Origin of the sequence: Cupriavidus sp. NPDC089707, assembly GCF_044748965.1 — a bacterium.
Lineage (GTDB): Bacteria > Pseudomonadota > Gammaproteobacteria > Burkholderiales > Burkholderiaceae > Cupriavidus.
The window spans coordinates 466,700-507,449 of the sequence record NZ_JBIVHB010000001.1; the positions used below are offsets into that span (position 1 = coordinate 466,700).

32 protein-coding genes and 1 tRNA gene are annotated in these 40,750 nt (G+C 68.0%); 20 read left to right on the top strand and 13 right to left on the bottom strand.

What is annotated here, in order from left to right; all coding sequences use genetic code 11:
• On the top strand, window positions 1-492 hold a 492-nt coding region (locus ACIP1U_RS02230), incomplete at its 5' end, for a methyl-accepting chemotaxis protein (protein WP_400311173.1).
• Window positions 493-655: 163 nt separating this feature from the next.
• Entirely contained in the window at window positions 656-6,661 is a 6,006-nt protein-coding gene (locus ACIP1U_RS02235; RefSeq protein ID WP_400311176.1) for an Hpt domain-containing protein, read from the top strand.
• A gap of 240 nt (window positions 6,662-6,901) precedes the next feature.
• Here the strand turns inward: ACIP1U_RS02235 and ACIP1U_RS02240 are convergent, their stop codons facing one another.
• From ACIP1U_RS02240 to ACIP1U_RS02260, 5 genes are all read right to left on the bottom strand, one after another.
• Window positions 6,902-7,735 carry a hypothetical protein gene (locus tag ACIP1U_RS02240; protein WP_400311178.1) on the bottom strand — a complete coding sequence of 278 codons (834 nt, stop codon included), beginning with the start codon at window positions 7,733-7,735 and terminating at the stop codon, window positions 6,902-6,904.
• Between the two features lie 248 nt (window positions 7,736-7,983).
• Entirely contained in the window at window positions 7,984-9,291 is a 1,308-nt protein-coding gene (locus ACIP1U_RS02245; RefSeq protein WP_400311181.1) for an MFS transporter, read from the bottom strand.
• Between the two features lie 72 nt (window positions 9,292-9,363).
• Window positions 9,364-10,122: an SDR family oxidoreductase gene (locus ACIP1U_RS02250; RefSeq protein WP_400311183.1), complete on the bottom strand. Its 759-nt coding sequence runs from the start codon at window positions 10,120-10,122 to the stop codon at window positions 9,364-9,366.
• Window positions 10,123-10,374: 252 nt separating this feature from the next.
• A complete protein-coding gene (locus ACIP1U_RS02255) occupies window positions 10,375-10,617 on the bottom strand; it encodes a hypothetical protein (RefSeq protein ID WP_400311185.1) in 243 nt (80 codons plus the stop codon).
• Window positions 10,610-12,046: an aldehyde dehydrogenase family protein gene (locus ACIP1U_RS02260; protein ID WP_400311188.1), complete on the bottom strand. Its 1,437-nt coding sequence runs from the start codon at window positions 12,044-12,046 to the stop codon at window positions 10,610-10,612. The genes ACIP1U_RS02255 and ACIP1U_RS02260 overlap by 8 nt, the downstream gene beginning before the upstream one ends.
• Before the next feature lie 192 nt (window positions 12,047-12,238).
• On the opposite strand from ACIP1U_RS02260, the gene ppa reads away from it, so the two are divergent.
• Window positions 12,239-12,766: an inorganic diphosphatase gene (ppa, locus tag ACIP1U_RS02265; protein ID WP_029045751.1), complete on the top strand. Its 528-nt coding sequence runs from the start codon at window positions 12,239-12,241 to the stop codon at window positions 12,764-12,766.
• A 129-nt stretch (window positions 12,767-12,895) separates the two neighbouring features.
• Window positions 12,896-13,480, top strand: a complete 585-nt coding sequence (locus tag ACIP1U_RS02270; protein WP_400311191.1) for a cytochrome b — start codon at window positions 12,896-12,898, stop codon at window positions 13,478-13,480.
• 13 nt (window positions 13,481-13,493) lie between these two features.
• Here ACIP1U_RS02270 and ACIP1U_RS02275 read toward each other — a convergent pair whose 3' ends face one another.
• A complete protein-coding gene (locus ACIP1U_RS02275; RefSeq protein ID WP_400311193.1) occupies window positions 13,494-14,735 on the bottom strand; it encodes a GNAT family N-acetyltransferase in 1,242 nt (413 codons plus the stop codon).
• A 204-nt stretch (window positions 14,736-14,939) separates the two neighbouring features.
• Here ACIP1U_RS02275 and ACIP1U_RS02280 point away from each other — a divergent pair, with 204 nt between their 5' ends.
• Both ACIP1U_RS02280 and glnK read left to right on the top strand, forming a co-directional pair.
• Window positions 14,940-16,988 carry an NAD(+) synthase gene (locus tag ACIP1U_RS02280; RefSeq protein WP_400311196.1) on the top strand — a complete coding sequence of 683 codons (2,049 nt, stop codon included), beginning with the start codon at window positions 14,940-14,942 and terminating at the stop codon, window positions 16,986-16,988.
• Between the two features lie 368 nt (window positions 16,989-17,356).
• Window positions 17,357-17,695 carry a P-II family nitrogen regulator gene (gene glnK / locus ACIP1U_RS02285; RefSeq protein WP_006162803.1) on the top strand — a complete coding sequence of 113 codons (339 nt, stop codon included), beginning with the start codon at window positions 17,357-17,359 and terminating at the stop codon, window positions 17,693-17,695.
• 80 nt (window positions 17,696-17,775) lie between these two features.
• On the opposite strand, the gene ACIP1U_RS02290 is transcribed toward glnK, so the two are convergent.
• From ACIP1U_RS02290 to trxB, 3 genes are all read right to left on the bottom strand, one after another.
• Entirely contained in the window at window positions 17,776-18,417 is a 642-nt protein-coding gene (locus tag ACIP1U_RS02290; protein ID WP_400311201.1) for a trimeric intracellular cation channel family protein, read from the bottom strand.
• Between the two features lie 26 nt (window positions 18,418-18,443).
• On the bottom strand, window positions 18,444-19,118 hold the full coding sequence (locus tag ACIP1U_RS02295; protein WP_400311203.1) for a Smr/MutS family protein: 675 nt from the start codon (window positions 19,116-19,118) through the stop codon (window positions 18,444-18,446).
• 113 nt (window positions 19,119-19,231) lie between these two features.
• Window positions 19,232-20,197, bottom strand: a complete 966-nt coding sequence (gene trxB / locus ACIP1U_RS02300; RefSeq protein ID WP_400311206.1) for a thioredoxin-disulfide reductase — start codon at window positions 20,195-20,197, stop codon at window positions 19,232-19,234.
• Window positions 20,198-20,428: 231 nt separating this feature from the next.
• On the opposite strand from trxB, the gene ACIP1U_RS02305 reads away from it, so the two are divergent.
• From ACIP1U_RS02305 to ACIP1U_RS02325, 5 genes are all read left to right on the top strand, one after another.
• Window positions 20,429-22,756: a DNA translocase FtsK gene (locus ACIP1U_RS02305; RefSeq protein WP_400311209.1), complete on the top strand. Its 2,328-nt coding sequence runs from the start codon at window positions 20,429-20,431 to the stop codon at window positions 22,754-22,756.
• A 176-nt stretch (window positions 22,757-22,932) separates the two neighbouring features.
• Window positions 22,933-23,577, top strand: a complete 645-nt coding sequence (gene lolA, locus ACIP1U_RS02310; RefSeq protein WP_400311749.1) for an outer membrane lipoprotein chaperone LolA — start codon at window positions 22,933-22,935, stop codon at window positions 23,575-23,577.
• Window positions 23,578-23,585: 8 nt separating this feature from the next.
• Window positions 23,586-24,023, top strand: coding sequence for a hypothetical protein (locus ACIP1U_RS02315; RefSeq protein WP_400311211.1), 438 nt, complete (start codon window positions 23,586-23,588; stop codon window positions 24,021-24,023).
• 151 nt (window positions 24,024-24,174) lie between these two features.
• The gene (locus ACIP1U_RS02320) at window positions 24,175-24,513 is read left to right on the top strand and encodes a hypothetical protein (RefSeq protein ID WP_400311214.1); all 339 of its coding nucleotides are present in this window, start codon (window positions 24,175-24,177) and stop codon (window positions 24,511-24,513) included.
• A gap of 197 nt (window positions 24,514-24,710) precedes the next feature.
• Window positions 24,711-25,748 (top strand): Fe(3+) ABC transporter substrate-binding protein, encoded by a 1,038-nt coding sequence (locus ACIP1U_RS02325; RefSeq protein ID WP_400311217.1) that lies wholly within the window; start codon window positions 24,711-24,713, stop codon window positions 25,746-25,748.
• A 64-nt stretch (window positions 25,749-25,812) separates the two neighbouring features.
• On the opposite strand, the gene ACIP1U_RS02330 is transcribed toward ACIP1U_RS02325, so the two are convergent.
• Window positions 25,813-26,487 carry a hypothetical protein gene (locus ACIP1U_RS02330; protein ID WP_400311219.1) on the bottom strand — a complete coding sequence of 225 codons (675 nt, stop codon included), beginning with the start codon at window positions 26,485-26,487 and terminating at the stop codon, window positions 25,813-25,815.
• Window positions 26,488-26,620: 133 nt separating this feature from the next.
• The gene (locus tag ACIP1U_RS02335) at window positions 26,621-28,264 is read right to left on the bottom strand and encodes an ABC transporter permease (protein WP_400311222.1); all 1,644 of its coding nucleotides are present in this window, start codon (window positions 28,262-28,264) and stop codon (window positions 26,621-26,623) included.
• A 123-nt stretch (window positions 28,265-28,387) separates the two neighbouring features.
• On the opposite strand from ACIP1U_RS02335, the gene ACIP1U_RS02340 reads away from it, so the two are divergent.
• The 6 genes from ACIP1U_RS02340 to ACIP1U_RS02365 all read left to right on the top strand — a co-directional run bounded on the left by ACIP1U_RS02340 (window position 28,388) and on the right by ACIP1U_RS02365 (window position 34,810).
• Window positions 28,388-29,527: an ABC transporter ATP-binding protein gene (locus ACIP1U_RS02340; protein ID WP_400311224.1), complete on the top strand. Its 1,140-nt coding sequence runs from the start codon at window positions 28,388-28,390 to the stop codon at window positions 29,525-29,527.
• Window positions 29,528-29,607: 80 nt separating this feature from the next.
• Window positions 29,608-31,008: a replication-associated recombination protein A gene (locus ACIP1U_RS02345; protein WP_400311227.1), complete on the top strand. Its 1,401-nt coding sequence runs from the start codon at window positions 29,608-29,610 to the stop codon at window positions 31,006-31,008.
• Between the two features lie 125 nt (window positions 31,009-31,133).
• Complete coding sequence (gene serS / locus ACIP1U_RS02350; RefSeq protein ID WP_400311752.1) at window positions 31,134-32,450, top strand: serine--tRNA ligase; 1,317 nt, start codon at window positions 31,134-31,136, stop codon at window positions 32,448-32,450.
• An 80-nt stretch (window positions 32,451-32,530) separates the two neighbouring features.
• A tRNA-Ser gene (locus ACIP1U_RS02355) sits at window positions 32,531-32,620 on the top strand.
• A 179-nt stretch (window positions 32,621-32,799) separates the two neighbouring features.
• Window positions 32,800-33,687, top strand: a complete 888-nt coding sequence (locus ACIP1U_RS02360) for a DUF1653 domain-containing protein (RefSeq protein ID WP_400311230.1) — start codon at window positions 32,800-32,802, stop codon at window positions 33,685-33,687.
• A 1-nt stretch (window position 33,688) separates the two neighbouring features.
• Window positions 33,689-34,810 (top strand): phosphatase PAP2 family protein, encoded by a 1,122-nt coding sequence (locus tag ACIP1U_RS02365; RefSeq protein WP_400311755.1) that lies wholly within the window; start codon window positions 33,689-33,691, stop codon window positions 34,808-34,810.
• Here ACIP1U_RS02365 and ACIP1U_RS02370 read toward each other — a convergent pair.
• Window positions 34,698-36,011, bottom strand: coding sequence for a hemolysin family protein (locus tag ACIP1U_RS02370; protein ID WP_400311233.1), 1,314 nt, complete (start codon window positions 36,009-36,011; stop codon window positions 34,698-34,700). The genes ACIP1U_RS02365 and ACIP1U_RS02370 overlap by 113 nt on opposite strands.
• A gap of 90 nt (window positions 36,012-36,101) precedes the next feature.
• Window positions 36,102-37,088, bottom strand: a complete 987-nt coding sequence (locus tag ACIP1U_RS02375; RefSeq protein WP_400311236.1) for a LysR family transcriptional regulator — start codon at window positions 37,086-37,088, stop codon at window positions 36,102-36,104.
• 138 nt (window positions 37,089-37,226) lie between these two features.
• On the opposite strand from ACIP1U_RS02375, the gene ACIP1U_RS02380 reads away from it, so the two are divergent.
• The 3 genes from ACIP1U_RS02380 (at window position 37,227) to ACIP1U_RS02390 (ending at window position 40,549) form a co-directional block, all read left to right on the top strand.
• Window positions 37,227-38,513 carry a D-amino acid dehydrogenase gene (locus ACIP1U_RS02380; RefSeq protein ID WP_400311239.1) on the top strand — a complete coding sequence of 429 codons (1,287 nt, stop codon included), beginning with the start codon at window positions 37,227-37,229 and terminating at the stop codon, window positions 38,511-38,513.
• Window positions 38,514-38,612: 99 nt separating this feature from the next.
• Window positions 38,613-39,521 carry a glutamate/aspartate ABC transporter substrate-binding protein gene (locus ACIP1U_RS02385; RefSeq protein ID WP_400311242.1) on the top strand — a complete coding sequence of 303 codons (909 nt, stop codon included), beginning with the start codon at window positions 38,613-38,615 and terminating at the stop codon, window positions 39,519-39,521.
• Between the two features lie 206 nt (window positions 39,522-39,727).
• A complete protein-coding gene (locus ACIP1U_RS02390) occupies window positions 39,728-40,549 on the top strand; it encodes a transporter substrate-binding domain-containing protein (RefSeq protein WP_400311245.1) in 822 nt (273 codons plus the stop codon).
• Window positions 40,550-40,750 lie beyond the last annotated feature (201 nt).

Below are 40,750 nucleotides of genomic sequence, written 5' to 3' on the forward strand. Positions count from 1 at the left end.
GACATTACCGAGCAGACCAACGTCCTGGCACTGAACGCCGCCATTCAGGCCGCATCGGCCGGCGAAGCCGGGCGCGGCTTCTCGGTGGTGGCCGAAGAGGTGCAGCGGCTGGCCGAGCGCTCCGGCGAGGCTACCAAGCAGATCGGCGCGCTGATCCGCACCATCCAGACCGATACCCAGGACGCCGTGCACGCCATGGAGCGCAGCACGCAGGGCGTGGTCGAGGGCGCACGCCTGTCCGACAACGCCGGCGCGGCGCTGGTGGAGATCGGCCGCGTGTCGCGCCAGCTTGCGGAGCTGATCGAGCAGATCTCGCAGTCCACCTCGCACGAGGCCGAACTCGCCACCACCGTGGCGCGCCATATCGAACGCATCCTGCAGGTCACTGAACAGACCACCAGCGGCACGCGCCAGACCGCGCAATCCGTGCGCCAGCTGACGCTGCTGTCCGAGGAGCTGCGCAACTCGGTGTCGCGCTTCAAGATCGCCTGAGTGGCCGGATGACGCCTGCGACCGCTTCCGCGCAGCGCGGCAACTGCCGCCACGGCTGCCACCGCCAACGTTACGCCTGCCAACAAGCCAACCCAGCGCCTGCCTGCCGCCGCGGCGGGCTGCCGCCCGCGGCCGCCCTGGCGGCGCCGCACTGGAAGCCGTCATGTCCATGAATTTCCCAATCTCGTGCGACGCGGCCGATGCCAACGCATCGCTGCGGGCGCCCGCCATGCCCGAACCGGAAGCGGCGCCGCTGCCCGCATCTGCCACCACTGCCGTGCCGGCCGACGCCGGCGGCGCGGCGCGCGACCTGTCCGGGCTGGCGTGGCTCGCGCCGAGCCTGCGCGGCGCGCTTGAAGACGCGGCCGCGGAGTTGGGCCACTACGTTGAAGAGATCCGCCAGGCGCCCGAGGCGCTGGGCGCGCGCGATACCACCTCGCTGCGGCTCGCCGGCCAGCACCTGCACCAGGCCGCCGGCGCGGTGCATATCGTCGGACTGCGCGGCACCGACCCGTACTGCCAGGCGCTGCGCCGCCTGCTCGAGGCCATCGATGCCGGCCAGCTCGCCGCCGATGCGCAGGCGCTGGCGGTGTTCCGCGCCGGCGTGCAGGCACTGGCCGAATATGTCGACGACCTGATGGCCGGCGACGACGAGGCCCCGCTGCGGCTGTTCCAGCCCTACGCCGGCGTGCTCGCGCACCTGCGCGAGGAGCGCGTGCATCCGGCCGACCTGTGGCTCGACGAATTGCAGATGTTGCCCGGCATGCTGCTGCCGGCGCGCAGCCCCGCCGCCATCACGCGCGCGCGCCAGCAGTTCGAGGCCACCCTGCTGAAGGCCATGCGCCTGCCCGCTGCGTGCCAGGACGCGGCCCTGCTGCGCGAGGCCTGGCTGCCGCTGCATGCGGCGCTGGACGAAGTGCGCGCCAACGAGCAGGAGCCGCGCCGCGCTGCCGACCATCCGGATCGTGACGTCTGGCATGTGCTGGGGCTGGTGTTCCGCGCGCTCGCACATGGACTGCTGCCGTCCGACCTGCTGGCCAAGCGCTTTGCCGGCCGCGCCAACCTGCTGCTGCGCCAGTACCAGCAAGGACATGTGCGCGTGCCGCAGGCGCTGCTGAACGATGCCGTGTTCCTGCTGGTGTGCACGGGGCTGGCGAAAACGGCTGCCAGCGACGCGGTTCAGGCCGATGGCGCCGCTGCTGTGCGCAGCGACATCGCCCGTACGCTGGCTGCCTTCCGTCTCGACGCCGCGCATGCGGCGGCCGATGCCGACTTCCGGCTGCGCTACTACGGCTGGCTCGACCCGATCGATACGCGCAACCTGCAGCAGGCCGCCGCCGGGCTGGAGCGGGCCGCGGCCGGTGACCAGGCTGGCTGGGAAACCGCGCTGGCGGCGCTTGCCGAAGCCGCACAGCCGCTGGGACAGCCGTCGCTGCAGCGCTGCCTGTCGCAGGCGGCGATGGCGACGATGGCGGCTGCGGGCCCCGACTGGGAGCGCAGCCGTGCCGGAGCGCTGGGCGCCACCGGCATCGCACTGTTCCTGGCGCGTGCGCTGGCCTTGCCGTGGCGCGTGCACGGACAATCCGCCCATCCCGCCGCGGCGCGCTTTGCCGCGCAGTGCGAGGCACTGGCCGACTGCCTGCACCAGTCGCTCTCGGATCCCGGCGTGGGCGCGCCGGCGTGGCTGGCCAGCATGGTCGACGATGCGCGTGCGCAGGCGCTGCGCGGCGAGGCCGTGGCGCAGCTGCGCGCGCAGCTCGACAGCGGCGAATCGTGGCTGGACAGCTATGATCGCAACGCCGCGCGTGCCGATGGCGCCGGCCACTTGCGCGATGCGCGCCAGGCGTTCGCGGCGCTGGGCGATACGCTGGAGCGGCTGCGAGCGTCGTCGGCGCTGCCGGCCGTGCTGGCCGGAGACGCTGCCGGAGCCACGGCTGCGGTGCAGGCCGTCAATGAGCGGCTGGCCGCGGTTGGCGATGCCCTGCATGCTTCCGATGCCGCCACGCGCACCGAACTGCTTGGCGCCGTGGCGGCAGAGCTGGGCACCGTCCATGCGTTTGCCGATGCGCTGGAATTTGGCCGCGCCCGCCGGCATGACATGCCCGCCGAAGCCGCAGCCGTTGAGGATGCGCGCCCTGTGCAGCATCCGCTGGCTGCCGCCCGCGACGCCGCGGCCGATGCGCTCCAGGCCGGCCCCATGCCCGACGCGCCCCAGGTGCAGCGCCTGCGTGCCGCGCTGCAGGCGCTGGCGGACCAGGCCACGATCGACGACAACGCGCCGTTGCGGCGCCGCGCCGCCGATGCCACCACGCAATGCAATGCCTGGCTGGCCGGCAGCGATGATGCCGCCGGTCGCCTGATGCTGGCGCTGGCCGATGCCGCGGGCGAGCCAGAACCCGCGCCTTTGCCTGTTTCTGCTTCTGCGGCTTCTGCTCGCACCGCGCCGGCCCTGCCCGCTGCCGGCGACAGCGCGGCGGTCGATGCCGAACTGCTCGACATCTTCCTGAATGAAGCCGACGAGGTGCTGGGCGGCATTGCCGGCGACCTCAACACAGGCGTCGAGGCCTTGCGCGATACCGATACGCTCAGCCGCGTGCGGCGCGCTTTCCATACGCTCAAGGGCTCAAGCCGCATGGTCGGGCTGCATCGCTACGGCGAAGCCGCATGGGCGGTGGAGCAGGTGATGAACCTGTGGATCGCCGAGGCGCGCGCGCCGGTGCCCGCGCTGTTGTTGCTGCTGCGCCGTGCGCACGCCGAGTTGTCGGCGTGGGTGGCGCAGCTGCATCGCGACGCGGGTGCTGCGCATGATATCGCTCCGCTGGTGGCAACCGCCGAGGCGGTGCGTGACGGCGTCCAGGCGAACGCCGACTTGGCTGTGCCAGCCGAGCCCTCGATCCCGAAGCAGGATCCACAAGCGGCGTCCGCGGGCGACAGCCAGCCGGGCGCTTCGGCACCACAAGACACGCACATCGACGAAGACAACGTCATCCCGTTCCGCCTGGCCGGCGGCCTGTCCAGCGACGAGGACAACTACAAGGTCATCGGCCCGGTCCGCATCGGCCTGGCGCTTTACAACGTCTACCTGCAGGAGGCCGACGACCTGCTGCGCCAGTTCGCCACCGATATCTCCGAATGGCGTCACGAGGGGCATCCGTGCCCGAGCGAGCTGGCGCTGCGCGTGGCGCACACGCTGCAGGGCAGCGCCTCGACCGTGGGCCTGGAGCCGGTGCGCGAGATTGCCGAAGCGCTGGAAGGGCTGCTGCTGCAACTGGGCTCGCACCCGGTGGCGATGCATCCGGGCGACTTCCGCCTGCTGGAGCAGGCGGTGGAGCGGCTGCGCGGCATGCTGCACCAGTTTGCGGCGGGCGTCTGGCCGCAGGCCGATGCCGGACTGCGCCGCGGCCTGGTGGAATTCGGCGAACGCGCGTTGCTGCGCCCGCGCGTGGCCGTGCCGGCGCCGCCCGCGCCGGTGGATGGGATGGCGCAGCTTCATGGCGAGCCGCTGCACGAGGACAACGAAGCGGACAACGAAGCGCCGTTGGCGCCTGCGCCCGCCGAGCCCATCGAGCCCGCACGGCCTGCGCAGCATGATGCCGTCGTGATTGCGCTGCCGACTTCGCACCGGCCGCCGGTCGCGCCGGAGGCGGACGGCGCTGTGGCCGATTCCACGCCTGACTCCGCGCTGGTCCAGATCTTCCTCGAGGAAGCCCAGGGCACGCTGCCCGAACTCGGCAAGCTGGTGCGCACCTGGGAAGCGGCGCCCGCGGACACGCGCCACGGCGGACTGGTGTTGCGCGCGCTGCATACGCTCAAGGGCAGTGCGCGCATGGCAGGGGCGATGGCACTGGGCCAGGCCGCGCACGAGATGGAGACGCTGCTCGATGCCAGCCTGCGCGCGCAGGCCGGGCAGGGAGCTGGTCCGCAGCTGTTCGGGCGCCTCTACGCCTGGTACGACCGTATCCTCGCGCACGCCGAAGCGCTGCAGGCCGGACGCCTGCTGCCCGTCGACGACCCTGACGTGGTCAACGGCCTGGGGGGGTCGCCGCAGGACGAGGCGGAACGTACTGCCGAAGCGCAGCCTGAAGCGGCTCCGGATCCTGCTGCCGAGGCCGCCGCTGCGGTTTCCATGCTGCCGGTCATGCCCGGGCCCGCGGACGTGATGGTGCCGATGCCGCCCATCCCACCCAACGCGGCCAACGCGCTCACGCCGGCCGCCGAGCCGCAGCGTGCGCTGGTGCGCGTACAGGCGCGCGCGCTCGACACCCTGATCAACGAGGCCGGCGAAGTCGGCGCGACGCGCGCGCGGCTTGACAGCGAACTCGACGCGATGCGCACCTACCTGGGCGAACTCAACGACAACGTCGCCCGCCTGCGCGGCCAGTTGCGCGAGATCGAGATCCAGGCCGAATCGCAGATGGCGTCGCGCATCGCCGACGCACAGCACAACCAGGAATTCGACCCGCTCGAGTTCGACCGCTTCACCCGCTTCCAGGAACTGACGCGGATGATGGCCGAATCGGTCAACGACGTGGCCACCGTCGAGCAGAACCTGCAGCGCGGCTTTGACCGCGCCGCCGGCGACCTGGCCGCACAAGCGCGCCTGACGCGCGGGCTGCAGCGCAGCCTGATGCAGGCGCGCATGGTGCAGTTCGACGCGCTGGCCGAGCGCCTGTACCGCGTTGCGCGCCAGGCCGCCGCCGAGACCGGCAAGGAAGTGCGGCTGCTGATCAAGGGCGGCACGGTGGAGATCGACCGCTCCGTGCTGGACCGCATGGCCGGTCCGATCGAACACCTGATCCGCAATGCGGTGGTGCACGGGATCGAGCCCGCGCTGCAACGCCGCGCCGCCGGCAAGCCCGCCACGGGCGCGCTGACGCTGGAGGTGCAGCAGGAAGGCAATGAAGTGGTGCTGCACTTCGTTGACGACGGCAACGGGTTGGACCTGGCGCGCATCCGCGCGCGCGCGGTCGAGCGCCGCCTGCTCGCGCCGGACGACGACGCCGGCGAGGCGCGCCTGACCGAGATGATCTTCACCCCCGGCTTCTCCACGGCCGACGCGGTCTCCGAGCTGGCCGGGCGCGGCGTCGGCATGGACGTGGTGCGCGCCGAGACCGTGGCGCTGGGCGGCCGCATCACGCTGGCATCGAAGGCCGGGCAGGGCACCACCTTTACCGTGCATCTGCCGCTGACCACGGCCATCACGCAAGTGCTGGTGTTCTCGCTGGGCGCGCGGCGCTATGCGGTGCCCAGCGGCATGATCGACCAGGTGCAGCAGTTGCGCGCGCCGGCGCTGGTGGAGGCCTACAACCAGGGACGCTTCGCGGTGGCAGGCGCCGAGCTGCCGTTCTTCTATTTCGGCGCGCTGCTGGAAGAGGGCAACGCGGTGGCGGCTGGCCGCAAGTACTCGCCGGTGGTGCTGGTGCGCAGCGGCTCCGAACGTGTCGCCGTGCACGTGGACGAGGTGGTCGGCAACCGCGAAGTGGTGGTCAAGCACATCGGGCCGCACCTGGCGCGGCTGGAAGGCATTGCCGGCGCGACCACGCTCGGCGACGGCGAAATCGTGCTGATCTACAACCCGGTGGTGCTGGCGCAGCGCCTGGCGCGCGAGCGCGGCCAATCCGCGCCGCAGCTGATGGTCCCTGCGCAGTCCGCGCCGGAGTGGGTGCAGCCAGTGGCCGAGCCGCTGGGTGCCGTCGCCGAGCTGGTCGGCGACGGCAGCGCCGCGCCGGTGCGTGGCCTCGCGCTGCAGCCCACGGTGATGGTGGTCGACGATTCGCTGACCGTGCGCAAGGCGACCCAGCGCCTGCTCGGCCGCGCCGGCTACCAGGTGGTGCTGGCGCGCGACGGCGTGGATGCGCTCAAGCAGCTGCAGGACGTGATGCCGGATGCCATGCTGGTGGATATCGAGATGCCGAACATGGACGGCTTCGACCTGACCCGCAACGTGCGTTCCGACTCGCGCACGGCGCATATGCCGCTGGTGATGATCACGTCGCGCACGGCGGACAAGCATCGCCGCTACGCGGAGGAGATCGGCGTCAACATCTACCTCGGCAAGCCGTATAACGAGGACCACCTGCTCGCCACGCTGCAGCGCCTGCTGGGCGAGCGCGCGGCGGGGACGGCGGCATCGGTGGCGCAGATGCTGGGTGAAGGGCCCCAGGTCTGACGGTTTGCTCCCCTCGCCCGCTTGCGGGAGAGGGGGCGGGGGAGAGGGGAGGCACTCGCATACCGAAGCGCTACACTTCGTGGGCGCTCCGGCCCTCTCCCCAACCCTCTCCCGCAAGCGGGAGAGGGAGACCACCAGCAACCGCTCGACCGCCTGCAGATAAGAAAAGCGCGGCATCGCGAGACGCCGCGCCCTTCCTCTCCTCCGGCAACGCCGCGCTGCGGCGCTCCCATCCTCAACCTACCAGCGCATCTGGTTATTGCGCCCCCCGGTGCTCACCGTGGCCGTCTTGGTCCGGCCCTGGTAAGTCGCCCGCACGTTGTACGTGCCGCTCGGCGCCTTCAGCAGGCAGCGCGGCCCGTCGGCGACAAAGCTCGCCACTTCCCTGTTGCCGCGCATCAGCTTGACGTCGACATCCGACAGGTACTCGCCGCGCGCGCCCTGCGTAAAGAGCAGGCTCATGTTGTAGTGGCGTGCCTGCTGTTGCAGCGCGACCTGTTCGTCCTCGGCAACGCCGCCGCAGATGTAGGTCACCGGCCCCGCGGTACGCTGCACCATCGCGTCACGTGGCGGCGGGGGCGGCGGCGTGGTCAGCGGCGGGCGTGGCTGGGCCGCGGTCGGCGGCGGAGCGGGCACGGCGGGTGAGGCGCCGCCCGGTGCCGGGGCAGGTGACGCCGTTGGCGGCGGCGCTGCAGTACCCGCTGCCGGTGCAGCGGGTGCAGTCGGTGCCGGTTGGGCAACTGGCGGCGGCATGGTGGTGGGCGGCTGCGTTGCGGGCGCGGTCACGCCCGGCGTTGGTGCGATGGCGCCGGCCGGAGCCGGGGCGGTCGCTGCCGGAGCAGTCGTTGCCGGAGCTGTTGTTGCAGGAGCTGGCGCAGGCGTCGCGGGCGCCGGTGTCGGCGTGGCTTCGACCACGGGTGCCTGGGCATGGCTGGCAGCCGGCACAAGGGCCAGCAGCGCGACCACGCCGGCGCTGAGCGCGATCACAAGGCGCTTGACGCGAGTGCGGCGTGCGAGCCGCGCTTCGACGCGCTTCAGTGACTGGGTCGGGGCAAACGGGGGCAGGTGCGGCATCGTGGCCTCCTTGGCGTACTTCAGGATTCACATGCCCGGAGGACCCCGTGTGGATCATTCCGGGTGTCTTCCTTTCCATGCTAGGGCGCAAGCCGGGACCGCACTGCCGGGTTTGGTCCTACATCGGCGTCAGCGAACGGCGCGTTGTCGCCGGACGAGCGCCGGGCCAGGTACTTTCGCAAGTCCCATGAAAAAACGGCGCTTTCCTTGCCGGAAAGCGCCGTTGCAGGCCATCGCGAAGCGCCTGCCTATCTGCGGCCCGCCAGCCGGGCCGGGACCGACAGCGTCAGCGCCGCGCCCACCGCCAGGCACGCGGCCAACAGGTACATGCCGGAGTCCGTGCTCCTGGTCAGGTCCTTGAGCCAGCCCACCGCATACGGGCTGAGAAAGCCGGCGAGGTTGCCCAGCGAGTTGATCAGCGCAATGCCAGCTGCCGCGCCGGTGCCGGCCAGGAACGACGTGGGCAGGCTCCAGAACAGCGGCAACGTGGTCAGGATGCCGATGGTGGCCAGCGTCAGCGCGAACATGGCCAGCGTGGTATCGGTGGCCCAATGCACCGACAGCAGCAGGCCGAACGAACCGAGCAGCGCCGGGATCGCGATATGCCAGCGCCGTTCGCCGCTGCGGTCGGCGCTGTACGCCACCAGCACCATGCCGATCACCGCGCAGCCATAAGGGATCGCGGTCAGCAGGCCGATGTCGAGCGCGCCCTTCACGCCGGTCTGCTTGATGATGGTCGGCAGCCAGAAGCTGACGCCGTACAGGCCCATGACGAAGCAGAAGTAGATCGCGCTCATCAGCCAGACGCGCGGGCTGAACAGCACGGTGCGGATCGGCGGGTCTTCCTTGTGCGCGTCTTCGGCGGCGATATTGCGCTCGAGCAGCGCCTTCTCCTCGGCCGTGAGCCACTTGGCGTGCGCAATGCGGTCATCCAGGTAGGCCAGCACCCAAAGGCCCACCAGGATCGAGGGCACCCCTTCCAGCAGGAACATCCACTGCCAGCCCGCCCAGCCGTTGTGGCCGTCGAACGACTGCATGATCCACCCCGACAGCGGCCCGCCGATCACGCCCGACAGCGCGATCGCGGTCATGAAGAAGGTGGTGGTGCGCCCGCGCCGGTTGGCCGGGTACCAGTAGGTCAGGTACAGGATGATGCCGGGGAAGAAGCCGGCCTCGGCAATGCCCAGCAGGAAGCGCAGCACGTAGAACATGGTCGGCGTGGTGACGAACATCATCGCCGCCGAGATCGCGCCCCAGGTGATCATGATGCGCGCGATCCAGATGCGCGCGCCCACTTTGTGCAGGATCACGTTGCTGGGCACTTCAAACAGGAAGTAGCCGATGAAGAAGATGCCGGCGCCCAACCCGTAGACGGTCTCGCTGAACTGCAGGTCGTTGAGCATCTGCAGCTTGGCGAAGCCGACGTTGACGCGGTCCAGGTAGGCGACCACGTAGCACAGCAGCAGGAAGGGCACCAGGCGCCAGCTCACCTTGCGGTAGGTGGCGTCTTCAAAGGCGGCGTGGTCGACGCCGGGGGTCACTGCGGTCGTTGTCATGCAGTCTCCTGAGGATGGTTGCGTTCTTGCGACGCGGTACGGCGGTGTTACGACAAGGGAATTTCCGCGGGCTCAGACACAGCGCCCGCCGTCGACTTCGATGCAGGTGCCGGTGATGAAGGCGGCTTCGTCGGAAGCCAGGTACAGGCAGGCATTGGCCACGTCCTGCGGCGTCGACATGCGACCCATCGGGATGGTGGCGAGGAACTTCGCGCGGTTCTCGGGCGTGTCGGGCATGCCCATGAATGCTTCGAGCAGCGCGGTGGCGCCGATCACGGGGTTGACGCAGTTGACGCGGATATTGTCCTTGCCCAGTTCGGCCGCCATCGCCTTGCTGGCGGTGATGACCGCGCCCTTGCTGCCGTTGTACCAGACCAGTCCGGGACGCGGGCGGATGCCGGCGGTGGAGGCGACATTGACGAACACGCCGCCGCCGCGCTGTCGGAAGTGCGGGACAAAGGCGCGCGCCGACCAGTAGATGCTCTTGACGTTGACCGCGTAGACGCGGTCGAACTCTTCCTCGGTGATGTCGAGGATGGGCTTGTTGCGATGCGTGGTGCCGGCGTTGTTGACGACGACATGAACGTCGCCAAAGGCGGCCAGCGCGGCCTCGCGCATGGCCTCGGTGTCGTCGCTGCGCGAGACGTCGGCGCGCGCCGCGCGCGCCTGGCCGCCGGCCTCGCGGATCGCCGCGGCCACGCGCTCGGCGGCGTCTTCGCGCAGGTCGGCCACCAGCACGCTGGCGCCCTCGCGCGCGAAGGTGTGGGCAATGCCTTCGCCGAAGCCGGAACCGCCGCCGGTGACGATCGCAACCTTGTTGGCCAGTCTCATCGCTTGTCTCCTTGTGTTGTTGTGTTCAAGTGATCGCTAAAGATTTTTAGTGCTCGCTTGTTTGCTCCCCTCTCCCGCTTGCGGGAGAGGGGCCGGGGGAGAGGGCAGGCGCTGGCATACCGACGCGCTTTACTTCGTGGATGCTCCGGCCCTCTCCCCCACCCCTCTCCCACTTCGCGGGAGAGGGGAGCGTCCACGACGGGTGGCAGATCTACTCAGGCCTCGTCAGTCAGCCTGCGCCGGAGGCCTTCGTCAATGCGAGAACGGCCCCTGCCCGCGCAACGCATTCGCGACCATCATCACCGCCAGCAGGAAGGGCAGCGCCACATACAGGCACCAGTGCACGCGGTCGCCCACCACATCGCCCCACTTGCGCTTAAAGACCTGCAGCCGCGGCATGCCGGAGGGATTGGTGGCGCGCTTGTTCCGCACATGCCACGCCATCCAGAAAAAGAAAATGGCAAAAGCGACGGAAAGAAAATTAATGTTACCCATGTTGGATGGCGATGGTTTTCAGTGTGGTGAATCCGTACAGGGCCTCGAAGCCCTTTTCGCGGCCGTAGCCGGACTGGCCGGAGCCGCCGAAGGGCAGCTCCACGCCGCCGCCGGCTCCGTAGTTGTTGATAAAGACCTGGCCCGCGCGCAGCTTGTGCGCCAGGCGCAGCTGGCGTCCGCCGTCGCGGGTCCAGACGCCGGCGACCAGGCCGTAGGGCGTGCCGTTGGCCAGCGCAACGGCTTCGGCCTCGGTATCGAAGGGCATGGCCGCCAGCAGCGGGCCGAACACCTCTTCCTGCGCCAGCCGGTGCGCGGGGGGGACATCGCGGAACAGCATCGGCACCTGGTAGTAACCGGCCTCCGGCGCCTCGGCCACGATCTGGCCCTGCGCCATCACCGCCACGCCGGCGTGCTGGGCGTCGGAGACGAAGTCCCATACGCGCTGCTGCTGCTTGCGGCTGATCAGCGGGCCGCATTCCAGGTCGAGTTCGGACGGGCCCACGCGCAGTGACTCGAACACCGATGCCAGCCGGTCGAGCAACGCGTTGTAGACCGGCCGTTCCACCAGCAGGCGGCTGCCGGCCGAGCAGGTCTGGCCGGCGTTCTGCACGATGCCGTTGACCACCACCGGCACCAGCGCATCGATGTCGGCATCGGCAAACACGATCTGCGGTGATTTGCCGCCCAGTTCCAGCGTGACCGGCACATGGTTCTCGGCGGCCAGTTGCGACACCAGCTTGCCTGTCTGCGGCGAGCCGGTGAACGAGATGTGGTTGATGCCGGGATGGCGCGCCAGCGCGGCGCCGGCCTCGTGGCCGTAGCCCGTGATGATATTGAGCGCGCCTTCGGGCAGGCCGGCCTCGGCGGCGATCTCGGCCACGCGCAGCAGCGACAGGCAGGCGTCCTCGGCCGGCTTGACCACGCAGGCATTGCCGGCAGCCAGCGCCGCGCCCACGCTGCGGCCGAAGATCTGTAGCGGGTAGTTCCACGGGATGATGTGGCCGGTCACGCCGTGCGGCTCGCGCACCGTCAGCACGGTGTAGCCGGGGTTGTAGGGGATGGTCTGGCCGTGCAGCTTGTCGACCGCGCCGGCGTAGAACTCGAAGTAGCGCGCCACGGCGCGTGCGTCGGCGCGGGCCTGGCGCAGCGGCTTGCCGGTATCGCGCGCTTCCAGCGCGGCCAGCTCTTCTTCGTGGGCAATCAGCGCCACGGCAACGCGGTTGAGCAGGCGCACGCGCTCGGCCGGGGCCATCTGGCCCCAGGCGCCGTCGGCGGCCTGGCGGGCAGCGTGGACCGCGACGTTGATGTCGGTGGCGTTGCCGCGGGCGATCTCGGCGAAAGGCTCGCCGCTGGACGGGTCGAACACCTTGATGCGCAGGCCGTTGTCCGGCGCGATCAGGCGGTTGGCGACAAAGTGCTGGGCATGCATGGGTGGCTCCGGGGCAGCACGAAGGCTGGGGCTATTCAGTGTCGGCTGAAGAATGCGCCATTATCGCGCACGCCGGCGTCGCTGCAACGCGTTGCAGCGGGTCGGGAGCGATGGCTTGTCAGCAACCGGTCAGGCGCGAGCCGCTATAATGCCCGCCATCCGACAACACAGCGCAGGCATTTGGAGAACCGCATGAGCTTCAACCTCGTCACCCCGGGCAAGGACATCCCCAACGACTTCAACGTCATCATCGAGATCTCGGCCCAGAGCGATCCGGTGAAGTACGAAGCCGACAAGGAAACCGGCCTGCTGTTCGTGGACCGCTTTATCGGCACCGGCATGCGCTATCCGGCCAACTACGGCTACATCCCGCAGACGCTGTCGGGCGACGGCGACCCGGTGGACGTGCTGGTGCTGTCCCCGTTCCCGATCCTGGCCGGCGCCGTGGTGCGCTGCCGTGCACTCGGCATGCTGAAGATGACCGACGAGTCGGGCGTGGACGCCAAGCTGGTCGCCGTGCCGGTGGACAAGCTGTCGCCTGCCACCGCCTACATGAAGGGCCTGTCGGACGTGCCGCAGAACCTGCTGGACCAGATCAAGCACTTCTTTGAGCACTACAAGGCACTGGAAGCCGGCAAGTGGGTCAAGGTCGAAGGCTGGGCCGGCATCGAGGAAGCCCACAAGGAAATCACCGACGGCGTGGCCAACTACAAGAAGTAAGCTGAACCGTCGCTGAAGAAACCCCGCCGCGGCGGGGTTTTTTGTTGCGCGCCGCTTGATGGCGGCCAGGACCTGTCCGTGCCGCTTGCGCTACGCTGGGCCCATGTCGAACAAGATGGAGAACCCCACATGAACCGGACCACACAGGGCGTCGAGCCGATGCAGGGCCTGCCGGAAGTGTTGTCGCCATCGCGCCGCTATGACCGGCTCGCGGTGTGCTTCCATTGGGCGGTGTTCGTGCTGGTGGCGCTCGCGTATGCGGCCATCGAACTGAAGGGCAGCTTCGACAAGGGCACGCCGGCGCGCGTGCTGGCCATGGATATCCATGAATGGGCCGGGGCGCTGGTGCTGGGGCTGGCGCTGCCGCGGCTGCTGTGGCGGCTGGTGCGCGGCGCACCGGCGCCAGAGCCCGGCCCGCGCTGGATGCATCTGGCGGGCGAAGCCATGCACTGGGTGCTGTACCTGTTTATTCTGGCGCAGCCGCTGCTGGGATTGCTGGCGATGAATGCCGGCGGGCACCTGCTGGCGCTGCCGTCGCTGGGGCTCGAAGTGCCCGCGCTGGTGGCGGCGGACCCCGCGCTGAAGGACACGGTCAAGGCCATCCACGAAACGCTGGGGACCGCGTTCTACCTGGTCATCGGCCTGCATGCGATGGCTTCTCTGTTCCACCACTACATGCTGGGCGACAACACGCTGCGGCGCATGTGGCGCTGAGCGCCACGGCGGTTCAGGAACGGGTGAAGGGATTGCGTTCGCCCAGTTCGTCGAGGTAAGCGTCGATGCCGTGGCGCTCGCGCGCGAGGAAACGCTCCACGGCATCGGCAAAGTCGGGATGCGCCAGCCAGTGCGCCGAGCGCGTGGCCACCGGCAGGAAGCCCCGCGCCATCTTGTGCTCGCCCTGCGCGCCGCCTTCGAAGGTGCGGATGCCGCGGGTGATGCAGAACTCCAGCGGTTGGTAATACGCGGTCTCGAAGTGCAGGCAGGGGTGGTATTCGAGCGCGCCCCAGTAGCGGCCGTACAGCGTGCTGACCTGCGGCGCCTCGTCGTAGACCAGCAGCGACGAAGCGATCGGCTGGCCCGCGCGCTCGGCCACCACCAGCAGCAGGTGCTGCGGCATCGCCGCGCCGATGCGCCGGAAGAAATCCAGGTTCAGGTAGGGCGTGGAATGGTGCTCGCTATAGGTCTGGCGATAGCAGCGGTTGAAGAAGCGCCATGCCTTTTCATCGATCTCGTGGCCGCGCAAGTGGCGGAAGCTGATGCCGGCCTGCGCCACCTGGCGCCGCTCGGCGCGGATGTTCTTGCGCTTCTTCTGCGACAGCGTGGCAAGGAAGTCGTCGAAATCGACGTACGGTTTGCTGCCGCCTTCGCCGCCATTGGTCCAGTGGAACTGCACGCCGTGCCGCATCAGCATGCCGGCCTGCTGCATCAGCGCGGCTTCGGCCTCGTCGGGAAAGAGGATATGCAGCGACGACATGCCGCTTTCCGCCGCAAGGGCCAGCGCCACTTTCACCAGCAGCCGGCGCGCTTGCGCGTTTTCGGCGACCAGCCGTGCGCCGCGCACCGGCGTGAACGGGATCGCCGACAGCCATTTGGGGTAGTAGTCGATGCCATGCCGGGCATAGGCATCGGCCCAGGCCCAGTCGAACACGTACTCGCCATACGAATGCGCTTTGGCATAGAGCGGCATCGCCGCGGCCAGCCGGTCGCCCGCCCACAACGTCAGGATGCGCGGATGCCAGCCGGTCTCGGCGCATGCGCTGCCGCTGGCATGCAAGGCATGCAGGAAGGCGTGGCGCAAGAAGGGCGTCGGTTCGGGCTGGCGCGCCAGCAGCGCGTCCCAGACGGCCGGGTCGATCTCGGCCAGGTCGGAGACGATGCGCGTCTGGTAGTCCGGAGTGTCCGCCTGGCTGGCTTTCTGGTCGTCTGCGCGGCTGCCTGTGGCCGCCGTGTCGCCGGAATCCGACTGCATGGGCTGTAGCTGAAGGGATGGGAACGGGAGCGCCGCGCGCGGGCGCATGGTGGCCTGAGTCTACCGGAAACGGCGTGGAGGCGTTGCGGCGCGGCACCGGCGGCGCGGCACCGGGCAGCGACGTAGAATGGCGCATATGCGTCACCTCCCCCAGGTTCAGGCGCGGATGATCCGCCCCATGCCTGCGATACCCCAGGGCCCGATATGAAGACTCCATTTTTCAACCTCTATTCCCACGGCTTCGCCCGCGTGGCGGTCGGCGTGCCGGTCTGCCGCGTGGCCGACCCCGCTTTCAATGCGCGCGAGACGCTGGTGCTGGCCACGCAGGCCGCGCAGCGCGGCGCGGTATTGGCCGCATTCCCTGAGCTGGGCCTGTCGGCCTATACCTGCGACGACCTGTTCCACCAGCGCACCCTGCTCGATGCGTGCGAGGCCGCGCTCGGCACCATCGTCGAAGCTTCGCGCAAGCTGCCGCTGGCGCTGGTGGTGGGCATGCCGCTGCGCGTGCAGCACCAGTTGTTCAACTGCGCGGTGGTGGTGGCCGCTGGCCGTGTGCAAGGTGTAGTGCCCAAGTCGTTCCTGCCCAATTACTGGGAATTCTATGAAGGGCGCCAGTTCAGTGCGGCCGACTGCGCCACGGCCGACAGCGTGCGGCTGCTGGGCCAGGACGTGCCGTTCGGCGCCGGGCTGCTGTTCGATATCGAGGGCCTGCCCTTCTTCCGTTTCCACGCCGAGATCTGCGAAGACGTGTGGGTGCCGGTGCCGCCGTCGTCGTTCGCCGCGATGGCCGGCGCGACCGTGCTGGTGAACCTATCGGCATCGAACATCGTGATCGGCAAATCGGGCTACCGGCACCAGCTGGTGTCGCAGCAGTCGGCGCGCTGCCTGGCGGCGTACCTGTACACCTCGGCCGGCAAGGGCGAGTCGTCGACCGACCTGGCCTGGGACGGGCAGGCGCTGATCTACGAGAACGGCGAAATGCTGGCCGAATCCGAGCGTTTCTCCGACGACTCGCATCTGCTGTTCGCCGATGTCGATGTCGAACGCCTGTCGCGCGAGCGCATGCACCAGGTCACTTTCGGCCATTCGGTGCGCCGGCACAAGGCCGAGGTGGAAGCGTTCCGCGTGGTCACCTTCGCGCTCGACCTGCCGCGCGACAAGTCGCTGCCGCTGGCACGCAACGTGGCGCGCTTCCCGTACGTGCCGGCCGATCCGCGCCAGCGCGACGAGCGCTGCATGGAGGTCTACAACATCCAGGTGCAGGCACTGGTGCAGCGGCTGTCGGCCAGCAAGATCAGCAAGGTGGTGATCGGTGTGTCCGGCGGGCTCGACTCCACGCATGCGCTGCTGGTCTGCGCCAAGGCGATGGACCGCCTGGGGCTGCCGCGCGCCAATATCCTGGCTTACACCATGCCCGGCTTCGCCACCAGCGACCGCACGCTGGACCAGGCGCGCAAGCTGATGCAGGTGGTGGGCTGCAGCGCCACCGAGATCGATATCCGGCCCAGCTGCCTGGCGATGCTGAAGGACCTGGGGCACCCGTACGCCGCCGGCGAGAAGGTCTATGACGTGACCTTCGAAAACGTGCAGGCTGGCGAGCGTACCAACCACCTGTTCCGGCTGGCGAACTTCCAGGGAGCCATCGTCATCGGCACCGGCGACCTGAGCGAGCTGGCGCTGGGCTGGTGCACCTATGGCGTGGGCGATCACATGTCGCACTACAACGTCAACGCCAGCGTGCCCAAGACGCTGATCTCGCACCTGGTGCGCTGGGTTGCCGAGACGGGTCAGATCGGCGAGGGCGGGGCGGACGTGCTGCTGGCGGTGCTGGACACCGACATCAGTCCCGAGCTGGTGCCCGGCGACAGCAACCATGGCCCCGAGCAGAAGACCGAAAGCGCCATCGGGCCGTACGAGCTGCAGGATTTCAATCTCTATTACACGCTGCGCTTCGGCTTCACGCCGTCCAAGATCGCCTTCCTGGCCCAGCACGCCTGGGGCGACCGCGAGCGCGGGGTGTGGCCGTACGGGCCGGAGGTGGCGCGCAACCAGTACGGGCTGCCGGAAATCAAGCGCAACCTCGCGATCTTCCTCGACCGCTTCTTCCGGACCAGCCAGTTCAAGCGTTCCTGCATCCCGAACGCGCCCAAGGTCGGGTCGGGCGGTTCGCTGTCGCCGCGCGGCGACTGGCGCGCGCCGAGCGATTCGGAATCGGCGGTGTGGCTGGCGGACCTGGAGAAGGTGCCGGATTGATGGCCTGGCCGCGCGGACCGGCTTTGGCGATCCCAACCTCTGGCGCGCCTGCTTGCGCCGGATCGATGTGACGCCTCAGGACTATCGGCCCCGCGTCCTCAACGCGGCGTGATGATGTGCAAAGGGTTTGCACAGGCTCCGCACAGGATTTCCCGGTGGCTGTCCACAGGGTTGTCCACAGGCGCAAACGGCATCCAAACGGCGTCGCGCCGCCCCGCGATGCGTGCTGTCCAACGTTCCGGCCGCGCCGGGCGCGGGATTGCGGGGAATGCATGGCGCCAATGGCTGTTAAAATGCCAGCCGGAGAGCGCCGCGTCCGCGGCGGTGCGCCGCCAGGCGCGTGAACAAACGATAACCAGGGGCCAGTCATGAAGCAGATTACCGCCATCATCAAACCGTTCAAGCTCGACGAGGTGCGGGAAGCCCTTGCTGACGTTGGCGTGACCGGGCTGACGGTGACCGAGGTGAAGGGATTTGGCCGCCAGAAAGGGCATACCGAGCTCTACCGCGGCGCCGAATACGTCGTCGATTTCCTCCCCAAGATCAAGATCGAGGTGGTGGTGGCCGAGAACCAGCTGGACACCGTGCTTGACGCCATCGTCAAGGCCGCGCATACCGGCAAGATCGGCGACGGCAAGATCTTCGTGACCGAGATCGAACGCGTGATCCGCATTCGCACCGGCGAGCAGGACGAAGCCGCGGTCTGAACCGCCGGCTGCAAATGCAAGAACGCCGCCCAACCGGGCGGCGTTTTTCGTCTTGGGATTTGTCCTGCGTGGATGCTGGTTCAGCTCGGCAGTTTCCAGCCGTAGCGCACCGACACCAGCCGCATCGCGATGATCGCCAGCGCGCCGGTCATCAGCGCCGCCTCCTGCTGCACCTCGAGCCAGGTCAGGCCGACGTAGATCCAGCAGCCGACAAAGGAGCAGGTGGCGTAGGGCGAGCGGTCGCGCAGGATCATCGGTACTTCGTTGCACAGCACGTCGCGCACCACGCCGCCGAACACCGACGAGATGATGCCCATCATCACCGCCACGGTCGGCGTCATCTGCGCTACCAGCGCCAGCGAGGCGCCGGTGACCGAGAACAGTCCCAACCCGATTGCGTCGGCAACGATCATGGCCCGGTCCGACGCCACGCGGCTGACCACGCGCAGCACGAACGACGCGCCGAACGACATCGCGAAGATCAGCAGCACATAGCCTTCATGGTCGACCCAGTAGAACGGGCGCCGGTCCAGCAGCACGTCGCGCAGCGTGCCGCCGCCAAAGGCCGTGGCGAATGCCACCACGAAGGTGCCCACCACGTCGAGCCGCTGCTTGCGCGCGTCGACCACGCCCGACACCGCGAAGGCGAGCACGCCGATGACCTCCATGATATGGAGGATCAGGGGCAGCCGCCCCATCAGCAATTCGAGCGGGAGATGCATCCGGGGCGCTGGTCAGGCCCGGCGCATCAGGGCTTCGGCTGGCGCAGCAGCACCATCAGCGCGCCGGCGCCGCCTTCGGCCTCGCGCGCCTGCACGAAGGCGAGCACTTCCTCCTTCTGCACCAGCCAGCTGCGCACCTTGCCCTTGAGCACCGGCAGCTTGTCAGGCGAGCCCAGGCCCTTGCCGTGGATCACGCGCACGCAGCGCACCCCGTTGCGCACGGAGCGGCGCAGGAACTCGGCCAGCGCCTCGCGGGCCTCGTCGCTGCGCAGCCCGTGCAGGTCGACCTTGTCCTGTGGCACCCATTCGCCGCGGCGCAGCTTGCGGATCACGTCCATGCCGATGCCGGGCCGGCGGAACGACAGGGTCTCGTCGGTCTCCAGCAGGCTTTCGACGTCGAACTCATCGGACAGCGAGGCTTGCAGCACGGCCTGATCGTTGCGCTGCGATTGCACCGGTACGGGCGCGGGCTTGCTGGCCGGGTGGTGGGCGCGGTTGCGGTCGCGCAGCTGGCTGACCTGGCCCACGCTGGCGCGAAACACCTCGGCCTCTTCGCGGGCACGCTGCGCCGCCTGCTCGGCGGCCAGGCGCTCGGCTTCGCGCCGCTCGGCATCGGCCTTGAGGTTGTCGCGCAGGCGGGACAGGTCGTTCAGGCCGAAGCGCTGGGTCGGTCGGTCGGGTTTGCGGGCGCCGTGCGTCATGAAAAGTCTCCGGGTGCTCGCCGGGATTATATCGACTGGGGCAGGGCAGCCGGGGGAGGCTGAGGGGAGGGGGATGAACCGGCCGCGGCGGGCCGGTCCAGGAGGGCTTGCGCTTACTTCAGGGCTTCGACAAAACGCTGTGCATCCAGCGCGGCCATGCAGCCGGTGCCGGCGCTGGTGATCGCCTGGCGGTAGACGTGGTCCTGCACATCGCCGGCGGCGAACACGCCCGGCACGCTGGTGGCGGTGGCGTCGCCCTGCAGGCCCGACTTGGTCACGAGGTAGCCGTTCTTCATCTCCAGCTGGCCGGCGAACAGGTCGGTATTGGGCTTGTGGCCGATGGCGATGAACACGCCCGCCAGCTTCAGCTCTTCGGTCTGGCTGGTCCTGGCGTTGCGGATGCGGATGCCGGTCACGCCGGAATCGTCGCCCAGCACTTCGTCCAGTACGTTGTCGTAGCGGATTTCAATGCGGCCTTCCTTTTCGCGCTGGAGCAGGCGGTCGACCAGGATCGGCTCGGCGCGGAAACTGTCGCGGCGGTGGATCACAGTGACCTTGCTGGCGATGTGCGACAGGTACAGCGCTTCTTCCACGGCGGTGTTGCCGCCGCCGACCACGGCGACTTCCTGGTTCTTGTAGAAGAAGCCGTCGCAGGTGGCGCAGGCCGACACGCCGCGGCCCATGAAGGACTCTTCCGACGGCAGGCCCAGGTATTGGGCCGAGGCGCCGGTGGCGATGACGAGGGCGTCGCAGGTGTATTCGCCGGCGTCGCCGATCATTGTGAAGGGGCGGGCCGGCTTGCCGTTTTGGTCCACCAGTTTGGCGGTGTGGATGTGATCGAAGATGATTTCGGTCTTGAACTCTTCGGCATGCGCCAGCAGGCGCTGCATCAGTTCGGGACCCTGGACGCCCTTGGCATCGCCCGGCCAGTTCTCGACGTCCGTGGTGGTCATCAGCTGTCCGCCCTGGGCCAGGCCGGTGATCAGCACCGGCTGCAGGTTGGCGCGGGCCGCGTAGACCGCGGCGGTATAGCCGGCGGGACCAGAACCGAGAATCAGCACTTTTGCGTGTTTTGCCATGATGCGTTCCTGTGGCCGGTGCGGCATGATGCCCACCGGCATTGCTCGAAAGCGACATTATAAGAGGAGCCGCATTTGCCCACTGTTGCAAATTCCAATGGGTGCGATAGCTGTCGCCCACGTTAAAATGGCCGCCACGATGCCCGTCAGTCACCTGGTTAGTCAGCGCTGACTTAGTCCGATGGCGGCGCCAAACGCATCCGGAATCACCTTAAAGAGTCCTATCCAGGCATGGCCCGAGCTACCACGACCACCCGCACCGATCCGTCAGCCTTGCCATCCCGCATCGGCAAACTGCTGGGCGAGGTGCGCTGGTTCCTGCTGCTGGCCGTCACGCTGGGCTTCCTGTGCGTGCTGGCCAGCTACAGCAAGACCGACCCCGGCTGGTCGCATGCGAACCAGGTCGCCGATATCCATAACCTGGGCGGCCGTGTCGGCGCCTGGATTGCCGACGTGCTGTTCTTTATCTTCGGCTTCTCGGCCTACTGGTGGGCGGTGCTGCTGGTGCGGCGCTGCTGGCGCGGCTGGCGCACGCTGACGGCCGAGTTGCCCGAGCGCGAGGACCATCGCCAGGGCGTGGCGGTGAGCTGGATCGGCTTCGTCCTGACGCTGCTGTCCAGCATGGGGCTGGAGGCGATCCGGATGTACCCGCTGCGCGCCGCGCTGCCGCGCGCGCCGGGCGGGGTGCTGGGCGACACGCTGGGCGGCTGGATGCAGGTGGCGCTGGGCTTCACCGGGGCGACGCTGCTGCTGCTGATGCTGTTCGCGATCGGGCTGTCGCTGTTCTTCCACTTCTCGTGGCTGTCGGTGGCCGAGCATATCGGCGGTTTCGTCGAGACCATGTTCCTGGGCTTCAAGGCACGCCGCGAGAGCAAGCAGGACCGCATCATCGGCGAGGCCGCCAAGGTCGAGCGCAAGGAAACCGTCGAGGTGCAGCGCGTGCGCATCGAGGAGGCGCCGCCGGTTCAGATCGTGCGGCCGCAGGCGGTGCCCAAGCATGAACGCGTGGAACGCGAGAAGCAGCAGCCGCTGTTCGCCGACATCCAGGATTCGGACCTGCCGCCGCTGTCTCTGCTCGACCCGATCCCGCCGCACCAGGAAACGGTCAGCGCCGAGACGCTGGAATTCACCTCGCGCCTGATCGAGAAGAAGCTCAAGGACTTTGGCGTGGAGGTCAAGGTGGTGGCAGCCTACCCGGGGCCGGTCATCACGCGCTACGAGATCGAGCCGGCCACCGGCGTCAAGGGCAGCCAGGTGGTCAACCTGGCGCGCGACCTGGCGCGTTCGCTGTCGCTGGTGTCGATCCGCGTGGTCGAGACCATCCCCGGCAAGAATTACATGGGGCTGGAACTGCCCAACCCGAAGCGCCAGACCGTGCGGCTGTCGGAAATCCTGGGCTCGCAGATCTACAACGAGAGCGTTTCCAGCCTGACCATGGCGCTGGGCAAGGATATCGCCGGCAAGCCGATGGTGGCGGACCTGGCCAAGATGCCGCACTGCATGGTCGCGGGCACCACGGGCTCGGGCAAGTCGGTGGGCATCAACGCGATGATCCTGTCGCTGCTGTACAAGGCCAAGCCGGACAACGTGCGCCTGATCCTGATCGACCCCAAGATGCTCGAAATGAGTGTCTACGAGGGCATCCCGCACCTGCTGTGCCCGGTAGTGACCGACATGCGCCAGGCCGGTAACGCGCTGAACTGGGCGGTCGGCGAGATGGAGCGGCGCTACAAGCTGATGAGCAAGCTGGGCGTGCGCAACCTGGCGGGCTACAACAAGAAAATCGATGAGGCCGCGGCCAGGGAAGAGAAGATCCCGAACCCGTTCAGCCTGACCCCGGACGCGCCGGAGCCGCTGGACAAGCTGCCCACCATCGTCATCGTCATCGACGAGCTGGCCGACCTGATGATGGTGGTCGGCAAGAAGGTGGAAGAGTTGATTGCGCGCATCGCGCAGAAGGCGCGCGCCGCCGGCCTGCATCTGGTGCTGGCCACGCAGCGCCCTTCGGTGGACGTGATCACCGGCCTGATCAAGGCCAACGTGCCGACCCGCATCGCCTTCCAGGTCAGCAGCAAGATCGACTCGCGCACCATCCTCGACCAGCAGGGCGCGGAGACGCTACTGGGCATGGGCGACATGCTCTACCTGGCGCCGGGCACCGGCCTGCCGGTGCGGGTGCATGGCGCCTTTGTCTCGGACGATGAAGTCCACCGCGTGGTGGAAAAGCTGAAGGAAGGCGGGGAGGCCAACTACATCGAAGGCATCCTCGAAGGCGGCCTCACGGACGACGGCGGCGGCGATGGCCTTGGCGGCGGCGCAGGTATCGGCGGTGGCGGCGGCGAGGCTGATCCGCTGTATGACCAGGCCGTGGAAGTGGTGCTGAAGAACCGACGCGCGTCAATCTCGCTGGTGCAGCGCCACCTGCGCATCGGCTACAACCGCGCCGCGCGGCTGCTGGAAGATATGGAGAAGGCCGGGCTGGTGTCGGCCATGTCGGGCAATGGCAACCGCGACATCCTGGTGCAGGGCGGTGGCGCGGCTGCGCGGGATGATGATTGAGCGCAGCCGGGCAGCCCGGCTGGCCGCGGATTGCCCGGCGTAATATCCGGTTACCCGCGAAGCACGGGCGGCACGGAATCCTGTACCAGCTGCCGGCTCTAACAAGACACGTTGACCGTGCAGCGGACTGCCTGAGCAGGCGCCGCATCGTGGCAACGCATTCGATAACTACCAGGATCCAGATCATGCGCAACCGCATCCTCGTGTCGGCCTGCGCCGCGCTGGCGATGTTTGCCATCCAGGCGCCGGCCCATGCCGCGGCCACCGACCAGTTGCAGAGCTTCGTCACCGGTGTGAAGAGCGCGCGCGGCGAATTCACGCAGCGCCAGGTCAAGGGGCAGGGCGCCAACGTCAAGGTGACCGGCAACTCCAGCGGCACCTTTGTGTTTTCGCGCCCGGGCAAGTTCACCTGGCGCTATACCAAGCCCTACGAGCAACTTCTGCAGGCCGATGGCCAGACCCTGTACATCTACGACAAGGACCTGAACCAGGTCACCGAGCGCAAGCTCGACGCCTCGCTGGGCTCCAGTCCCGCGGCGATCCTGTTCGGCAGCAACGACCTGGAAAAGAACTTCGCCATCAAGAACGGCCCGACCCGCGATGGCGTGGAATGGCTGGAACTGACGCCCAAGGCCAAGGACACTCAGTTTGAGCGCATCGGCATTGGCTTCAAGGGCGGCAACCTTGAAGCGATGGAGTTGCGCGACGCCTTCGGCAATACCACTTTGCTGACCTTCGCGAACATACAGAAGAACCCGCCGCTGGCGGCCGATGCCTTCCGGTTCACGGTGCCCAAGGGCGCCGATGTGATGAAGCAATGAGGCCCGCCATGATCGCCAACTCAGCCATGGCCGCTCGCATCGTCGCTGTCCGCGGCCGTTCCGGCGCAGCGATCCTGGCCGGTGCCGGCGTGCTGGCGCTGGCGGCTTGCGCCAGCACCGGAGGCGGTGCCAGCAAGTTCGATGTCGATTCCTTCCTGCGCGCGCCGGACACGGCGTTGCCCGAAGTGCTCGGCAACGCGGCGTTCCTGAAATCCACGCGCGTGGCGGCATCGGAATGCGCGGTCATGCTGCAGTCCGCCAGCACCGGCGTGCTGGAAGACCTGCCGCCCAGCAGCAACGCGCGCGGCCCCGCCTGGCTGCTGTATCCCAGGGGCACGCCCGAGCAGGTCTGGCTCGTCGTCAGCGAGTCAGGCGGCGAACGGACGTGTCACGGCCCGTTGCCGGCCGACGCGATGAAGACGCTGGCCCAACGGGCCAAGGGCTGAACCCCATGCTCTTGCGGCGATCCTCAATGCCGGGCAAATGCTTCGCCTGGCAATCCGGCAAAAGCTTCAGATCCGTGAAAAGAAACTGAACGCTGCTGTCCGTCATGTGTCCCAGAATGCTCTTACTTGACATACCTGGCAGGAGAACTGAATGACTGCGAAGCGGATGACGTCACGTGCCCGGCTGCTTCCCTGGATTGCCGCGGTGGCTGCGGTGGCGGCCGGCTGCGCGACGCAGCCCAACGAGCCGGCACCAATGCCAGGACCGCAAGGCGCGCGGGGCACCCCGGCCGGCTGTGCCGCCGACAAGGTTGCCGACGACGCGCTGGTGGGCAAGAGCGAGGCCGAAGCCGCCGGCTTGCTGCAAGGCTGCGCGTGGCGGCTTGGCGAACGCGACGGGCAGCAGTTTCCGGGCACGATGGACTACAACCCTCAGCGTCGGACGCTCGGCATCAAGGCTGGCAAGGTCGCGTGGGTGCGGCGCGGCTGAGGCGATGTGCAAGCCACTTCGCATGGGTTCGGGCGCGCAATGATTGATCTCTCAACGGCGACCAACATGACAAAAATGTAATTTGACCGCCTGAACAAGAATCAATATTGTTTCTGGCTGTCCGGAATCCAATAACCGGGCAGTCCCGGGTGTCCCGGATGCTGGCGACTGCCCACCCATGCTGGGGAGCCATCCGCGTGAAGACCACTATCCGAACCTTGCTGCCGCGTGTCGCGGCGCTGGCCCTGCTGACGCTGCCGCTCGCGGTCGCGGCGCAGGAAAAGGTGCTGAACCTCTATACCGCACGGCACTACCAGACGGACGAGGCGCTGTACGCCAACTTCACCAAGCAGACCGGCATCAAGATCAACCGCATCGAAGGCCAGGAAGATCCGCTGCTGGAGCGCATCCGCAACGAAGGCGCCAACAGCCCGGCGGACGTCTTTATCACCGTCGATATCGGCCGGCTGTGGCGGGCCCAGCAGGCCGGCGTGTTCGCGCCGGTCAAGTCCAGGGTGCTGGAATCGCGCATCCCCGCCAACTATCGCGACCCGAGCGGGGAGTGGTTTGGCTTCTCGGCGCGCGGCCGCGTGATCGCGTACAACAAGACCGCGGTCAAGGCCGGCGACATCGCCACCTACGAAGACCTGGCAGATCCCAAGTGGAAGGGCAAGGTGTGCACGCGTTCCAGCGGGCACGTCTACAACCTGTCGCTGGTGTCCAGCCTGATCGCGCACGACGGCGAGGCGCGCACCGAGCAGTGGGCGCGCGGCGTGGCCGCCAACCTGGCGCGCGTGCCCAAGGGCGGCGATACCGACCAGCTCAAGGCCGTGGCCGCGGGCGAGTGCGACGTGGCGATCTCCAACACCTACTACATCGCGCGCCTGCTGAAATCGACCAAGCCGGAAGACAAGGCCGTGGCCGACAAGCTTGGCGTGGTGTGGCCCAACCAGAAAAGCCAGGGCGTGCACATGAACATCTCCGGCGGCGGCATGCTGAAGCACGCGCCGAACAAGGAGGCGGCGGTCAAGTTCCTGGAGTACCTGGCCAGCGACGAAGCGCAACGCTACTTTGCCGACGGCAACAACGAATGGCCGGTGGTGCAGGGCGTGAAGGTCAGCAATCCGGCGCTCGATTCACTGGGCGAGTTCAAGGCCGACAGCATCAACGTGGCCGAACTGGGCAAGTATCAGCCGCAGGCGCAGAAGCTGCTGGATCGCGCGGGCTTCAAGTAAGCCGCAGGTCAGGCCGGCCGTCCCTGCACGAGGGTCGCCGGCCGGTTCCGCATCAGGTTCCACATCAAAGCAGGAACCGCTTGTTTCCCTTCACCTCGGCCGGCTCGACCTTGCGGAACGTCAGCTTGACGCTGCTGTCGAGCCGCCGCCCGGCCTGGCGCCGGATCAGCGCGCGTTGCAGCAGGCCCTTGTGGCCGACCGTGCCTTCCGCATAGGGTTGGTCCCCCACCGTTCCCAGCGCCATTGCGGCCAGCGCCTGGTTGCGCTCCGCCGCACTCTTTTCCAGCAGCTTGTCCAGCGCCATGCGGGCGCGCACCTGCGCGGACAGCGCCGTGTCGCCGGGATTGGCGCGGGCACGCTCCGCGTCCCATGGCAACTGCACCTTGCCCGCCAGCCGGCGCAGCGCCGCGCGCAGTTCGGCGCCGTCCATGCGCGTTTCCTGCACGATCCACACCGCATCATGGCGCACTGCCGCTTCGACATCCGCCATGCGGCGTACCAGCGCGGGTTGCAGATTGGGTGAGGTGAACTGGCGCCCGCGGCGGACCGCATTCAGCGCGATGCGGCGCACCTGCGGGTTGGCGTGGTCGGCAAGGTCGTCAATGATGCGCGCCGCGGTATCGGCGGATTCGATCATCTCGGCCAGTTGTCCCGCCAGCGAGATTTCTTCCACGCCACTCAGCGTGTTGCGGTTGACCAGCCGGTTCAGCTTGAACAACAGGATGTGGTATCGCAGCATACGCCCCCGTCATGCGTTCCGGCGGCAGGCGCCGAAAGGCCCGGCGTGCCGCTGTTTTTTTCCCCGGGCGAGCGCCGGGCCATAAAAGGCTATCGGCGCGGCACGGCGGGACTTGAGCGGGCCGGCGGGCGGCTCAGCGCTGCGCCTCGCGCCGGATCGTGCGCGACAGCATGATCACCGGCAGCAGGCCGACGGCGACGATCACCAGCGACGCGGTCGCGGCTTCGGTCAGGCGTTCGTCCGCGGCAAGGTTGTAGGCCTGTACGGCCAGCGTATCGAAGTTGAACGGCCGCATCACGAAGGTGGCCGGCAGTTCCTTCATCACATCGACAAAGACGATCAGCGCCGCCGTCAGCAGGCTGCCGCGCAGCATCGGGACATGCACGCGCCGCAGCGTGGCGCCGGGGCCGTGGCCGAGGCTGCGCGCGGCGGCGTCCATGCTTGGCGTGATCTTGCCCAGGCCGGCATTGACCGTCTGCAGCGCCACGCCCAGGAAACGCACCAGCAGGGCATACACCAGCGCCGCGATGCCGCCGGTCAGCAGCAATCCGACCGACAGCCCAAACTGCTGCTGCAGCCACGCCGACAGCGCGTTGTCGAAGCGCGCCACCGGCACCAGCACGCCCACGGCGATGACCGAGCCGGGCAGCGCATAGCCCATGCCGCAAAGCCGCGTCATGCCGCGCACCAGCCAGCCGCGCCGGCCGTTCGCGGCGCGTCCGGCGTAGCCGATTGCCAGTGCCACCAGCACGGCCGCCAGCGCCGTCGCGCTGGCCAGCAGGAAACTGTTGCGCACCAGCCCGACAAAGCGCGGGCCAAGCTGGGCATCGCCGTCGGTGAAAGCCATGCGGCACAACATCAGCGCCGGCACCAGGAAGCCCAGCAGCACCGGCACGGCGCAGACCGCCAGCGCGAGCCAGCCGCGGGTGCCGCCGAGCGTCCATGCCGCGGCGCGGCGCTGGTTGCCGTAGACCTGCGCGCGGCCGCGGCTGGCGCGCTCCATCAGCAGGATTGCGGCGACGAACAGCAGCATGCATGCCGACAGCTGCGCCGCCGCATTCTTGTCGCCGAGCGAGAACCACGCCCGGTAGATGCCGGTGGAAAACGTGGGGATGGCAAAGTACGCCACGGTGCCGAAGTCGGCCAGCGTTTCCATCATCGCCAGCGCGGTGCCGGCGACGATGCCGGGCCGGGCCAGCGGCAGCACCACGCGCCAGAGCCGGCTCCAGGTGCCGTGGCCGAGCAGGCGCGCGGCTTCAATCGTGTTCTGTGTCTGCTGCAGGAAGGCGGCGCGCGCCGTCAGGTAGACGTAGGGATACAGCACCAGCGAGAACAGGGCGATGGCGCCGCCCATCGAGCGGATGTCCGGGAACCAGTAGTCGCGCGCCTTCCACCCGGTCAGCTCGCGCAGCCAGCCTTGCACCGGCCCGGCGAATTGCAGCGCATCGGTGTAGGCGTAGGCGATCACATAGGCCGGCATTGCCATCGGCAGCACCAACGCCCATTCCATCACGGCATGGCCCGGGAAGCGGTAGGTCGAGACCAGCCATGCCGTGGTCACGCCGAGCAGCAGCACGCCCGCGGCCACGCCAAGCAGCAGCCAGATGGTATTGAGCACGTACTCTGCCAGCACCGTGTCGATCAGGTGGCGCCAGGTCTCGCCGGCGGGCAGAAGCACGGCCGAGGCGACCACCAGCACGGGTACGGCGATCAGCAGCGCCATCGCGAGCGTGGCCAGGGTCAGGGGATGGAAGCGGCGGCGGCTGGGCAGGAGCATGCGGTGGATTTGATGGAAGCGCGCCCGGACAATGTGGTGCCGGCGCGGCACGCGGGCTGCCGCATTCTAGCAATGCCGTACGAGACGACCCGCGGCGCGGCGCCACGTCCCTATAATGCGCACATGCGGACCGATTCCTATTCCCGATTACCCGGAGCCCAGGCACGCGCGCGGCCGATGGCGCGCAGCGGCACCCACGAGACCGCCGCCGACGCCGCCGACGCCGCTGTCATCGAGGTCGACCGTATCCGGCATGCCTTCGGCCGGCACGCGGTGGTCAAGGGCCTGTCGTTTGCGCTGGCGCGGGGCAATATCGCCTGCTTGCTGGGCCCCAGCGGCTGCGGCAAGACCACCGTGCTGCGCGCCATCGCCGGCTTCGAGCCGTTGCAGGACGGCCGCATCGTGCTGGACGGGCAGACCGTGTCGTCGTCGGGCGCGCTGGTGCCGCCGGAGCAGCGCCGCATCGGCATGGTGTTCCAGGACTACGCGCTGTTCCCGCACCTGGACGTGGCCGCCAACGTCGGCTTCGGGCTGACCCGCGCCGGCCGCGCCGAGCGTGCGGCGCGGGTGGAAGAGGTGCTGCAGTTGGTCGGGCTTGCCGGTTCGGGGCAAAAGTATCCGCACGAGCTGTCCGGCGGCCAGCAGCAGCGCGTGGCGCTGGCGCGCGCACTGGCGCCGCGGCCCGAGTTGCTGCTGCTTGACGAGCCGTTCTCCAACCTGGATGTCGATTTGCGCGAGCGCCTGAGCCTGGAAGTGCGCGCGATCCTGAAGGCGCAGGGCACCACCGCGATCCTGGTCACGCATGACCAGTACGAGGCCTTTGCCATGGCTGACGAGATCGGCGTGATGCATGACGGCGTGATCGAGCAGTGGGGCAGTGCGCACGAGTTGTACCACCGCCCGGCGTCGCGTTTCGTCGCCGGCTTTATCGGCCAGGGGGTGCTGATGCCGGGGCACCTGCGCGGCGATGCGCGGATAGAAGTGGAGCTGGGCATGCTGCACCCGGCGGTGCCCCTGCAGCTGCCCGCGGATGCCGCTGTCGACGTGCTGGTGCGTCCTGACGACATCGTCCACGACGACGCCAGCCCGATGCAGGCGGAGGTGGTGCACAAGGCCTTCCGGGGCGCCGAGATCCTGTACACGCTGCGGCTGGCCAGCGGCGGCCGGGTGCTGGCGCTGGTGCCCTCGCACCACAACCACGCGGTGGGCGAGCGCATCGGCATCCGCGTCGAGATCGAGGACGTGGTCGCGTTTGCCGCCTAGCCCGGCACCCGGCCCGGCACCTGAGCGCGGGACGCCGATGGTCTACACTGTGGCGTTCTGCAATCGCAAGGTTTGATGACGTGGCGGACTCGCTGTTCTCCGATACCCCTGACCGTTCCCGACAACCGCTGGCCGAACGCCTGCGCCCGCGCACCATCGACGAGGTAATCGGGCAGCAGCACCTGCTGGGCCCGGGCAAGCCGCTGCGCGTGGCGTTCGAGTCGGGCGAGCCGCATTCGATGATCCTGTGGGGCCCGCCCGGCGTGGGCAAGACCACCCTGGCGCGGCTGATGGCCGATGCGTTCGACGCCGAGTTCATCGCGCTGTCGGCGGTGCTGTCGGGCGTCAAGGACATCCGCGAGGCGGTGGAACGCGCCGAGCAGTTCCGCGCGCACGGGCGGCGCACGCTGGTGTTCGTCGACGAGGTGCACCGCTTCAACAAGAGCCAGCAGGATGCCTTCCTGCCGCACGTCGAGAGCGGGCTGTTCACCTTCATCGGCGCGACCACCGAGAATCCTTCCTTCGAGGTCAACGGCGCGTTGCTGTCGCGCGCGGCGGTCTATGTACTCAAGAGCCTGGACGATGCCGAACTGACCCAGCTGGCCCTGCGCGCCACTGAAGAACTGGGCGGCAAACAGGGCGAACTGAGCTGGCAGGACGAGGCACTGCAGCTGATCGTGGCATCGGCCGACGGCGACGGGCGCAAGCTGCTGAACAATATCGAGATCGTGGCGCGCGCCGCGCGCACCGCCGGCGCCGCGCAGATCGATACCGTGCTGCTGGGCAGCGCGCTGTCGGAAAACCTGCGCCGCTTCGACAAGGGAGGCGATGCCTTCTACGACCAGATCAGCGCGCTGCACAAGTCGGTGCGCGGCTCGGACCCCGATGCCGCGCTGTATTGGTTCTGCCGCATGATCGACGGCGGCGCCGATCCGCGCTACCTGGCGCGGCGCATCGTGCGCATGGCGTGGGAAGACATCGGGCTGGCCGATCCTCGTGCCGCGCGCATCACGCTGGACGCGGCCGAGACCTACGAGCGGCTGGGTTCGCCGGAAGGGGAGCTGGCGCTGGGGCAGGCGCTGATCTACCTGGCGGTCGCGCCCAAGTCCAATGCCGGCTACAACGCGTACAACGCGGCACGCGCCTTCGTCGGCAAGGACAAGTCGCGAGCGGTGCCTGTACACCTGCGCAATGCGCCGACCAGGCTGATGAAGGAGCTTGGCTACGGCCATGCCTACCGCTACGCGCATGACGAGCCCGAAGGCTACGCCGCTGGCGAGCATTACTTTCCGGACGACCTGAAGGCGCAGGGCTGGTACCAGCCGGTGCCGCGCGGGCTGGAAGGCAAGATTGCGGAGAAGCTGCGCCACCTGCGCGAGCTGGACGATGCCTGGCACCGTGAGCAGCGCGCGGTCAAGTCCCGCGAGAAAGCCAACAACGACGGCGAGAAGGGCGGCAAGGACGGGGGCAAGGGCGAGTAGTTTCCGCCGGACTGCGGCGTCATGCGCCGCCAGTTCGCGCTTCCTGGTCCATGCGGTCCATGCGGGTGCAGTAAAATGGCGGGTCCGCCGGCATGTCGCTGGCCCTGCACTTCACCTCAAGCAACATGCTCGACATCCAGCTGTTCCGCAAAGACATCGACGCCGTGGCGCAACGCCTTGCCACGCGCGGCTTCCAACTCGACGTGGCGGCGTTCCAGGCACTCGAGGCCGAACGCAAGCAACTGCAGACCCAGACCGAGGAACTGCAGGCGCGCCGCAACAGCCTGTCCAAGCAGATCGGCATGCTCAAGGGCAAGGGAGAGGACGCCTCGGCCGTGATGGCCGAAGTCGGCGGGATTGGCGACACGCTCAAGGCTTCAGCCGCGCGGCTCGACGAGATCCAGGCGCATCTGTCAGAGCTGATGCTGTCGATCCCCAACCTGCCGCACGAAAGCGTGCCGGTGGGCAACGATGAAACCCAGAACGTCGAGGTGCGCCGCGTCGGCGAGCCGCGCCAGTTCGACTTTGAAGTGCGCGACCACGTCGACGTGGGCGAGAAGCTGGGCCTGGACTTCGATACCGCGGTCAAGGTGACCGGCTCGCGCTTCTCGATGCTGCGCGGCGGCGTGGCGCGCATGAACCGCGCGCTGGTGCAGCTGATGCTCGACACCCATACGCGGGAACATGGCTATACCGAGATGTACGTGCCGTACATCGTCAACGCCGCGTCGATGCGCGGTACCGGCCAGTTGCCCAAGTTCGAGGAAGACCTGTTCAAGGTGCCGCGCAAGGTGGGTAGCGCCGGTGACGACAATGCGGGGGAGCGCATCGAGAACTTCTACCTGATCCCCACCGCCGAGGTGCCGCTGACCAATATCGTGCGCGACGCCATCGTCGCCGGCGAGAAGCTGCCGCTGCGCTTCGTCGCGCATACGCCATGCTTCCGCTCGGAGGCCGGCTCGTACGGCAAGGACACGCGCGGCATGATCCGCCAGCACCAGTTCGACAAGGTCGAGATGGTGCAGATCGTTCCGGCCGCGCAATCGTTCGACGCGCTGGAAGAGCTGACCGGGCACGCCGAGGCGATCCTGAAGAAGCTGGAGCTGCCGTTCCGCACCATCGTGCTGTGCACGGGCGACATGGGCTTCGGCAGCACCAAGACCTATGACCTCGAAGTGTGGATCCCGGCGCAGAACACCTACCGCGAGATCAGCTCGTGCTCGAACATGGGCGACTTCCAGGCACGCCGCATGCAAGCGCGCATGCGCGCAGGGCAGGGCAAGCCGGAACTGGTGCACACGCTCAACGGCTCGGGCCTGGCCGTGGGCCGCACGCTGGTGGCCATCCTGGAGAACTACCAGAACGCCGACGGCTCGGTCACGGTGCCGACCGCGCTGCAACCTTACATGGGTGGCGTCACTCGCCTGGAACCGGAGCTGTAAAAAATCTGTTGCCGGCCTCTTGCACTGGCCGGTACGGTGTGGCTATAATCTCGGTTTCGCCACACGGCAAAGCAGTTACCGGAGAGGTGGCAGAGTGGTCGAATGTACCTGACTCGAAATCAGGCGTACCGGCGACGGTACCGTGGGTTCGAATCCCACCCTCTCCGCCAGACAAGAAGCTGCCCGGTCTCGACCACCGGACAGGCAACAACAGTGTAGTAAAACTCAGGCCGACGTCCACGCAAGTGAGCGTCGGTTTTGTTTTTTCCGGCGGTCGGTTTCATCGCTGCCAGCGCCTGGCGGTGCACTATCATGGCGATCCAGCGGACTGCCATGAATGAGGCCACCGATGACACTGCCACCCGCCACGCCTGCCGAATTCCACGGCGACCCCGCCGAACTGCCCGACGACCCCGACCTGATTGCCGGCATGCCGTACCGTCACCACAAGGGCGGTGCCTATGCCGTCGTTGGCATCGGGCGCCTTGAGGCCGACCTCGCGCCTGCAGTCGTCTATCGCGCGATGCGCGACCCCGCCTTGCTTTGGGTGCGCCGCGCCGACGTGTTCACCGAACCCGTGGCGACGCTACAGGGTGAGGTGCCGCGCTTCGCGCCGGACTGGCCCGCGGCGCTGGCCTGTCTCGACTTCCTGCCGCGCAAGACGGTGCTGGATGTGCTGGCGCTGCATGACACGCCATACCGGCACTATCACGACCGCCACCATATCCTGCAGATGTTCGATGTCGCCCACGCGCGTGGCGTCGCGCTGGATCCGGCGCAGGCGCTTGCGGCGCTGTGCCATGACGCCGTCTATGTGCCGGGATGCGAGCACAACGAGTCGGCGTCCGCGGCCTTGATCGAGACGATTGCACCGGCGCTGGAGCGCGCAGTGCTCGATCGTGCCGCGCAGATCGTGCGCGACACCCGCACGCATCTGCCGACCATCGACGGCGCGGAAACCGTGCTCGATCTCGACCTGTTCCGGCTGGCCGCGCCCCCCGACGTATTCGATGCCCACAGTGCCGATGTCTTCGCCGAGAACCGCGCCATGCTGGCCGCGCGCACTGGCTTGCAAGGCGATGCGCTGCTGGCGGAGTTCCGGCGCCGGCGCGCCGCCTTCCTCGGCGAGCTGGCGCAGCGGCCGCGACTGTTTTTGACGCCGGCCTTCGCTGATTGCGAGGCGCCTGCGCGCGCCAATATCGCGCGTATCGGCGGCACCGGGGTGGCGGGTGCCTGAACTGCAGACGCGCGTGGCCGCAGCCGCCGATGCCTGGCTGACGCCGGGCACGGCGCTGGGATTGCTGGGCTTGTTCACGCTCGCCACGGTGTTGCTGTTGTGCCTGGTGCCGCTGCTGGTGGCGCTGTTGCGCCCGCTGGTGCGCTGGCTGGACGGCATGCGCGTTTTGGGTGCCGGCGCCTTGTCGACGCGCGTGGCCGCGCAGGATCGGCCGCGCCGGCTGAGCACGTTGACGCTGCGCGTGCTGGAACGCGATATCGCCGAGCTGTTGCTGGTACTCGTGGCTGGCGCCGCGCTGCTGGCTTGCGGGGCAGCGCTGTTCTGGCTGGCCGCCGAAGTGGCGGAGGGCGAGGAAGTGGTCCAGCTCGACCAGCTGGTGTTCGCGCAGCTGCGCGCATGGCGCCGCGACTGGCTCGATATCGCCATGGTCGCAGTGACAGAGCTGGGCGGTGCGCGCATCTCGATGGCGGTCGGCGTGGCGGTGTTCGCATGGCTCTGGTGGCGGCGCGCGTGGGTCACGGCGCTGTACTGGGCCGCGGCGCTGCTTGGCGCGCGCGCCTGCGTGACGGCGCTCAAGCTGGGGATGGCGCGGGTGCGGCCGGCAAGCATCTACAGCGGGCTGGAGTCGTATTCCTTTCCCAGCGGCCACGCCACCAGCAGCATGGTGACGTACGGCTTCCTGGCGTTCCTGCTGTGCCTGCGCCAGCCATGGCGCGTGCGCATCCCGGTGCTGGCGCTGACCGTGGTGGCGGTGGCGGCGATCGGGGTGTCGCGGCTTTACCTGGGCATGCACTGGCTGTCCGACGTGGCCGCGGGCTATGCGCTGGGCCTGGCGTGGATCGCGCTGCTCGGCACCGCCTACCGCACGCTGCACGTGCCGGCGCCGCGGGATGCGGTGGCGCCGTGGCGGCTCGGCGTGGTGGCCGCAGCTGCGGTGGTGGTGGCGTTCAGCTACGTGGCGTGGTTCCGCATGCCGGATACGCTGGAGCAGTATCGCCAGGCAGGATCGGCTACCGCTGCTGCACAGCAGACTCTTCTGGCGACGGCAGGCGCGATACCAGTAGCTGGTCGATCTTGTGATGGTCGATGTCCAGCACTTCAAAACGATAGCCTGCGACGGTAATCGACTCGGATTTCTTCGGGATGCGCTTGAGCGCATAGATCACCAGCCCGCCGGCGGTGTCGACATAGTCCTCGCCGGGCAGCGCATCGAGTTCCAGCGCTTTCTTCAGGTCCACCAACGGCGTCAGGCCGTCGACCAGCCACGAGCTGTCGTCGCGGCGCACGATCTGCTCGTCTTCGCTGGAGTAGAGGATGTCGCCCATCAGTGCGCCGACGATATCGTCGAGCGTGACGATGCCCACCACCAGCCCGTACTCGTTCATCACCACGGCAAAGTTCTGGTGCATCTCGCGGAAGCGCGTCAGCGCCTCGGACAGCGTCAGCGTGTCCGGGATCACCAGCACGTTCTTGTCGTGGTGGCGGCCGATATTGCCGATCACCGCGGCGGTATCGTCCGCAAGCAGCAACTGCAGGATGTCCTTGGAATCGATATAGCCCTGCACGTCGTCAAGGTCGTGGGCGCACACCGGGTATTGCGCGTGCGGCTGGTTCACCAGCTTGCGCCGCACGCTGTCGGCGGGCTCGTCCAGGCTCAGCCAGACCACGTCGTCCCGCGGCGTCATGATTGCGGTGATGCCCTTGAAGCCGAGCTCGAACACGTTCTCGATCAGGTGCAGCTCATGCTTGTGCAGCACGCCGGCCTCGGCCCCGGCATCGACCATGGCGGCGATGTCCTCGGTGGTGATCTGGTCGACCGGCTTGGTCGGCAGGCGCAACAGCCGCAGCGCGGCATCGGCGGCGGCGTTGAAGACCCACACCAGCGGCTTGAGCACGCGCAGCAGCGTCAACATCGGGTCGATCACGGCCAGCGCGCACGCTTCCGGAAATGTCATCGCGATGCGCTTGGGGATCAGGTCGGCAAACTGGATGAACAGCAGCGTTACGATCAGGAACGAGCCGATATTGGCCGCGCGTTGCGCGTGGACCACCTGCATATACGGCGACAGCGTTTCCAGCAGCAGGTCCGACACGTGCTTCTCGCCGAGGATACCGGCGAGGATGGCGACGCTGTTGACGCCGATCTGCACGATGGTGAAGAAATTCCCTGGCTCTTCCTTGAGCAGCAGTACGCGCGTGGCGCGGCCATCGCCGCGCTCGGACAAGACCTGGAGCTTGGTGCGGCGTGCGGCGGTCAGCGCGATCTCGGAGATGGAGAAGAAGGCGCTGACCAGGACAAGGGCGGTCAGGGTCAGGACGAACATAGGCAATCTGGCGCTTGCGGCCAGCGAGTGCAGGCGACCTGATGATGGTGCACCGCCTGTGAAGCTGTCAAATCGGCGCCGGCGCGGCCGTCATTCCAGTATCGCCGTGCGCACTCTGGCGCTGCCAGGCAATGCGGCGTCCAGGCTGACCACCGGCGCTTCCAGCCGCTGCGGCAGCGTTGCCGCCAGGTCTTGCGCGGCCTGCGCGAACTGCATGCGCAGGTCGTCGGCCAGGCTGGAGCCGGCGCGGTGGCTGGCGCGCAGCATCTGGATCTCGAACGGCAGCTCCGGCGCCACGTCATGCAAGGCCAAATGGCCGGGATTGGCGCTGAGCGCGGTGTACTGGTCCAGCAGCGTCAGGCCAAGCCCGGCGTCGACCAGCGCCAGCGCCAGCGAGTACGTCTGCACCTCCAGCGTCGAACGCGGCTCCAGCGCGTGCCGCGCCAGCGTCTGGCGCACCAGCAGGCCGAGCGAGCTGTTGTCGTCATAGCCGATGAAGGGGCGATCCATCAGCCGCTGCATCGGCACCTGGCGGCGGCGCCCCGCGGCGGGCAGTGGCTGGCCGCGCGGCACCGCCAGCAACATGCGGCCGCTAGCCACCGGTTCGCTTGAAATGGCCTCGTGGCGCGGCGGCGAGAAGGCGAAACCCAGGTCGATCTGGTTGGCCAGCAGCGCGCCGACGATCTCGTCGGTGTGATGGGTCAGCACCTGCACCTGTGTGTCGGGGTGGCGCGCGCAGAAGCGCCGCACCGCCGGCACCAGCAGCGGGTTGGCCAGGCTCGGCGTGGCCGCCACGCGCAGGCGTCCGGCACCCTTGTGGCGCAGGCTTTCCGAGACGCGGCGCACCCGCTCGATCTCGCCATATAGCCTTTCGACATCGCCATACAAGGCGTTGGCCTCAGGCGTCGGCTGCAGCCGCCCGCGCACGCGTTCGAACAGGCGGAAGCCGAGCGAGGCCTCGGCATGCTGCAGCACGCGCGTGACCACGGGCTGGGACACGTGCAGCAGGCGCGCGGCTTCGCTGACGGTGCCGGTCAGCATCACGGCGCGGAAAACCTCGATCTGGCGCAGGCGCATGGGATTTGGGGTGTCTGGAACGATAGGCACAGGCCATCCATAGCCTGAAGACATATTCTGGCACGTATTCGCATTGGGCAAGCCGGCCCCCGCTGTTCTACCCTCTGGCATCGATCTTTTGATGCAACAAGGAAGGCAATGCGGGTAGTGATCGTGGGCGCCGGAGTGGTCGGCATGACAACGGCATGGCGCCTCGCCCAGGACGGGCATGAGGTGACAGTGCTGGAACGGCACCAGGGCCCGGGAGAGGAAACCAGCTTTGCCAATGGCGGGCAGCTCAGCTACAGCTATGTGGCGCCGCTGGCCGGACCGGGCGTGATTGGCAAGGTGCCGGGCTGGCTGCTGCGGCGCGATTCGCCCATGCGCTTCCGCCCCGTGGCCGATCCCGCGCAATGGCGCTGGCTCGCCGCCTTCATGGGCGCCTGCAATGCCAGCACCAGCGAGGCCACCACACGCAAGCTGCTGCGCCTGGGCTTCTATTCGCGCGACCAGCTGCAGGCGTTCGTGGCGCAGCACGAGCATGAGGACAGCGGCTTCGGCTTTGATTTTGCGCGGCGCGGCAAACTGGTGGTGCACCGCGACGAAGCGGCGTTCGCCTCGGCCTGCCGGCTGCTGGATTACCAGGCCAGCCTGGGCTGCGAGCAGCAGGCGCTGGACCGTGACGCCTGCGTCGCGCTGGAGCCTGCGCTGGCCGGCATCCGAGACGAGATCGCCGGCGCCATCTACACGCCGAGCGAGGAGGTGGGCGACTGCCACCGCTTCTGCGTGTCGCTGGCACGGTTGCTGCAGCACGGCGGCGGCCGCACTGGCGTGTCGCTGCGTTTCGGCACCGTGGTGCGGGGGCTGGTGCAGCAGGGTGGGCGCGTGGCCGGCGTGCGCACCGATGCCGGCGAGGTGCCGGCCGATGTGGTCGTGGTCGCGGGCGGCATCGGCAGCGTGCCGCTGCTGCGCCCATTGGGCGTGCGGCCGATGCTGTGGCCGCTCAAGGGCTATAGCATCACCGTGCCGCTGGCCAGCGGCGCGCGCGCGCCGCATGTCAGCGTGACGGATTTCGCCAACAAGATCGTGTACGCGCGGATCGGCAATACGCTGCGGGTAGCGGGCATGGCCGACCTGGTGCGCGGCGGCACCCGCATCGACCCGGAGCGGGTCGGCACGCTGGTGGCGCAGACGCGCGCACTGTTCGATGGCATCGTGCCGGACCTGCCGCTGGCGCAACTGCAGCCGTGGGCGGGCCTGCGTCCGGCCACGCCGGACGGGTTGCCGCTGATCGGGCCATCGCGCGTGTCTGGCCTGTGGCTGAACCTCGGCCATGGCGCGCTGGGCTTCACGCTGGCGATGGGCAGCGCCGGCTTGCTGGCCGACCGGCTGGCGGGGCGTCGCCCGGTCCTCGATGCCGCAGATTTCGATGCCGCGCGCGCGTAGCGCAGCGGCATGCAGCAATGGTTCCCGCAGTACCCGTGAGTTCGCATCACCTCGAGAAAACGAGCCTCAATGACCAAGCCCCACTACAAGGAGCGCGACATGAAACCACTGCACACCCGCTTTGCCACCCCCTGCATGCTTGCCGCCGCCGCGCTGCTGCTGGCTGCCGGCGCGGCCCAGGCTGCCGACGGCGACACGCTGAAGAAGATCAAGGACGGCGGCGTGATCTCGCTGGGCTACCGCGAATCGTCGATCCCGTTCTCGTACACCGACGGCAAGGAGGTGATGGGCTACTCGCACGAGATCCTGCTGCAGATCGTCGACAAGGTGAAGAGCGAGCTGAAGATACCGAACCTGCAGGTGCGGCTGACGCCGATCACCTCGCAGAACCGCATCCCGCTGGTGCAGAACGGCACCATCGACATCGAATGCGGCAGCACCACCAATAACCTGGAGCGCCAGAAGCAGGTGGCTTTCTCCAACAGCCTGTTCGTCTACGGCATCAAGATGCTGACCAAGAAGGACTCTGGCGTGAAGGAATTCACTGACCTGAAGGACCGCAACGTGGTCACCACCGCCGGCACCACCGGCGAGCGCCTGCTGGTCAAGATGAACGGCGAGAAGACGATGAACATGAACCTGATCAGCACCAAGGACCATGGCCAGTCCTTCCTGATCCTGGAGAGCGGGCGCGCCGCTGCCTTCGTCATGGACGAGCCGCTGCTGTACGGCGAGCGCACCAAGGCCAAGAATGCGGGTGATTGGGTGGTGGTCGGCGCGCCGCTGCAGACCGAGAACTACGCCTGCATGTTCCGCAAGGACGATCCCTCGTTCAAGAAGCTGGCCGATGGCGTGATCGCCGACCTTCAGACCAGCGGCCGCGCGGAGAAGCTTTACAACAAGTGGTTCATGTCGCCGATCCCGCCGCGCAACATCAACATGAACTACCCCCTGTCGGCAGACATGAAGGCGCTGTTTGCTGCCCCCAACGACAAGGCCTACCAGTAACAGGGAACGGCATAGCCGCCGTGGCCGGATGCATCGCCCGGCGGTTATTTAGCCATAATGAATCGTTATTTCGCCATCGATAGCGTTTGCGGTAGTGTAGAGCCCGATATAGGCTCATAGCAGCACAACCGGCCGGCAGCCCTCCACGAGAGGCCAGGCGGCGTTGGCTGCCTACTTGCTGCTTATCCGCATTCACTGGAGAACATATGCGATCGATTCGTACTGGCTGGTTCAAGTCGCTGCTGGCGGCATCGCTGATGGCTGGAGCTGGCCTGGCGGCTACCGCGGCCCATGCCGCCGACCTGCTCGATACCGTCAAGCAAGCCGGCGTGCTGAAGATCGGCCTGGAGGGCACATACCCGCCGTTCGGCTTCCGCGGCGCCAAGAACGAGCTGGAAGGGTTTGACGTCGACGTCGCGCGCGCGGTGGCGGGCAAGCTGGGGGTCAAGCCCGAGTTCGTCACCACCGAATGGAGCGGCATCATTGCCGGCTTGCAGGCGGGCAAGTTCGACGTGATCGTCAACCAGGTCAACGTCACGCCGCAGCGCCAGCAGGTGCTGGACTTTTCCACGCCCTACGTCTACTCGGATGCGCAACTGATCCAGCGCAAGGACGACAAGCGCCAGTTCAAGTCGCTGGAAGACCTGAAGGGCCACAAGCTCGGCGTCAGCCTGGGCAGCAACTTCAATGACCTGGCCAAGTCGGTGCCGGGCATCGACGTCAAGACCTATCCCGGCGCGCCCGAGTACCTGCGAGACCTGGCGGCGCAGCGTGTCGATGCCGCGCTGAACGACCGGCTGATGGTCGGCTACCTGGTCAAGACCGCCAACCTGCCGCTGCGGCCGGGCGCGGTGGTGGCGGGTGCCACCACGCAGGTGGCGATCCCGTTCCGCAAGGACAACCCCAAGTTCGCGCAGGCGGTCAACCATGCGCTGGATGACCTGCGCAAGGACGGCACGCTCGGCAAGCTGTCGGTGAAGTGGTTCGGCGCTGACGTGACCAAGCCGGCCGGCAAGCCAATCAAGTAAGTCGCTCAAGCAAGCCGGCAAGCAAGCCGGCAAGCAAGCCGGGCGGTATCATGTCGCGGGGGGGGGGGGGGGGGGGGGGGGGGCGCGCGGGGGGGGGGGGGGGGGGGGGGGGGGGGGTTGTTTTTTTTGGGGGGCCGCACACCGAGGCAACCCCCCCCCCCGAAGCCGGCTGGCAGCGTGAGGAGGAGGGGGAGCGGGGCG

Coding starts and splice junctions, on each gene's coding strand:
- ACIP1U_RS02235 (WP_400311176.1), top strand. CDS start 656: ATGTCCATGAATTTCCCAATCTCGTGCGACGCGGCCGATGCCAACGCA.
- ACIP1U_RS02240 (WP_400311178.1), bottom strand. CDS start 7,735: ATGCCGCACCTGCCCCCGTTTGCCCCGACCCAGTCACTGAAGCGCGTC.
- ACIP1U_RS02245 (WP_400311181.1), bottom strand. CDS start 9,291: ATGACAACGACCGCAGTGACCCCCGGCGTCGACCACGCCGCCTTTGAA.
- ACIP1U_RS02250 (WP_400311183.1), bottom strand. CDS start 10,122: ATGAGACTGGCCAACAAGGTTGCGATCGTCACCGGCGGCGGTTCCGGC.
- ACIP1U_RS02255 (WP_400311185.1), bottom strand. CDS start 10,617: ATGGGTAACATTAATTTTCTTTCCGTCGCTTTTGCCATTTTCTTTTTC.
- ACIP1U_RS02260 (WP_400311188.1), bottom strand. CDS start 12,046: ATGCATGCCCAGCACTTTGTCGCCAACCGCCTGATCGCGCCGGACAAC.
- ppa (WP_029045751.1), top strand. CDS start 12,239: ATGAGCTTCAACCTCGTCACCCCGGGCAAGGACATCCCCAACGACTTC.
- ACIP1U_RS02270 (WP_400311191.1), top strand. CDS start 12,896: ATGAACCGGACCACACAGGGCGTCGAGCCGATGCAGGGCCTGCCGGAA.
- ACIP1U_RS02275 (WP_400311193.1), bottom strand. CDS start 14,735: ATGCAGTCGGATTCCGGCGACACGGCGGCCACAGGCAGCCGCGCAGAC.
- ACIP1U_RS02280 (WP_400311196.1), top strand. CDS start 14,940: ATGAAGACTCCATTTTTCAACCTCTATTCCCACGGCTTCGCCCGCGTG.
- glnK (WP_006162803.1), top strand. CDS start 17,357: ATGAAGCAGATTACCGCCATCATCAAACCGTTCAAGCTCGACGAGGTG.
- ACIP1U_RS02290 (WP_400311201.1), bottom strand. CDS start 18,417: ATGCATCTCCCGCTCGAATTGCTGATGGGGCGGCTGCCCCTGATCCTC.
- ACIP1U_RS02295 (WP_400311203.1), bottom strand. CDS start 19,118: ATGACGCACGGCGCCCGCAAACCCGACCGACCGACCCAGCGCTTCGGC.
- trxB (WP_400311206.1), bottom strand. CDS start 20,197: ATGGCAAAACACGCAAAAGTGCTGATTCTCGGTTCTGGTCCCGCCGGC.
- ACIP1U_RS02305 (WP_400311209.1), top strand. CDS start 20,429: ATGGCCCGAGCTACCACGACCACCCGCACCGATCCGTCAGCCTTGCCA.
- ACIP1U_RS02315 (WP_400311211.1), top strand. CDS start 23,586: ATGATCGCCAACTCAGCCATGGCCGCTCGCATCGTCGCTGTCCGCGGC.
- ACIP1U_RS02320 (WP_400311214.1), top strand. CDS start 24,175: ATGACTGCGAAGCGGATGACGTCACGTGCCCGGCTGCTTCCCTGGATT.
- ACIP1U_RS02330 (WP_400311219.1), bottom strand. CDS start 26,487: ATGCTGCGATACCACATCCTGTTGTTCAAGCTGAACCGGCTGGTCAAC.
- ACIP1U_RS02335 (WP_400311222.1), bottom strand. CDS start 28,264: ATGCTCCTGCCCAGCCGCCGCCGCTTCCATCCCCTGACCCTGGCCACG.
- ACIP1U_RS02340 (WP_400311224.1), top strand. CDS start 28,388: ATGCGGACCGATTCCTATTCCCGATTACCCGGAGCCCAGGCACGCGCG.
- serS (WP_400311752.1), top strand. CDS start 31,134: ATGCTCGACATCCAGCTGTTCCGCAAAGACATCGACGCCGTGGCGCAA.
- ACIP1U_RS02360 (WP_400311230.1), top strand. CDS start 32,800: ATGACACTGCCACCCGCCACGCCTGCCGAATTCCACGGCGACCCCGCC.
- ACIP1U_RS02370 (WP_400311233.1), bottom strand. CDS start 36,011: ATGTTCGTCCTGACCCTGACCGCCCTTGTCCTGGTCAGCGCCTTCTTC.
- ACIP1U_RS02375 (WP_400311236.1), bottom strand. CDS start 37,088: ATGCGCCTGCGCCAGATCGAGGTTTTCCGCGCCGTGATGCTGACCGGC.
- ACIP1U_RS02380 (WP_400311239.1), top strand. CDS start 37,227: ATGCGGGTAGTGATCGTGGGCGCCGGAGTGGTCGGCATGACAACGGCA.
- ACIP1U_RS02385 (WP_400311242.1), top strand. CDS start 38,613: ATGAAACCACTGCACACCCGCTTTGCCACCCCCTGCATGCTTGCCGCC.
- ACIP1U_RS02390 (WP_400311245.1), top strand. CDS start 39,728: ATGCGATCGATTCGTACTGGCTGGTTCAAGTCGCTGCTGGCGGCATCG.